At 59.9% G+C, this 57204-nt stretch carries 55 protein-coding genes (2 of these 55 only partly in view); 20 read left to right on the top strand and 35 right to left on the bottom strand.

Going from position 1 to position 57204, the window contains the following annotated elements:
• The 5 genes from napA to E7738_RS00870 form a co-directional block, all read right to left on the bottom strand.
• Positions 1-1433 carry the 5' portion of a nitrate reductase catalytic subunit NapA gene (gene napA, locus E7738_RS00890; protein ID WP_394515999.1) on the bottom strand. Its footprint begins 1054 nt before the window's first position, so 1433 of the gene's 2487 nt are visible here — the first part of the coding sequence; its start codon is at positions 1431-1433; its stop codon lies off the left edge, out of view.
• Positions 1430-1708, bottom strand: coding sequence for a chaperone NapD (locus E7738_RS00885; protein WP_021508051.1), 279 nt, complete (start codon positions 1706-1708; stop codon positions 1430-1432). Before E7738_RS00885 ends, napA begins: the two co-directional genes overlap by 4 nt.
• Complete coding sequence (napF, locus tag E7738_RS00880) at positions 1698-2168, bottom strand: ferredoxin-type protein NapF (protein WP_241798342.1); 471 nt, start codon at positions 2166-2168, stop codon at positions 1698-1700. Before napF ends, E7738_RS00885 begins: the two co-directional genes overlap by 11 nt.
• 163 nt (positions 2169-2331) lie before the next feature.
• Positions 2332-3834 (bottom strand): L-asparagine permease, encoded by a 1503-nt coding sequence (ansP, locus tag E7738_RS00875; RefSeq protein WP_031279802.1) that lies wholly within the window; start codon positions 3832-3834, stop codon positions 2332-2334.
• A 290-nt stretch (positions 3835-4124) separates the two neighbouring features.
• Positions 4125-4397 (bottom strand): YdgH/BhsA/McbA family protein, encoded by a 273-nt coding sequence (locus tag E7738_RS00870; RefSeq protein WP_058770823.1) that lies wholly within the window; start codon positions 4395-4397, stop codon positions 4125-4127.
• A gap of 239 nt (positions 4398-4636) precedes the next feature.
• Between E7738_RS00870 and narQ the strand changes: the two genes are divergently transcribed.
• The 3 genes from narQ (at position 4637) to acrD (ending at position 10311) form a co-directional block, all read left to right on the top strand.
• A complete protein-coding gene (gene narQ / locus E7738_RS00865; protein ID WP_031279801.1) occupies positions 4637-6325 on the top strand; it encodes a nitrate/nitrite two-component system sensor histidine kinase NarQ in 1689 nt (562 codons plus the stop codon).
• A 41-nt stretch (positions 6326-6366) separates the two neighbouring features.
• A complete protein-coding gene (locus E7738_RS00860; protein ID WP_058758331.1) occupies positions 6367-6999 on the top strand; it encodes a response regulator in 633 nt (210 codons plus the stop codon).
• A 195-nt stretch (positions 7000-7194) separates the two neighbouring features.
• Positions 7195-10311 carry a multidrug efflux RND transporter permease AcrD gene (gene acrD / locus E7738_RS00855; protein WP_021508044.1) on the top strand — a complete coding sequence of 1039 codons (3117 nt, stop codon included), beginning with the start codon at positions 7195-7197 and terminating at the stop codon, positions 10309-10311.
• 108 nt (positions 10312-10419) lie between these two features.
• On the opposite strand, the gene ypfM is transcribed toward acrD, so the two are convergent.
• Positions 10420-10479, bottom strand: a complete 60-nt coding sequence (gene ypfM, locus E7738_RS00850; protein ID WP_104085366.1) for a protein YpfM — start codon at positions 10477-10479, stop codon at positions 10420-10422.
• 394 nt (positions 10480-10873) lie between these two features.
• Between ypfM and E7738_RS00845 the strand changes: the two genes are divergently transcribed.
• From E7738_RS00845 to E7738_RS00835, 3 genes are read left to right on the top strand one after another with little or no spacing between them, the layout of a single operon-like run.
• A complete protein-coding gene (locus E7738_RS00845; RefSeq protein WP_021508043.1) occupies positions 10874-11242 on the top strand; it encodes an ArsC family reductase in 369 nt (122 codons plus the stop codon).
• Position 11243: 1 nt separating this feature from the next.
• Entirely contained in the window at positions 11244-12371 is a 1128-nt protein-coding gene (gene dapE / locus E7738_RS00840) for a succinyl-diaminopimelate desuccinylase (protein ID WP_010617581.1), read from the top strand.
• A gap of 23 nt (positions 12372-12394) precedes the next feature.
• Complete coding sequence (locus E7738_RS00835) at positions 12395-12583, top strand: YpfN family protein (RefSeq protein WP_021508042.1); 189 nt, start codon at positions 12395-12397, stop codon at positions 12581-12583.
• Positions 12584-12649: 66 nt separating this feature from the next.
• Here the strand turns inward: E7738_RS00835 and ypfH are convergent, their stop codons facing one another.
• The 6 genes from ypfH to dapA all read right to left on the bottom strand — a co-directional run bounded on the left by ypfH (position 12650) and on the right by dapA (position 19247).
• Positions 12650-13345, bottom strand: coding sequence for an esterase (ypfH, locus tag E7738_RS00830; protein ID WP_021508041.1), 696 nt, complete (start codon positions 13343-13345; stop codon positions 12650-12652).
• 73 nt (positions 13346-13418) lie between these two features.
• Positions 13419-15395 carry a tRNA(Met) cytidine acetyltransferase TmcA gene (locus E7738_RS00825; protein ID WP_394515998.1) on the bottom strand — a complete coding sequence of 659 codons (1977 nt, stop codon included), beginning with the start codon at positions 15393-15395 and terminating at the stop codon, positions 13419-13421.
• Positions 15395-16258: a KPN_02809 family neutral zinc metallopeptidase gene (locus tag E7738_RS00820; protein ID WP_021506607.1), complete on the bottom strand. Its 864-nt coding sequence runs from the start codon at positions 16256-16258 to the stop codon at positions 15395-15397. The genes E7738_RS00825 and E7738_RS00820 overlap by 1 nt, the downstream gene beginning before the upstream one ends.
• Before the next feature lie 206 nt (positions 16259-16464).
• A complete protein-coding gene (gene purC / locus E7738_RS00815) occupies positions 16465-17178 on the bottom strand; it encodes a phosphoribosylaminoimidazolesuccinocarboxamide synthase (RefSeq protein WP_031279423.1) in 714 nt (237 codons plus the stop codon).
• Positions 17179-17322: 144 nt separating this feature from the next.
• On the bottom strand, positions 17323-18354 hold the full coding sequence (bamC, locus tag E7738_RS00810; RefSeq protein ID WP_021506605.1) for an outer membrane protein assembly factor BamC: 1032 nt from the start codon (positions 18352-18354) through the stop codon (positions 17323-17325).
• A gap of 14 nt (positions 18355-18368) precedes the next feature.
• Complete coding sequence (gene dapA, locus E7738_RS00805) at positions 18369-19247, bottom strand: 4-hydroxy-tetrahydrodipicolinate synthase (RefSeq protein WP_021506604.1); 879 nt, start codon at positions 19245-19247, stop codon at positions 18369-18371.
• Positions 19248-19390: 143 nt separating this feature from the next.
• Between dapA and E7738_RS00800 the strand changes: the two genes are divergently transcribed.
• Positions 19391-19957, top strand: a complete 567-nt coding sequence (locus tag E7738_RS00800; protein ID WP_081049393.1) for a glycine cleavage system transcriptional repressor — start codon at positions 19391-19393, stop codon at positions 19955-19957.
• 142 nt (positions 19958-20099) lie between these two features.
• Positions 20100-20567: a thioredoxin-dependent thiol peroxidase gene (gene bcp, locus E7738_RS00795; protein ID WP_021506602.1), complete on the top strand. Its 468-nt coding sequence runs from the start codon at positions 20100-20102 to the stop codon at positions 20565-20567.
• A 57-nt stretch (positions 20568-20624) separates the two neighbouring features.
• Here bcp and E7738_RS00790 read toward each other — a convergent pair whose 3' ends face one another.
• The 9 genes from E7738_RS00790 to E7738_RS00750 form a co-directional block, all read right to left on the bottom strand.
• Positions 20625-22220, bottom strand: coding sequence for a sensor domain-containing diguanylate cyclase (locus E7738_RS00790; protein ID WP_021506601.1), 1596 nt, complete (start codon positions 22218-22220; stop codon positions 20625-20627).
• 166 nt (positions 22221-22386) lie between these two features.
• Positions 22387-23205, bottom strand: a complete 819-nt coding sequence (locus E7738_RS00785; RefSeq protein WP_021506600.1) for a phosphodiesterase — start codon at positions 23203-23205, stop codon at positions 22387-22389.
• Between the two features lie 24 nt (positions 23206-23229).
• On the bottom strand, positions 23230-24216 hold the full coding sequence (locus E7738_RS00780; protein ID WP_211727074.1) for an ABC transporter ATP-binding protein: 987 nt from the start codon (positions 24214-24216) through the stop codon (positions 23230-23232).
• Positions 24213-25025, bottom strand: a complete 813-nt coding sequence (locus E7738_RS00775; RefSeq protein WP_394515997.1) for an ABC transporter permease — start codon at positions 25023-25025, stop codon at positions 24213-24215. The genes E7738_RS00780 and E7738_RS00775 overlap by 4 nt, the downstream gene beginning before the upstream one ends.
• A complete protein-coding gene (locus tag E7738_RS00770; RefSeq protein WP_394515996.1) occupies positions 25022-25879 on the bottom strand; it encodes an ABC transporter permease in 858 nt (285 codons plus the stop codon). Before E7738_RS00770 ends, E7738_RS00775 begins: the two co-directional genes overlap by 4 nt.
• Positions 25879-26901 (bottom strand): ABC transporter substrate-binding protein, encoded by a 1023-nt coding sequence (locus tag E7738_RS00765; RefSeq protein WP_058758325.1) that lies wholly within the window; start codon positions 26899-26901, stop codon positions 25879-25881. The genes E7738_RS00770 and E7738_RS00765 overlap by 1 nt, the downstream gene beginning before the upstream one ends.
• On the bottom strand, positions 26888-27910 hold the full coding sequence (locus E7738_RS00760) for a substrate-binding domain-containing protein (RefSeq protein ID WP_127834427.1): 1023 nt from the start codon (positions 27908-27910) through the stop codon (positions 26888-26890). Before E7738_RS00760 ends, E7738_RS00765 begins: the two co-directional genes overlap by 14 nt.
• 124 nt (positions 27911-28034) lie before the next feature.
• Entirely contained in the window at positions 28035-28643 is a 609-nt protein-coding gene (locus E7738_RS00755) for a DsrE family protein (RefSeq protein ID WP_021506594.1), read from the bottom strand.
• 27 nt (positions 28644-28670) lie between these two features.
• Complete coding sequence (locus E7738_RS00750; protein WP_088517122.1) at positions 28671-29276, bottom strand: DsrE family protein; 606 nt, start codon at positions 29274-29276, stop codon at positions 28671-28673.
• 697 nt (positions 29277-29973) lie between these two features.
• Between E7738_RS00750 and E7738_RS00745 the strand changes: the two genes are divergently transcribed.
• Complete coding sequence (locus E7738_RS00745) at positions 29974-31437, top strand: beta-barrel assembly-enhancing protease (protein ID WP_021506592.1); 1464 nt, start codon at positions 29974-29976, stop codon at positions 31435-31437.
• A gap of 285 nt (positions 31438-31722) precedes the next feature.
• On the top strand, positions 31723-32070 hold the full coding sequence (gene arsC, locus E7738_RS00740) for an arsenate reductase (glutaredoxin) (protein ID WP_278708716.1): 348 nt from the start codon (positions 31723-31725) through the stop codon (positions 32068-32070).
• On the opposite strand, the gene hda is transcribed toward arsC, so the two are convergent.
• The 3 genes from hda to upp all read right to left on the bottom strand — a co-directional run bounded on the left by hda (position 32067) and on the right by upp (position 34989).
• Positions 32067-32768, bottom strand: a complete 702-nt coding sequence (hda, locus tag E7738_RS00735; RefSeq protein ID WP_031279417.1) for a DnaA inactivator Hda — start codon at positions 32766-32768, stop codon at positions 32067-32069. The two genes, arsC and hda, sit on opposite strands and share 4 nt — an antisense overlap.
• 92 nt (positions 32769-32860) lie before the next feature.
• On the bottom strand, positions 32861-34144 hold the full coding sequence (gene uraA / locus E7738_RS00730; RefSeq protein ID WP_031279414.1) for a uracil permease: 1284 nt from the start codon (positions 34142-34144) through the stop codon (positions 32861-32863).
• Between the two features lie 218 nt (positions 34145-34362).
• Entirely contained in the window at positions 34363-34989 is a 627-nt protein-coding gene (gene upp, locus E7738_RS00725) for a uracil phosphoribosyltransferase (protein ID WP_010617600.1), read from the bottom strand.
• 240 nt (positions 34990-35229) lie between these two features.
• Between upp and purM the strand changes: the two genes are divergently transcribed.
• Together purM and purN are read left to right on the top strand one after the other, a co-directional pair.
• Entirely contained in the window at positions 35230-36270 is a 1041-nt protein-coding gene (gene purM / locus E7738_RS00720) for a phosphoribosylformylglycinamidine cyclo-ligase (RefSeq protein ID WP_104094092.1), read from the top strand.
• Positions 36267-36905 (top strand): phosphoribosylglycinamide formyltransferase, encoded by a 639-nt coding sequence (gene purN / locus E7738_RS00715; RefSeq protein WP_264240141.1) that lies wholly within the window; start codon positions 36267-36269, stop codon positions 36903-36905. Before purM ends, purN begins: the two co-directional genes overlap by 4 nt.
• A 135-nt stretch (positions 36906-37040) precedes the next feature.
• On the opposite strand, the gene pstB is transcribed toward purN, so the two are convergent.
• Genes pstB through E7738_RS00700 form a run of 3 tightly spaced genes read right to left on the bottom strand, consistent with a single transcriptional unit; the run spans position 37041 to position 41509 of the window.
• Entirely contained in the window at positions 37041-37808 is a 768-nt protein-coding gene (gene pstB, locus E7738_RS00710; protein WP_021506586.1) for a phosphate ABC transporter ATP-binding protein PstB, read from the bottom strand.
• Between the two features lie 12 nt (positions 37809-37820).
• The gene (gene pstA / locus E7738_RS00705; RefSeq protein WP_021506585.1) at positions 37821-39419 is read right to left on the bottom strand and encodes a phosphate ABC transporter permease PstA; all 1599 of its coding nucleotides are present in this window, start codon (positions 39417-39419) and stop codon (positions 37821-37823) included.
• Complete coding sequence (locus E7738_RS00700) at positions 39416-41509, bottom strand: ABC transporter permease subunit (protein WP_394515995.1); 2094 nt, start codon at positions 41507-41509, stop codon at positions 39416-39418. The genes pstA and E7738_RS00700 overlap by 4 nt, the downstream gene beginning before the upstream one ends.
• A gap of 183 nt (positions 41510-41692) precedes the next feature.
• Between E7738_RS00700 and ppk1 the strand changes: the two genes are divergently transcribed.
• From ppk1 to E7738_RS00670, 6 genes are all read left to right on the top strand, one after another.
• Positions 41693-43753, top strand: coding sequence for a polyphosphate kinase 1 (gene ppk1, locus E7738_RS00695; protein ID WP_021506583.1), 2061 nt, complete (start codon positions 41693-41695; stop codon positions 43751-43753).
• A 5-nt stretch (positions 43754-43758) separates the two neighbouring features.
• Complete coding sequence (gene ppx / locus E7738_RS00690; protein WP_394515994.1) at positions 43759-45282, top strand: exopolyphosphatase; 1524 nt, start codon at positions 43759-43761, stop codon at positions 45280-45282.
• Positions 45283-45309: 27 nt separating this feature from the next.
• Positions 45310-45909, top strand: coding sequence for a tellurite resistance methyltransferase TehB (gene tehB, locus E7738_RS00685; protein WP_021506581.1), 600 nt, complete (start codon positions 45310-45312; stop codon positions 45907-45909).
• A 421-nt stretch (positions 45910-46330) separates the two neighbouring features.
• Positions 46331-46516 carry a YfgG family protein gene (locus tag E7738_RS00680; protein ID WP_022548292.1) on the top strand — a complete coding sequence of 62 codons (186 nt, stop codon included), beginning with the start codon at positions 46331-46333 and terminating at the stop codon, positions 46514-46516.
• A 124-nt stretch (positions 46517-46640) separates the two neighbouring features.
• Positions 46641-48077 carry a magnesium transporter gene (gene mgtE, locus E7738_RS00675; protein WP_349844280.1) on the top strand — a complete coding sequence of 479 codons (1437 nt, stop codon included), beginning with the start codon at positions 46641-46643 and terminating at the stop codon, positions 48075-48077.
• A gap of 47 nt (positions 48078-48124) precedes the next feature.
• Positions 48125-48304 (top strand): hypothetical protein, encoded by a 180-nt coding sequence (locus E7738_RS00670; protein ID WP_010617609.1) that lies wholly within the window; start codon positions 48125-48127, stop codon positions 48302-48304.
• Between the two features lie 54 nt (positions 48305-48358).
• On the opposite strand, the gene E7738_RS00665 is transcribed toward E7738_RS00670, so the two are convergent.
• The 4 genes from E7738_RS00665 to E7738_RS00650 all read right to left on the bottom strand — a co-directional run bounded on the left by E7738_RS00665 (position 48359) and on the right by E7738_RS00650 (position 52591).
• Entirely contained in the window at positions 48359-49135 is a 777-nt protein-coding gene (locus E7738_RS00665) for a DUF3750 domain-containing protein (RefSeq protein ID WP_394515993.1), read from the bottom strand.
• A 123-nt stretch (positions 49136-49258) separates the two neighbouring features.
• Positions 49259-50023, bottom strand: coding sequence for an SDR family oxidoreductase (locus tag E7738_RS00660; protein WP_021506577.1), 765 nt, complete (start codon positions 50021-50023; stop codon positions 49259-49261).
• A gap of 10 nt (positions 50024-50033) precedes the next feature.
• The gene (locus tag E7738_RS00655) at positions 50034-51221 is read right to left on the bottom strand and encodes an arabinose transporter (RefSeq protein ID WP_394515992.1); all 1188 of its coding nucleotides are present in this window, start codon (positions 51219-51221) and stop codon (positions 50034-50036) included.
• Between the two features lie 53 nt (positions 51222-51274).
• The gene (locus tag E7738_RS00650; RefSeq protein ID WP_338670878.1) at positions 51275-52591 is read right to left on the bottom strand and encodes an amidohydrolase family protein; all 1317 of its coding nucleotides are present in this window, start codon (positions 52589-52591) and stop codon (positions 51275-51277) included.
• A gap of 140 nt (positions 52592-52731) precedes the next feature.
• On the opposite strand from E7738_RS00650, the gene E7738_RS00645 reads away from it, so the two are divergent.
• Positions 52732-53640, top strand: coding sequence for a LysR family transcriptional regulator (locus tag E7738_RS00645; protein ID WP_136546898.1), 909 nt, complete (start codon positions 52732-52734; stop codon positions 53638-53640).
• Between the two features lie 6 nt (positions 53641-53646).
• On the opposite strand, the gene E7738_RS00640 is transcribed toward E7738_RS00645, so the two are convergent.
• The 3 genes from E7738_RS00640 to E7738_RS00630 form a co-directional block, all read right to left on the bottom strand.
• The gene (locus tag E7738_RS00640; protein WP_338670877.1) at positions 53647-54015 is read right to left on the bottom strand and encodes a hypothetical protein; all 369 of its coding nucleotides are present in this window, start codon (positions 54013-54015) and stop codon (positions 53647-53649) included.
• 125 nt (positions 54016-54140) lie between these two features.
• Positions 54141-55061, bottom strand: coding sequence for an NADP-dependent oxidoreductase (locus E7738_RS00635; protein WP_211725368.1), 921 nt, complete (start codon positions 55059-55061; stop codon positions 54141-54143).
• A gap of 20 nt (positions 55062-55081) precedes the next feature.
• A complete protein-coding gene (locus E7738_RS00630; RefSeq protein WP_394515991.1) occupies positions 55082-55525 on the bottom strand; it encodes an ester cyclase in 444 nt (147 codons plus the stop codon).
• Between the two features lie 95 nt (positions 55526-55620).
• On the opposite strand from E7738_RS00630, the gene E7738_RS00625 reads away from it, so the two are divergent.
• On the top strand, positions 55621-56532 hold the full coding sequence (locus E7738_RS00625; RefSeq protein WP_394515990.1) for a LysR family transcriptional regulator: 912 nt from the start codon (positions 55621-55623) through the stop codon (positions 56530-56532).
• 113 nt (positions 56533-56645) lie between these two features.
• Here E7738_RS00625 and guaA read toward each other — a convergent pair whose 3' ends face one another.
• A protein-coding gene (gene guaA / locus E7738_RS00620; protein WP_021506569.1) for a glutamine-hydrolyzing GMP synthase crosses the window boundary here: on the bottom strand, positions 56646-57204 show its 3' end. The gene runs 1022 nt beyond the window's last position; 559 of the gene's 1581 nt are visible here — the last part of the coding sequence; the start codon falls outside the window, past its right edge; the stop codon is at positions 56646-56648.

Here is a 57204-nt window from a genome sequence, read left to right as displayed (position 1 = left end):
ACCCAATAGGCATTCAGCTTGCCATCTTTCAGCGCGCGATCCTGCGCCACGGCGTGCAGACCGACTTTGGCTGGCACCGTGCCCTGCGGCAGCTTCCATAGTTTTTCAGCTAAAGCGCGGTGTTTGTCATTGTTCACCACCATGTCGGCTGGCAGACGATGCGCAAACGTGCCCACTTCACGCGCGGTGCCACAGGCCGATGGCTGGCCGGTGAGCGAGAACGGTCCGGTGCCCGGATGGGAAATTTTGCCGGTCAGCAGGTGGATGTTGTAGCACAGGTTGTTCGCCCACACGCCGCGCGTATGCTGGTTGAAGCCCATGGTCCAGTAAGAGACCACCTTCACGTTCGGATCGGCGTACAGCTCCGCCAGCGCGATCAGCTGATCCTGCTCTACGCCGCTCATGGCGCTGGCTTTTTCCACCGTGTATTCCGCGACAAATTTCGCATACTCATCGAAGCTGATTGGCGTCGACTCGCCGTTGTCCGGATTTTTCGCCGCCGCCTGCAGCGGATTGGTCGGGCGCAAACCGTAGCCGATATCCGTCACGCCTTTACGCAGCGTGACGTGATTCTGCAGGAAGGTTTTATCGACTTTGTTGTTCTGAATGATGTAGTTAGCGATGAAGTTGAGGATCGCCAGATCGCTCTGCGGCGTGAAGACGATGGCGTTATCGGCCAGCTCGAAGCTGCGGTGGCGATAGGTCGACAGCACCGCCACTTTGACGTTGTCATTGCTGAGACGACGCGCGGTCAGGCGTGACCAGAGAATCGGGTGCATCTCGGCCATGTTCGATCCCCATAGCACAAACGCATCGGCCTGCTCGATGTCATCGTAGCAGCCCATCGGTTCGTCCATGCCGAAGGTGCGCATAAAGCCCACCACCGCAGACGCCATGCAGTGGCGCGCGTTAGGATCGAGGTTGTTGGTGCGGAAGCCGGCTTTCATCAGCTTTGATGCGGCGTAACCTTCCCATACGGTCCACTGGCCGGAGCCAAACATGCCGACCGATTCCGGACCGTTGGCTTTCAGCGCCGCCTTAAACTTCGCTTCCATGATGTCGAACGCCTGATCCCAGCTTACCGGGGTGAACTCGCCGTTCTTATCAAATTTGCCGTCGGTCATGCGCAGCAGCGGCTGGGTCAGACGATCTTTGCCGTACATGATCTTCGGCAGGAAGTAGCCTTTGATGCAGTTCAGACCGCGATTAACCTCCGCCTGCGGATCGCCCTGCGAGGCGACCACGCGGCCATTCTGCGTGCCGACCAGCACGCCACAGCCAGTGCCGCAAAACCGGCACGGCGCTTTTTCCCAGCGAATCGGCTCAGCCAGGCTGGTGGCCGCTTTGGTCACGGTCGGAATGGTGAGACCAGCAGCCGTTGCAGCAGCAGCCGCCGCATTGGCCTTCATAAAATCACGACGACTCAGGTTCATGATGCTTCCTTACAGGGTTCTTCAATTTCGTCTTGCTGGTGATAAACCAGCGATACCGCCAGCACATCCGGGATGTTGCGGGTGGCTTCAATGTTGCTCAGCAGCGTGGCGCTGTCGGCCGCGCCCAGCGTTAGCGCCAGCGTGCCGCGTGCGGCATCTTCCGCCGCAATGTCGCTATCGGCAAAGTTCAGTAGCGCCTGCCGCACCGCCGCGATCGCGGTCGGACGTGCCTGAATCACCAGGCCACATACGTGCCAGCTGTCGTTATTCGTCATGATGCAGTCCTGTGGCTGAGACCGGACACGGCGCGATACAGGCGCCACAGCCGGTGCAGTGTTGCGGAAGGATTTCCGGCTGGCCGATGCCGTTGGGCATCAGGCGAAATCGGATCGCCTGCTGCTCACAACTCTCCTGGCAGCTGCGACAGTTAACGCCAAGAAAAGCGATACAGCGGCTGTCGATGCGGATGCGCCGGCTAAAAGGTTCAGTGTCGCGCGACTGAAACAGCGGCTGCGGGCAGACGTCGGCACAGGCGGCGCAAAAGGTGCATTCCCCCTGCATAAAGTCGAGCTGCGGCGCTTCGCCAGCGGCGATGCGGATAATGCCGCTCTCGCAGGTTTGTACGCAGCGGGCGCAGCCGTCACAGCCGCTCTCTCCCCGCCACCACGGCAACGCGATACCGCCGGCAGGCATGACGCGCTGCCCGGTAAAGAGTTCACGTCGCGACAGCGCCATCGGCTCATCTCAATGCGGGGATGTAGAGATGGTGCGTAAAATAACCTGAGGTTGTGAAGGGCTATATCACCCGAAAGGTGTAATTCCCGATGCGGGATCAAGAGAAGGAGATTTGAAATAAAAGCGGGGGCCGACTGGCCCCCGCAGGTGAGAATTACTGCGATTAACGCGCGTTGTCTTCCGCCAGTTTAGGCGCCGCATCATCCTGATCGTCATGATGATGCTCGTGCTCTTTCATCGCTTCCGCCTGCACGCGCTTACGCACGCCAAACCAGCCGAGCACCAGCAGCACGGCAATCAGCGGAATTGAAGCAATGGTGTAAGTGCCGTTCGGGTAGTCAAACGCCATCAGCACCAGCACGCTCACCAGGAACAGCAGCGTCAGCCACGAGGTAACCGGCGCCCACGGCAGCTTAAAGCTGACATCTTCCGCTTTGCCCTCTTTGATGGCTTTGCGCAGACGCATCTGGCACACCACGATGAACGCCCACGAGGAGATAATCCCCAGCGACGCCACGTTCAGGACGATCTCAAACACCTGCGACGGAACGTAGTAGTTGAGCACCACGCCAATCACGTACACGCCGATGGTCACCAGGATACCGGCGTACGGCACCTGCTGCTTACTCATCTTCGACATGAACTGCGGCGCCGAGCCGCCCATCGACATTGAACGCAGAATACGTCCGGTGGAGTAAAGGCCCGAGTTCAGGCTCGACAGCGCCGCGCTCAGCACCACGATGTTCATCACGCTGCCAATGTAGGGCACGCCCAGTTTGGAGAAGAAGGTGACGAACGGACTTTGACCGGCCTGATAGGCGTTCCACGGCAGCAGCAGTACCAGCAGTACCACGGAGCCCACATAGAACAGACCGATACGCCAGATCACGCTGTTGATGGCTTTCGGCAGCATGGTTTTCGGGTCTTTACACTCGCCCGCCGCCGTGCCCACCAGCTCAATCGAGGCGAAGGCAAACACCACGCCCTGCACCAGCACCAGCGCCGGCAGCAGACCGTGCGGAAACAGCCCGCCGTTGTCGGTGATCAGGTGGAAGCCGGTGGTGTTGCCGTCCAGCGGTTTACCGCTGCCGAGGAACACCACGCCGACAATCAGGAACACCACGATGGCCAGCACTTTCACCAGCGCGAACCAGAACTCCATCTCGGCGAACCACTTCACGCCGATCATGTTCATGGTGCCGACAATCGCCAGCGCGCCCAGCGCAAATACCCACTGCGGCACATCACCAAACGCGCCCCAGTAATGCATGTAAAGCGCTACCGCGGTGATATCGACGATACCGGTCATCGCCCAGTTAACGAAATACATCCAGCCCGCGACGTAGGACGCTTTTTCCCCGAGGAATTCACGCGCGTACGAAACAAAGCTGCCGCTGGAAGGGCGATGCAACACCAGCTCGCCCAACGCACGGAGAATAAAGAAGGAGAAGATACCGCACACCAGATACACCAGTGCCAGTGCCGGACCGGCCATCTGCAGACGCGCGCCGGCACCGAGGAACAGACCGGTACCGATAGCGCCGCCAATGGCGATCATTTGTACCTGACGGTTACCCATCGCTTTGTGGTAACCCGTGTCGTGAGAGTTAAGCCAGCGCCTTCTCGCAGCACGCTGTTCGGCTGGCGTTTTTTTAGTAGATTTCATAGCTTTCCTGTTAGTCCTGTCCATCAATCACCGCGTAACCAATCGATTGCGCCGGGCAGTGCGAAATGGGGTAAAACCGGCCCCTGAGCGGCGGAACGATGCCGCGCGGCAAGCCGGGAAATTACGGCGATGAATCCTACCCGTTCTGCATGAACGAAGCAAAATTTACTGGCTGACTGCACGGGTTGATTTGTAATAATCCGTCGCGACGCACAAAAAAACCGGCCAGTGGGGTGGCCGGTAATCGGTGGCTACAGGAAAAAACTACCAGAGGGGAATAATGAAGGGCATTAACGGTAAATCTCGGCGCTGCCGCTCCACATGCTGGAATCGCCTGGATTCTGCATGCCAATGACGCGATAGTGGCTGGCGCCCATCTCTTCCGCTTTCTGCGACAGCTGACGGGTGGCGTCATCCAGCGAACCGCGCACGCCGCTCACCGAAACGGTGCCGCTGCTTTGCAGGTCCTGGGTTTGTGCCTCGCTCAACGGCGAGGCGGCAAAGGTAGTAAACGATGCGCTGGCAAGCAGTGCAGCAGTCATTACGGCATAACGTGTCTTCATGAGGTGCTCCTGTTGTCGTGCGGGAAAAGGGTTACGCGTCAAAGTATCGGCGAGCCAGTGCAAACCAGGCTGCGCGAGCGGTAAAAGCGTTCAATATTTCGCCAGCCAAACGCGGTTAATCCAGGGAAACGTAAAACGTGGTGAGTTTCTCTGGTAAAAGTAACCAGATGTGTCAATTTCGCGCTCGCACCCGCGCTGCGGCTGACTTATAATCCCCCGCTCTTGTAAGGGTTATTATTGTGATAGTGAAACGTCCCGTTACCCGCACCATTGCCCGCGCGCTCAGCGCGATTGTGCTGCTGTCGCTGTTAACCACCGGCCTGGCGCTGATGACGCTCTCCAGCAGTTTGCGCGATGCCGAAGCGGTGAATGTCGCCGGCTCGCTGCGCATGCAAATCTACCGGCTGGCGTGGGACAGCACGCGCGATCCGCAGCAGCTGGCGCACCATATGCAGCAATATCAGCAGACGCTGGAGTCACCGGCGCTGCAGCATCTGGAGCGTCCGTGGGTGCCGATTGAGGTCAGCAGCCGCTACCGCTATCTGCGCGACAGCTGGCCGGTACTGCAGGAGACGCTGCAGCCGGCGCGGGCGCAGGTGTACCAGCAGCGCGTGGCGGGCTACGTCAGCGAGATTGACCGCTTCGTGCTGGCGGTGCAGCACTATGCCGAGCTGAAAATGCATCTGGTGGCCGCCAGCAGCCTGTTCGGCTTTCTGGCGATTGTCGCGCTGGCGCTGTGGAGCATTGGCTTTATTCGCCGCAACGTGGTGCGTCCGCTCGATTCGCTGGTCACCGCCAGTCAATACGTCGAGCAGGCCAACTTCAGTTTTCCGCCGCTTTCCGTGCATCAGCCCAACGAGCTGGGCGTGCTGGCGCAGGCGTTTACCACCATGGCGGAGCGGCTGCATTCGCACTATCGCCTGCTGGAGTGCGCGGTGCGCAATAAAACCGAAGATTTAACCCAGGCCAACCGCACGCTGTCGCTGCTGTATGAAAGCTCGCAGATTCTCACCGGCAGCCCGCTCAATCCCGAGCTGATTCAGGGCCTGCTGCGGCTGGTGCAGCGGCGGGAAGCGCTGGAGGTGCTGCAAATCGCCAGCGAGGATATCGCCTTTCAGGCTGGCGTGCCCGCCGACGATCTCAGCTGGCAGCGGCTGCCGCTGCAGCAGGAGGAACAGCGCCTCGGCGAACTGTGCTGGCAAACCCGCCGCGCGCCGCCGGCCGATGAGCTGATGCACAGTCTGGCCAATATGCTGGCGCGTGCACTGTGGATCTGGCAGACGCAGAAGCAGTATCAGCAGATGCTGCTGATTGAAGAGCGCGCCACCATTGCGCGCGAGCTGCACGATTCGCTGGCGCAGTCGCTCTCTTTTCTGCGTATCCAGCTGACGCTGCTGCGGCGTAATGTCGATAGCAGCCAGCCGCAGGCACAGGCGATCATCGCCGATTTTGATCGCGCGCTGGCCGAGGCGTATCAGCAGCTGCGCGAGCTGCTCACCACCTTCCGCCTGAGCATTGAACAGGCCGATTTAGTGCAGGCGATGCAGGCGATGATCGCCCCGCTGCAGGAGCAGTCGCAGGCGGCGATTACCTTTGACTACCAGCCTGGTCTGCAAACGCTGGATGCTCAGCAGCAGGTGCACGTGCTGCAGATTGCGCGCGAGGCGCTGCTCAATGCAATTCGTCACGCACAGGCGCAGCAGATTCAGATTCGCTATCAGCGTGTCGCTGATGATGAGCACCTGCTGACCATCGAAGATGACGGCTGCGGTATCAATAGCGTAGAAGAGCCGCCGGGCCACTACGGGCTGACCATCATGGCCGAGCGCGCGGCGCGTCTCGCCGGCAGCTTACTGATTACCCCGCAGGCGCAGGGCACCTGCGTCACGCTGCGTTTTCCCGCCCGCCCCGCGCACCGGCTGGCTTAACGCATTACACTTAGCAAATGGATTGAAACTCTGGAGAACCTATGGCTCACCCTTCCCTGTCTATTATGATCGTTGACGATCATCCGCTGATGCGTCGCGGTATCCGCCAGTTGCTGGCGCTGGAACCGCGTCTGGAAGTGGTGGCTGAGGCGAATAACGGTACCGAAGCACTGGCCGAAGCGCGCCGTCTGGCACCGGATGTGATTCTGCTCGATCTGAATATGAAGGGCATGTCCGGGCTGGATACGCTGAAGGCGCTGCGTCACGAGGGCGTCGCGGCACGCATTCTGGTGCTGACGGTGTCCGACGCGCGCAGCGATATTTACGCCATGGTGGATGCCGGTGCCGATGGCTATCTGCTTAAAGACAGCGAACCGGAACTGCTGCTGGCGCAGGTAATGCGCGGCGCACAGGGCGAGAACGTGTTCAGCGAGGTGGTGGCAGAATATCTGGCGACCCGCCAGCCCAGCGCCAATCCGTTCAGACAGCTGACCGAGCGCGAACTGGATGTGTTGCAGGAAGTGGCACGCGGCTTATCCAACAAAGAGATTGCCGCCACGCTGCATATTTCGGAAGAAACGGTAAAGGTGCACATCCGCAACCTGCTGCGTAAGCTCGACGTCCGTTCCCGCGTTGCGGCAACGGTGCTGTGGCTGGAGAGCCGCAATGTGTGATTGCGCACATAAAGCTGCTGCGACTTTTACACTTTCTCCATAATTTATCCACGATTCCCTAATTTGCCCCGCGTACAGTAAGCAGCAGCCGGAGTTTTCAGGATCGCCCTTGCACTCCGCCAGCGTGAAGCGCAGCGTGCGACACGCTTTTACTAATAACAAGTACAAAGTACGCAGCTGAGGAGTGTCGGTTTCATGTCGAACTTTTTTATCGACCGCCCCATTTTTGCCTGGGTGCTGGCTATTTTGCTGTGCCTGTGTGGCACGCTGGCCATTATCTCGCTGCCGGTGGAACAGTATCCGGATCTCGCGCCGCCTAACGTGCGCATCACCGCCAACTATCCCGGCGCATCCGCGCAGACGCTGGAAAACACCGTCACCCAGGTTATCGAGCAGAATATGACTGGGATCGATAACCTGATGTACATGTCCTCGAACAGCAGCAATACCGGCCAGGCGCAGATCACCCTCACCTTTACCGCCGGCACTAACCCGGATGAAGCGCGGCAACAGGTACAGAATCAGCTGCAGAGCGCGCTGCGCAAACTGCCAGCGGCGGTGCAGTCGCAGGGCGTCACGGTAAACAAAACCGGCGACAGCAACATTCTGATGATCGCCTTTGTCTCCACCGACGGCAGCATGGATAAACAGGATATTGCCGATTACGTTGCCAGTAATATTCAGGATCCGCTCAGCCGCATCGACGGCGTCGGCCAGGTCGATGCCTACGGATCGCAATACGCCATGCGCATCTGGCTCGATCCCAATAAGCTGATTAACTACGCGCTAACCACCGACGATGTGGTCAGCGCCATCGAATCGCAGAACACCCAGGTGGCGGTCGGCCAGGTCGGCGGGTTGCCGTCGGTGGACAAACAGGCGCTGAACGCCACGGTTAACGCCCAGTCAATGCTACAGACGCCCGCGCAGTTTCGCGCCATTACGCTAAAAACCAACACCGACGGTTCAGTGGTGACGCTCGGCGACGTGGCCACCATCGCCATGGGCGCCGAAAAGTATGACTTTCTGAGCCGCTATAACGGCCAGCCGGCATCCGGTCTCGGCATCAAACTGGCCTCCGGCGCTAACGAGATGAACACCGACAAGCTGGTGCGCGCCCGTGTTGCCGAACTGGCGCAATACTTCCCGCACGGACTGGAAGCCAAAGTGGCGTTTGAAACCACGCCGTTCGTCAAAGCCTCCATTAAGGACGTGGTGAAAACCCTGCTGGAAGCGATTCTGCTGGTGTTTCTGGTGATGTACCTGTTCCTGCAAAACTTCCGCGCCACGCTCATTCCCACCATTGCTGTGCCGGTGGTGCTGCTCGGTACCTTTGCGGTGCTGTACGCCTGCGGCTTCAGTATTAACACCCTGACCATGTTCGCCATGGTGCTGGCCATCGGGCTGCTGGTGGATGATGCCATCGTGGTGGTGGAAAACGTTGAGCGCATCATGAGCGAAGAGGGATTATCGCCGCGGGCCGCCACGCGTAAATCGATGGGGCAGATTCAGGGCGCGCTGGTGGGCATCGCGCTGGTACTGTCCGCGGTGTTTGTGCCGATGGCGTTCTTTGGCGGCACCGTGGGCGCTATCTATCGCCAGTTCTCCATCACCATTGTCTCGGCGATGGTGCTGTCGGTGCTGGTGGCGATGATTCTGACGCCCGCGTTGTGCTCCACGCTGCTCAAACCGCTGGCGCAGGGCCAGCACCATGGCCGGCGCGGCTTTTTCGGCTGGTTTAACCGTCACTTCAATGCCAGCGCGGAACGCTACGAGCGCGGCGTAGCGCGCATTCTGCTGAAGAGCGGCCGCTGGCTGCTGCTCTACCTGGCGATTATCGGCGTGATGGCGTTCCTGTTTATTCGTCTGCCTACCTCCTTCCTGCCGCTGGAAGATCGCGGCGTATTTCTTACTCAGGTACAGCTGCCACCGGGCTCGACGCTGCAGCAAACCTCGCAGGTGGTGGCCAAGGTTGAGGATTATTACCTGACTGCCGAAAAGGACAATGTGCTGTCGGTGTTCTCCACCATCGGTGCTGGTCCGGGCGGCAACGGGCAAAACGTGGCGCGCCTGTTTGTGCGCCTGAAGGACTGGGAGCAGCGGCCAGGTCGCGATCGCACCTCGTTTGCCATCATCGATCGCGCCACCGCAGCCTTTAAAAAGATCAAAGAGGCACGCGTCATCGCCAGCAGTCCACCAGCGATCACCGGCATGGGCAGCTCCTCCGGCTTTGATATGGAGTTGCAGGATCACGGCGGCATCGGGCACACCGAGCTGATGGCGATGCGCGATCGGCTGCTGGCGCTGGCCGACAACAATCCGGCGCTGTCGCGCGTGCGCCACAACGGGCTCGACGACAGCCCGCAGCTGCAGATTGATGTCGACCAGCGTAAAGCGCAGGCGCTCGGCGTGTCGCTGGACACCATCAACGACACCCTGACCACCGCCTGGGGCTCAACCTATGTGAATGATTTTCTCGACCGCGGCCGCGTGAAGAAAGTCTACGTCCAGGCGGCACCGGAGTTCCGCATGCTGCCGGGCGACATCAACAAATGGTATGTGCGCAACAACAGCGGCGGCATGGTGCCGTTCTCCGCCTTCGCCACCAGCCACTGGGAGACTGGTTCACCGCGTCTTGAACGCTACAACGGCTATTCGTCGCTGGAGATTGTCGGCGAGGCGGCTAACGGCGTCAGCAGCGGCACGGCGATGGATGAGATGGAGAAACTGGTGGCGCAGCTGCCGCTCGGCGTTGGCTTCCAGTGGACCGGTGCCTCCTATCAGGAACGTCTCTCCGGCTCGCAGGCGCCGGCGCTGTATGCGATTTCGCTGCTGGTGGTGTTCCTGTGCCTCGCGGCGCTGTACGAGAGCTGGTCGATTCCGTTCTCAGTGATGCTGGTGGTGCCGCTGGGCGTGGTGGGCGCGCTGGTCGCCACCTGGCTGCGCGGACTGGAGAATGACGTCTACTTTCAGGTCGGCCTGCTGACGGTGATTGGCCTGTCGGCGAAGAATGCGATCCTGATCGTCGAGTTCGCCAATGAGATCAACAGTAAGGGGCGTGAGCTGCTGGAATCGACGCTGGAGGCATCGCGGCAGCGCCTGCGGCCGATTCTGATGACGTCGCTGGCCTTTATTTTCGGCGTGCTGCCGATGGCGATCAGCAGCGGTGCCGGTTCCGGCAGCCAGCATGCGGTCGGTACTGGCGTGATGGGCGGCATGATCTCCGCCACGGTGCTGGCGATCTTCTTTGTGCCGCTGTTCTTTGTGCTGGTGCGCCGCCGCTTCCCGCTGCGGGCAAAGCCACACGACTGAGGCTAAATCCGGGCAAATAAAAAGCCGCCATGATGAATGGCGGCTTTATTGATGTGTGCGGTAAGAATAACAGCAAGTTGGGAAGTGCCCTGCTTTTCTCTTCACGAATTACTTACGTAACATCGCTTCGATAAATTCTTTCCAGTTCCCCAGTTCGTGTTCAACCATAATACCCTCTCTTCTTGTAGTGGCGATTTTACGCCGTTTTTTTCTACAGGTGAATACGTTTCCACCTCTCATCACTATCGGCAACTACCGCAGAAAGCTTGAATTTGCCGAAACTGCGGACTGACGCACATTTCAGCAACCTGTTAATGCGACTCATAAAAGCGCGGACTTAATCCGCCAGGCCCGTTTTTACCACCTAAGATAATTCTTAGATCGCTAATGATGCCGCAGGCGACAATTTCGCAGGTAAGTGAAAGCGTTTACTGGCCCTGATTAGCGTCGTTTATTGGCGTCGCGGCGAGATGAAAAACAGCGCTGCTGCGCGTCTGACCTCACAGCCCACAGCGCGCTATGGTAAACTCGCGCTTTATTTAACACAGGACGGGAATACGCGATGACAGCGCAGTGGGTGATGTACGGAATTAAGAATTGCGACACCATAAAAAAAGCACGCAACTATTTGAGCACTTCCGGCATCGACTTTCATTTTCATGATTATCGCGCTGACGGGCTGGATGCGGCACTGCTGCAATCCTTTATCGACCAGCTGGGGTATGACGTGCTGCTGAACACGCGCGGCACCACCTGGCGTCAGTTGCCGGAAGCGGAACGCGATGCCATCCGCGATGCGGCCAGCGCCAAAGCGCTGATGCTGGCGCACCCGGCGCTGATCAAACGTCCGGTGCTGGCGGCGCCAGACGGTACATTGCTGGTGGGTTTCAAAGAACCCGTTTATCACGCCTTTATCCAGGAGAAGTCATAACATGTTCTGTCCGGTCATTGAGCTGGCTCAGCAGCTTATTCGTCGCCCCTCGCTTAGTCCGGATGACGCCGGTTGCCAGGCCATGTTAATTGCGCGCCTGGAGGCGATTGGTTTCCACGTCGAGCCGATGCACATTGGCGATACGCTTAACTTCTGGGCCACGCGAGGCCAGGGCGAAACGCTGGCCTTTGCCGGGCACACCGATGTGGTGCCGCCGGGCGATGCCAACCGCTGGATCAGCCCGCCGTTTGAACCTTCGATTCGCGACGGCATGCTGTTTGGCCGTGGCGCCGCGGACATGAAAGGCTCGCTGGCGGCGATGGTGGTGGCGGCCGAGCGCTTCGTTGCTGCCCATCCCAATCATGCTGGCCGGCTGGCGTTTCTCATCACTTCCGATGAAGAAGCCAGCGCCGTCAACGGTACGGTAAAAGTGGTTGAGCGCCTGATGGCGCGCAATGAACGCATGGATTACTGCCTCGTCGGTGAACCGTCGAGCACCGAAGTGGTCGGCGACGTGGTGAAGAATGGTCGTCGCGGCTCGATGACCGCCAATCTGACCATTCACGGCGTGCAGGGCCACGTGGCTTATCCGCATCTGGCTGATAACCCGGTACATCGTGCAATGCCAGCGCTCAACGAGCTGGTGGCGACCGAATGGGATCAGGGCAATGAGTTCTTCCCGCCGACCAGCATGCAGATCGCCAACGTGCAGGCCGGCACCGGCAGTAACAATGTGATCCCCGGCGAGTTTTTCGTGCAGTTTAACTTCCGCTTCAGCACCGAACTGACCGATCAGATGATCAAAGATCGCGTGGCGGCGCTGCTTGATCGCCACCAGCTGCGCTATACGCTGGAGTGGAATGTGTCCGGTCAGCCATTCCTGACTTCACGCGGCAAGCTGGTGGATGCGGTCGTCAACGCCGTGGCGCACTATAATGAGATCAAGCCGCAGCTGTTAACCACCGGCGGCACCTCTGACGGGCGCTTTATTGCCCGCATGGGCGCACAGGTGGTGGAGCTCGGCCCGGTGAATGCCACTATTCATAAGATCAATGAGTGCGTGAAAGCCTCGGATTTGCAGCTGCTGAGCCGGATGTATCAGCGCATTATGGAACAGCTGATCGCCTGATGGCACCTTGAAGGAGAAACCTCATGGAATGGTTAAAAGAGTACTGGTGGGTGATTGTGATTCTGCTGATGGTGGGCGTGCTGATGAACGTCTATAAAGACCTGAAGCGCATCGATCATAAAAAATATATGGATAACAAACCGGATCTGCCACCGCATCGCGATTTCAACGATAAGTGGGACGATGACGACGACTGGCCGAAGAAGAAGTAGTCGCCGCCGATCGTTTAGCGTACAAGGTCGCCCTGCACGGCGACCTTTGTTTTATGGCGCGCGGTCTCACACCATCATCACCACATCGTCGTCGCCCGGCTTCGCCCCGCTCAGCGCCTCATCGAAATAGCGGCGCGGCACGGTATAGCGCAGGTGATTCAGCGCCAGCTGCATGCTGCGTTCATCAATTGCGTGCGGCAGGTCGTCAACGATATCCAGCGTCACATCGCCGCCCAGCGCAGTTAAGCGCTGCATCGCCGCTTCCGCATGCTGCATCGGCACCTGCTCGTCATAATCGCCGTGAATCAGGTGGATAGTGTTGCGCGTGCTGGCCTGCTCCGGCAGCGTGACGTAACGCCCGCTAAAGGCCACCACGCGTCCCGCCAGATCCGGCTGGGCTTTTACGCCTTCCAGCACCATGGTGCCGCCCTGCGAAAAACCGACCAGCGCGGTGGCTTCCGGCCGCACGCCGCTCTGTTGCTGCCAGTGACGCACCGACTCGACAAAGGACGGCATCACCGCATCCACGCCCTGCTGCTGCGAGCGGTCGTGTTCCGGTATCTCGGCATACCACTGGCGGCCCTGCGGCGCGCTGGCCGGATAAGGTGCGCCCACTGACACCACCTGCGCCTGCGGAAACGCCTGCGCGAACCAGCTGCCAATCTGCGCCATCGAATCGGGGTTGTCGTTCACGCCGTGATACAGCAGAAACAGCTGCGCGGCGTTATCCGGTTGCTGAACAATTACATATCGTAGTGCCATAACGTCCTCCTCAAATCACTATACGCCGCTGACGGCAAAGTGATATTGGGAAAATTTGAACGAGATAATGGATTTATTGCAATGTGCCGAGGCGCTGCTGCCAGTGCTGCGCGGCGGCGGCATCCAGCGTGATGAGTGCGTCAGCCGCCTCCGCGCGCAGCCTGAGCATCAGCGCTTTACGCCCGCTCACACCGGCCAGCCGTGCCGCTTCACTCAGCGTTTGTTTTTGTTGCAGTATGGCACACAGCAAGGGTGGCGATGCGACACCAGCCAGCCGCTGCAGCACCGGATAGCTGGCTTCAAACGGCCGCTGCGCCCAGGCAAACGCGGCCAGCAGCGGCCAGTCGTCGGCGCTGAGAGATTGATGGTCGGTGGACGACAGGGTCAGCGGCACCGCGATCAGCTTTTGCAGCCACGGCCAGTCGCGCGCCAGACGCTGCGCGGCGCGCTGCTGCAGGGCTTCACCGGCTGGCGTCAGCGCACAGATCGCCATCGCCGCATAGCAACCGCTACTGGCTTCGCGCTGTGAACCGATACGCACCAGGGTAAAGCCGCAGGCGCGCCAGAACTGCCACAACGCTGCGGTGTAGCCAAAGCTCACCGACAGATAATCCGCGCCCTGTGCCTGCTGCCGCGCCGTCGCCACCAGCGCGCGACCGATGCCGCGCTGGCGCTGCGCGGCCTGCACGGCGATGCGGCTGATGCGCAGCGAACGTAACGTCGCCGCTTCAGTAAAACCGGCATGTGCCGCTAATGACTGCGCCACCAGATTGCCGCGCGGACGACGTAAGCCGGCCCACACCGCCTGCGCCAGCGCAGCATCCAGTCCGCCCTCTTCCACCAGCCACAGCGCGCCGGTGACCTGCTGCGGCTGCCCGGCCAGCCAGAAATGCATGCCGGGCGCATCCAGCATACGTCGCAGATCGAGCGGCGAGGTGCGATAGTGGGCGCTCGCCAGCAGACGATAGCCGGCCTGTAAGGCGTCGGCGTGCTGCGTGGGCGTAGCGGCAAAAATCGCTGTCTGCGCGGGTGCGTCGCAGGCTTCGGCCTCAGCAAACAGCAGCGCCGCACTCAGCCACTGCTCCAGCGGATCCTGCGCCGACCAGCGCAGCGGCTCATCCAGCTGGAAATAGCGCACCTGCGGCAGCGTGGCGCAAAAGCGCAGCATGAAACCGCGCCCGGTACCTTCGTAGCCCTGCACCGTGGTGGTCAGCAGAACGCGTGGAAAACGCTGCACCAGCTGCTGTAACAGCGGCGCGGGGATCGCCGCGGCCTCATCCACAATCAGCCATTCTGCCAGCGGCTGAGCCTCCTGCGGCTGAGCGAGAATCGCATCCGGGGCCATAAATCTAAACTGCTCAGCGGCGAACTGCGCCAGCACCTCCGTCGCGGCTTTGGCTGGCGCCGTCACCAGCGCGCTTTGCGTCTGGCGCGCCAGCATCCCCGCCAGCGCCGATTTGCCGCGACCGCGCGGGGCGATGCTCACCGCGACACCGGGTGGCATGGCGCACAGCTGGCGGACAATCTGCGCCTGCTGCTCGGGGGCGCGACACTGCCACGGCGCGAAGGGCTGCGCCGCCGGCAGGCGTGGCGTCTGGTGTTGACGCAGCAGCATCACCTGCGCATCCTGCAGGATATGCTGTTGCAGATGGTGGATGAAATGCGGCGTGGCGATGGGCTGGTCGACATCGGCCCAGCGCAGGCTGTCGCGATCGGGCTGCGCCGGCCAGGCGTTCCAGTCAGGCGTCAGTAACAGCAGCCAGCTGCCGGCCCGCAGCGTCCCGGCCAGCGCAGCGAACGCTTCCGCGTGAAAGCCGTGGCGCGCATCAAAAATGGCATGCCGGAATTCCCGGCCCAGCAGGGTACGCAGCGCCGCAGGCGCGACGCGCTGCGGGAAGTCATCGCTGTCGCTGACCGTTAACCAGTCACCGGGCAGCGCGGCCTGCCATGTGGCCGCCTCCTGGCGCGCCCAGCCGGCCTCACCGGCAATCACGCACAGACGGCGGATACCGGCTTGCTGCATCGCCGCCGTCAGTTCAGCGTGCAACATCAGTTACTGGCGAAGGTGTTGCACTGGCCCGGATTGCCGCTGTCAAAACCGCGTTTGAACCAGGTGTAGCGCTGCTGAGAAGTGCCGTGAGTGAAGCTGTCCGGCACTACGCGCCCCTGACTTTGCTGCTGCAGACGATCGTCGCCAATCGCCTCGGCGGCGTTCAGCGCTTCCTGTAAATCGCCCACCTCAAGAATGTTCTCCTGCTGCATGTAATGGCCCCAGACGCCAGCAAAGCAGTCCGCCTGCAGCTCCATCTTCACCGACAGCTGGTTCACCTGCGCCTGCGTGGCGCCCTGCTGCATCTGGCGCACTTTCGGTTCGATACCCAGCAGTTTCTGCACGTGATGCCCCACTTCGTGGGCGATGACGTAACCCTGGGCAAAATCCCCCCCGGCCCCGAGTTTGGTTTTCATGTCGTCATAGAAGGAGAGATCGATATACACCGTTTGATCGGCCGGGCAGTAGAACGGCCCCATTGCCGACTGGCCGGTGCCGCAGTTAGTGCGCGTCGCACCGCGATACATCACCAGCTTTGGCGGCGCGTATTGTTTGCCCATCTGCTGGAACAGTTTGCCCCAGGTATCTTCGGTGGTGGCGAGGATCACCGAGGTGAATTTGGCCGCCTCGTTATCCTGCGCCGAATTGACCTGACGCTGCTGCTGTTGCGACACCGGAGCGCCGCCTTCCAGCAGCGCGGTGAGGTCGTAGCCGTAATAGCCAGCGACCGCGACCACAATCAGCAGAATAATGCCGCCCTTGCCGCGCGGCAGACGAATCTGGCGTCCGCCAGAACTAAAACCCGGCGAATCGCCGCGACGATCTTCCACATTGTCGCTTTCACGACGCCCTTGCCAGCGCATGGCCTGCTCCTGTTATCAATGACTTTTGCATGATTTTAGTTGGCGGCAGAGGTTAGTACCAGCAATGCGATGCCAGCGGAACGAGATTGCGTGCAGGGCGCAGCGTGAAGGCCGTAAACAGACAATAAAAAAGGCCGCCAGCCAGGGCGACCTTCATGCGCTGAAAGGTTTGCGTCTGTTATACCGTGACGCACACCGGCAGAAGCTTAGTCCAGTTTGACACCCAGACGGTGTGCCACTTCTTCGTACGCTTCGATCAGGCCGCCGAGGCTCTGGCGGAAACGGTCTTTGTCCATCTTGTCCATGGTCTCTTTGTCCCACAGACGCGCGCCGTCTGGCGAGAATTCGTCGCCCAGCGTCACTTCACCTTTGAACAGACCGAACTCCAGCTTGAAGTCCACCAGAATCAGACCGGCATCATCAAACAGTTTGCTCAGCACTTCGTTGGCTTTGAAGGTCAGTTCCTGCATGCGCGCCAGGTTAGCTTTGCTCACCCAGCCAAAGGTTTCGCAGTACGATTCGTTGACCATCGGGTCGTGTTTGGCGTCATCTTTCAGGAAGAGATCAAACAGCGGTGGATTGAGCAGCATGCCCTCTTCCACGCCCAGACGTTTCACCAGCGATCCGGCCGCCCGGTTGCGCACCACGCACTCTACCGGCACCATCTCCAGCTTTTTCACCAGCGCTTCGTTATCAGAAAGCAGCGCTTCCATCTGGGTCGGAATGCCCGCTTCCTGCAGTTTGGTCATGATGAAATGGTTGAACTTGTTGTTCACCATGCCTTTACGATCAAACTGCTCGATTCGTGCACCGTCTCCTGCTGACGTATCGTTGCGGAATTCAAGTACCAGCAGATCCGGATTGTCGGTGCTGTATACGGTTTTCGCTTTACCGCGATACAACTCAGCTCGCTTTTGCATCTTGTTAACTCCAAACATGAAAGAACCCGTGTTCAGCGGTGTTTCACCGCGCGATGACTGCCTGACGCAATCGTTTACCTCGCCGGGCGCTATTATGCCAAAACCAAAACAAAAAGGCCGGAGAATCTCCGGCCTTTATTGCATTTATTTGTTCAGTGCGCCCTGCAGGACCGCCACCAGCGCATCATTCTGCGCCTGGGTGAGTACGTGTCCTTTCGGATCGATGAACTGCAGGCTGCTGCGGTTATCGAGATCGCCCACCTGCAACTTGTAGTCGCCGTTTGGCAGTTCCGGATCTTTCGCGCCGATGGCGTCAAACGCGCTGCTGCCCGGCTGCTTGTAGGTCACTTTCAGACTGCCCTGCGAGCGGTTGTCATCGGTAACTTCCATGCCCATACGCTTCAGCGCCGCCGGCAGACGCTGCCAGGTGACGTTAAACGGTGAGCGCAGCACCAGCAGTGGCAGGCCGGTGTCGTCCGCGCCGCTCTGGACATCAATCTGTCCGCTGGCACGTCCGGCAGCCGCATCCTGGCTGGCGGTATCGATCTTATCCAGACCGGTGCTGATGTCATTCAGCATCTGACCGGTATAGCGCTGAACCTGGACCGGCGTGGTAACCGTCTGGCCCTGCTGCTGCAGTTCCAGCAGACGTACGGTCAGCACCTGCTGATAGCCCTGGTTCTGCACGCTGATCTGGTAACGGCCGCGATACTGGTTATCTTCGTCAGCACGGTTCCACTGCACCCAGTCGGTGGTGAGCTGCTGCGCCGCATCATCACGCTGGGCAACCGGGAATTTGTACGACTGCACCACGTTCACCACCTGCGACCAGATGGAGCCACGGCTGCTGTCAACCGCCAGCACGCCGGTGTTACCGGTGAACTGCGCGCGGGTGCCGTTCATCAGCGCCAGCGGCTGCGCCGGTGGACGGATGTCGAGCTCTTTACCCAGCGCGCCTTTCGCCACGCTGTGCGGCACATCGTAATCACCATTCTGCAGCGGCAGAATCATGCCCGCCGGGGCTTTTAAATCATGCAGTTCAGGCGCCTGCAGGTAAGATTCATCACCGCTGACCTGGCGCTTATAACGCTGATCGCTGGAACAAGCTGTTAGCAGCATCAGGGTGGAGAGGCCCACCACGGTTGCCAGCGTCGAGCGCTTAACTGAATAACTCATTGATTCTCCCTAAATTATCGCAGACCCGCCTGGATCAGCGCCTGCGCGGTTTTCGCCTGACCGGCTTCGGTCAGCGGCGTCATCGGCAAGCGCAGCGTGTCATCGGCGATTAATCCTAGCTGTTTCGCGGCCCATTTCACCGGGATAGGATTCGGTTCACAGAAAAGCGTCTGGTGCAGGTGCATCAGACGCTGATTCAGGCGACGCGCTTCGGCAAATTTGCCCTCTTGTGCCAGCGCACAGAGTTCAACCATTTCACGTGCTGCAATGTTAGCCGTGACCGAAATAACGCCTTTGCCGCCCAGTTGCATGGAGTCCAGCGCTGTCGCGTCATCACCGCTGACAATAATGAACTCATCTCCAACCAGCTGTTGGATCTGCGAAATACGCGATAAGTTCCCGGTGGCCTCTTTGATTCCGATAATATTTTTGATTTCAGCCAGGCGGGCAACGGTTTCCGGCAGCATGTCACAGCCGGTACGTGACGGGACGTTATACAGCATCTGTGGCAGATCGGTGCTTTCGGCGATCGCTTTGAAGTGCTGGTACAGACCTTCCTGCGTCGGACGGTTGTAGTAGGGGGTCACGGTGAGGCAGCCGACCACGCCGGTGCCGGTGAAGCGTTTTGTCAGAGAGATCCCTTCGGCGGTAGCATTCGCGCCGGTCCCGGCAATCACGGGAATGCGGCCATCGGCCAGCTCCAGGGTTTGCATCACCACATCGCCATGCTCTTCATGGCTGAGGGTCGCGGATTCGCCGGTGGTGCCAACAGAAACAATCGCCGCCGTACCGCTGGCGACATGATAATCAATCAGTTTTTTCAGACTTGCGCGGCAGACATCACCTTTTTCATTCAAAGGCGTAATGAGCGCAACAATACTTCCGGTGAACATGGGCTATCCCCTCGACAAACAAGTGCCTCATGTTACGTTTTCCGCCGAAAGAAAAGCAAGCGAGCCACGCCATTACCGCGCTTGTCAGCAGTTTTTTTTATGTTTACCTTATGGTTATTAGCGAACGTACAGGAAACGCCATTTTGCCGCAGTCACAGCCGCACCATCTGGTGATCACCGCTCTGGGCGTTGATCGTCCGGGTATCGTCAATACTATTACCCGCCACGTCAGCAGCTGCGGTTGCAATATTGAAGACAGCCGCCTGGCGATGCTGGGCGACGAGTTTACCTTTATTATGCTGCTCTCCGGCAGCTGGAACGCCATTACCCTGATTGAATCGACCCTGCCGATGAAGGGTGCCGAGCTGGAGCTGCTGATCGTGATGAAGCGCACCAACGCGCGCGTGACGCCGCCGATGCCCGCTACCGTCTGGGTACAGGTAGAAGTGCCGGACTCACCGCATATCATCGAACGCTTCACCGATCTGTTCGATAAACATCAGATGAACATCGCCGAGCTGGTGTCGCGCATTACGCCCGCCCAGGACGACGAGCCGCCGGTGCTCTATATTCAGATGACCGCGCACAGCCCGGCGAATCATGCCAGCGCACCGTTTGAGCAGGCTTTCCATCGGCTGTGCGAAGAACTGCATGCACAAGGTTCAATTCGCCTCTATAGTGTCACCGACGACGCGCACAGCGCCGTCTGAATCAGGCTCCGGGTTATTCCGCCACACACTCTGCCGCGCTGGCATACCGTGTAGTGAAATAACCCTGAGGTAAACTCCACCTGGCGCTTTTGCCGCTGATGGTGTATTACCCACAGCATGAAGAAAAAAATGGAGAGTTGTGATGAATCCACTGAAAGCCGGTGACACCGCACCGAAATTTAGCTTGCCCGATCAGGATGGCGAACAAGTAAATTTGGCCGACTTCCAGGGACAGCGCGTTCTGGTCTATTTCTACCCGAAAGCCATGACGCCGGGCTGCACCACGCAGGCATGTGGTCTGCGCGATAACATGGATGATTTAAAGAAGGCGGGCGTGGAAGTGCTGGGCATCAGCACCGACAAGCCGGAAAAACTGTCTCGCTTTGTCGAGAAAGAACTACTCAACTTCACCCTGCTGTCGGATGAAGATCATCAGGTTTGCGAGCAGTTTGGCGTCTGGGGTGAGAAAACCTTTATGGGGAAAACCTACGACGGCATTCACCGCATCAGCTTCCTGATTGGCGGCGATGGCAAAGTGGAGAAGGTGTTCGACGATTTTAAAACCTCGAACCACCACGATATCGTGCTCGATTACCTGAAATCAGCCTGATTACCAACGGGTGCCCGCCAGGCACCCGTTTTTTTATCCTGCTGTGACGCTGTGCGATTAATAACGCGAAACCGTGCTGGCCAGCGCCTCCTGCCCGGCGATCACCACGCAGTTACGTCCGGCGTTTTTCGCCTGATACAGCGCATCATCGGCCTGCTTCAGAATCTGTTCCTGACTGCCGTGCGTCGGCTGCCAGCTGGCGATACCAATCGAAATCGTGATCTGCCCGACCGGATCAATCCAGCCGCCGGCAATGCTGGTGCGCACGCGCTCCGCAATCACCCGCGCTTCATCAGGGGCGGTGGCGGGAAGCAGCATCAGAAACTCTTCGCCGCCGTTCCGGCACACCACGTCGGTCTGACGCGCGCTCTGGCGCAGCGTGCGCGCCACCTGTTTGATCACCTCGTCGCCAACATCATGCCCGAAGTTATCATTCACCCGCTTGAAATGGTCAATATCCAGCGCCAGCACGGCAAACGGCTGCTGCATGGTATCGAAATAGTCGAGCACCGCGCTCAGGCCGCGGCGATTGAGCAGGCTGGTCATGGGATCGCTCTGCACCTCTGACTTGAGCCGGCCGATTTTATCCTGCACCAGACCAATGCCGGTGAGCAGCGCGCGCTTCACCTGCGCCGCTTCAAAGTACCAGGCGCGGATCACGCCAATTTCACCGGAAACGCCCTGGGTATCCATCTGGCTGGCTTTGCGCGCCAGCTGCCACAGTGGCAAGGCAATCAGCCGGGCCAGAATCACCGCCACCAGCAGCGTCAGCAGCGCAAACGGCACCGAATTCTTCAGCACCTGTAGCAGCAGCCCGGAGAGCGGCGCCAGCGTGACATTTGTCGGCTTGAGCGCCACCACCATCCAGCCGGTGGTGGGCACCACAGCGTAGCCCGCCAGCTTCGCCGTGCCCTCTTCCGTCAGCTGAACTTCGCCATTGCTGTGCTCCTGGCGCTGACGATCGCTGACGATGCCCGGCACGTTTTTGCCAATCAGCTGATTATTCTGGTGATACAGCACGCGGTTTTCGCGATCCAGCACATAAACATGGGTGCCGTCACGATAGTACTGCTCGCCGAGCAGCACGTTAAGAATGCTCTTTTTCTTCAGATAAATAGTGCCGCCTACGTAGCCAAGATAGCGCCCATCGGTGCTCCATACCGGCCAGGAAACAAACACCAGCAGGTTATTGGTGGCAGAAATGGTGGGCCGGCTGACCATCGGCTGACGCTGCGCCAGCGCTTCGCGCGAAGACTGGCTGGTGAGCTGCATGCCTTTCAGCATCAGCGATTCCGGCGAAATGGCTTTAATCACGCCGTTGCTGTCGACAATCGCCACCGAGTTAAAACTGCTGGTCTGTTCGCGCAGTCGGTTCACTTCCTGCTGCAGCAGTTCGGGATTGTCGAAATCTTTACCCAGCTGATTGGCGCTGTAGTGCAGCTGCGACTGCGCCAGCTGGAAAAACACTTCGGTGGTGGCCGCCAGCTTGGTGGCGTAAGCGCGATTGGCTTCAAGAGTGCTTTCGATCAGCACCATACGCTGTACGCGCCAGGTGGCGTACAGCGTATTAGCCAGTGTGATGACGATACTGGTGATCGCCAGCAGCGCAATCAGCGTGCGCAGATCAGTTTTTGGCCGGATGCGCGTTAACATGGCGCAACCGCCCTGGTGAGTAGCTTCATAAGTTAGCGTGCCTGACTATCTTGTTATAATTGGAGGTGTTTACCCTGGTGAGGTAACAGACAATTGTACACCTCTGAGCCAAATTGACTACGACGCAGACCCTCAGGAACGCTTTTTTATTGTGCTATTACTGGTGCTAATCAATTAAACCCTGCGCATCGTAAAACGGCCACGGTCCTGGATAATCGCCGATCGCGCACAGATGCGTAGTCATCCCCTGCTGCGGCTGCCAGCGATGCAGCAGAAAACCGGGCGGTTCCAGCACAAAGTTCGCCGGACCGTGGTCACGCAAATCCAGTGCCACCTGATGCGACACACCGGGCGCCACGCAGGCCAGCGTGCCGGCAAAACGCGCCTGCACCGAGCGGTGCAGGTGACCGCTCAACACCCGTTCCACCTGGGGATGCTGACCAACGATGGCAGCCAGCGCCGCCGGATTGCGCAGCGGCTGCCGATCCATATGGCCAATGCCGCTCAGGAACGGCGGATGATGCAGCAGCACCAGCGTCGGCAAATCAGGCTCACGCGCCAGCTGCTCTGCCAGCCATTGCAGCTGTGCGTCATCGACGTAGCCCCACGGCTGATGCGGTACGCTGGAGTCGAGCGCCAGCAGTTGCAGATGATTCACACGCATCTGCCAGTTGAGCGTTTCGCCGTGCTGCAGGTAATGATGCTCAGGAAACGCGGCGCGCAGTTGCTGGCGATCGTCGTGATTGCCCGGCATCAGCAGGAACGGCAGCTGCAGATGGCGCAGCGCCTCGCGCAGCGTCTGGTACTCTTCCGCAGTGCCAAAATCCACCAGGTCGCCGGTAATCACCACCGTATCCGGTCGCGGCACCAGCTGATTCAGCGTGTCGATCACCCGCAGCAGCGCAGCGTGCGTATCCACTTTTTTATAGGAGAGACGGCCATGGGCCTTGATGTGTAAATCGCTGATTTGCGCAATCAGCGTCATTGCGTCAGTCACAACAGCTCCTTATCAGGCAGAAAAGTGCAGCGCGGCATCCTGCGCCAGCGTCCAGCTTACCGGCTGGCCGGCGTGCCAGGCTTCGCGCGCGTGGCGATCAACCTGGATCGGCGCCGCCAGCCCGATATCAATACTCAGCCGCTGCGCTGCGCCGAGAAAGGTGGTGCCGAGGATGAAACCGGGGCGTGCGTAGCGCTGGTCCGCCGCCAGCAGCACATCCTCCGGGCGGCAGAAATGCTGCGGATTGCCACGCGCATCGACCCCGACACAGTTAATCGCGCCGACAAAATCCGCGACAAACTGTGACGCCGGGCGCTGGTAAATATTTTGCGGCGTATCGATCTGCACCAGACGTCCCTGCTCCATCACCGCGATGCGATCGCCCAGCGCCATCGCTTCCTGCTGATCGTGCGTGACGTACACGGCGGTGATCGCCAGCTGTTTCAGCAGCGCACCAATCTCCAGCCGCAGGCGGTCGCGCAGGCGCGCATCCAGCGCCGCCAGCGGCTCATCAAACAGCAGCACCTTCGGACGCGCCGCCAGCGCACGAGCCAGCGCTACGCGCTGCTTTTGACCGCCCGACAGCTTGTCGATGCTGCGCTGCGCCAGCGCGCTGAGATCCACCAGGGCCAGCATCTCCTGCACGCGCGCTTCGCGTTCGGCGCGCGCCACGCCCTGCACTTTCAGGCCGTAAGCGACGTTCTGCGCCACGTTGAGATGGGGAAACAGCGCGTAGTTCTGGAACACCATGCCCACGTTGCGTTTCTCGATCGGCAGCGCTGTCACGTTACGATCGTCAAACCACACTTCGCCGCCGTCGTCACAGCGCTCCAGGCCACTGATGATGCGCAGCGTGGTGGTTTTGCCACAGCCGGACGGACCGAGCAGCACCAGGGTTTCGCCAGGCTGCACCGTCAGATCGAGCGGCTGCAGCGCCAGCTGGTGATTAAAGTGCCGCGCACAGTGGCGCAGCGTAACGGTTACGGCCGCAGGGTTCATGCCGCCTCCTTATTAGCACGCGTGAGCGTACGGTTGAGCCAGTGATTGACCGCGTTGAGCATCAGCAGCAGCGGCAGAATCAGCAGAATAAAGATCAGCGTGTAGGCCGATCCCACTTCCAGTCGCATTGAGGCATAGCTGTCTGCCAGCCCCACCGGCAGCGTTTTTGTCAGCGGCGTATGCAGCATCCAGGTGATGTTGAACTCACCCACCGACAGGGTGATCACCATAAACGCCCCGGCGAGAATGCCGTTGCGACAGTTGGGCACCACCACGGTAAAAAAGCGCTGCCACAGGCTGGCACCGAGACTGGCCGCCGCCTCTTCCAGCCGCGTCATCTCCACCGCCTGCATCACCGCCAGCACCGGCCGCAGCATAAACGGCAAGGTAAACAGCACGTGACCGATGAGAATGAACAGCCAGCTATCGCGCAGGCCGGAGAACTGGCCGTACAGCAGGATGATGCCCAGCGCGGTGGCGAGGCCCGGCAGCGCGACTGGCAGCATCAGGCACTCTTCGATGCGCGCCGCCCAGCGCCGCGGCGCTTTTAACAGCCCCCACGCTGCCGGCACGCCGATCAGCAGCGTGATCAGCAGGCAGGCCAGCGCAATCAGCAGCGACAGCCAGAAGGTGTCGGCGTAAAGCTGCCATACCTGCGTCACCCACTTCAGCGTCAGGCCGCTGCGCAGGCCGGTAAAATAGTTGTTAGTCACGCCGGCCAGCATCGACAGCACCACCGGCACGATCATGAACAGGGCGGTGAGTAGGGTGACCAGCAGTTGCAGGCTGAACAGGCCGCGACGTCTCATGTCACCTCCTGGTGAGCCAGTCGGCGCGCCAGCATCAGTGCCAGCCAGGCGACGCCGCCCATCACCACCGACAGTGCGGCGGCGGTGGCGAAATTGGCGTAGTTGGTGAATTCGCCGTAAATGGTCAGCGGCAGCACCGCCAGATCGGTGCCCAGGGTAAACGCGGTACCGAACGCACCCATGCTGGTGGCAAAACAGAGCGCGCCGGTGGAGAGTAGCGCCGGCTGCAGCCCCGGCACAATCACATCCCAGGTGATGCGCCACTGACTGGCGCCCAGCGAACGCGCCGCCTCTTCGAGAGAGCGGTCGAGTTTTTCACTCGCCGCCACCAGCGTGATGATGGCGCGCGGCAGTGAAAAATAGAGATAGCCAATAAACAGGCCGGTAAACGAATAGGCCAGCATCCAGCGCTCGTGGAACAGCGCCAGGCTGATTTGCGCCAGCAGTCCCTGACGGCCCGCCAGCATCACCACCAGAAATCCCACCACCACGCCCGGAAAGGCCAGCGGAAACGTCAGCAGCGCCAGCAGCGTGCTGCGTCCGCTGAAGCGCTGGCGTGCCAGAAAGCAGCCGACTGTCGCGGCGATGGTCAGCGTCACCAGCGTGACGGCGAGCGACAGCAGCACGGTGTTCAGCAGGCTGAGCAGGTAGTGCGGCTGGGTCAGTACCGTCCAGTAGCCGCTGTGCCGGGTGCTGCGATCGTCCTGCATCGCCATCTGCAGCAGCCGGACAAACGGCAGCAGCCAGAAGGCGCAGAAGAACAGCAGCGCCGGCAGCGTCAGCCATAGCCAGCGGCTGCCGGCCATGCGCGGTCTCCGGCGGCACGAAGCCGCCAGGCTGTCGGTCATCGCCATCAGCGAATCTCACTCAGATAGCGCGCCGAGAAGGCTTTCTGCGCTGCCGCCATCTGCTGATAGTCAACGGTGTGCGCACGCGCATAGTCGCTGTCCGGCAGGAAATATTTCTTCGCTTCTGCGCTCATGGCGCCGGTGCGCACCGGGCGCAGGAACGCGCTGGCCCAGATGGCCTGCCCTTTGTCCGACAGCACATAGTCGATCACTTTTTTGCCGTTTGCCGCGTGCGGTGCATTCTTCACCAGGCTGATGACGTACGGCACCGTTACCGTGCCCTCTTTGGGAATAACAAAGGCGACGTTAGCGTGATCTTTGTAGCGGGCGCGGTAAGCATTGAAGTCATAGTCGAGCAGAATCGGAATCTCGCCGGAAATCAGGCGCGCATACGCGGTCTGCTTAGGCACGATAGGCTGATTCGCCTGCAGCTTTTTGAACCAGTTCAGCGCCGGCGTGAAGTCCTGCATGTTGCCGCCCTTCGCCTGGTTGACTGCCACGGCCGCCACGTAACCGACAAAGGCGCTGGCCGGGTCGAGATAGCCAATCATGCCTTTGTATTCCGGCTTCAGCAGGTCGTCCCAGGATTGCGGTACCGGCGCGCCGCCCAGCGCATCGACATTGACCATAAAGCCCATGGTGCCCGAGTGCAGCGCCACCCATTTGCCGTTGCTGTCTTTCATGCCGGCAGGAATGTCATCCCAGTGCGCCGGTTTGTAACTGGCGACCACGCCGGCGCTGTCGGCCTGGATGCCGAAGCTGACGCCGTAATAGACCACGTCGGCCACCGGATTGCCCTGCTCCGCCACCAGCTGCGCCAGCGCCTGGCCGGAGTTTTTGTTGTCCTGCGGCACCTGAATGCCGGTGTCTCTGGCAATCGCTTTGAGCTGAGTGCCCCAGTCGGCCCACTCAGGCGGACAGTTGTAACAGATGGCGGTTTCCGCCGCCTGCGTCAGGCTGGTAAACAACGCGCTGGCGCTGAGCGCGATGGCGCCGGCGTAAATTTTTACTTTTTTATGCAGCATCATGAGGTTCCCTGGTGGTGGCAATAAACGCGGGGGCAGCAACACTCTCACCGCTCCGCAACTGATGTGGCAGCACGCGGGTGCCGCGGCTGACGTTATGCAACAACATATCGATGGCGCAGGCGCCGAGCCGTTCGGCGGGCTGCGCTACGCTGGCCAGCGACGGGGCCATTTGTGCCCCCATCGCAATCCCGTCAAAGCCCATCACCGCCAGCTGCTGTGGCACAGGCACGCACGCCCGCACCGCCGCGCCAATCAGGCTGATGGCCAGCAGGTCGTTGGTGCAGATCACGGCGCTGAGCGGGGTGGCACCGCCGAGCATCGGGGCCAGCAGCGTAAAGTCTGATTGGGTGTGGCTGGCCATCTCAATCACCGGCAGCGCCGTCAGGCCCGCGTGCTGCATGGCGTCGCAATAGCCCTGATAGCGCAGGCGTGCACGGTCTGACTGCAGCATCGGTCCGGCGACCATGGCAATGCGGCGATGACCAAGCGCCAGCAGCTGTGCGGTGGCTTCGCGCATCGCCTGGCGGTTATCCACGCACACCGCCGGCCAGTGGCTGTGCTGCGGCACGTTATGCGCCAGCACAAACGGCAGGCCAGCCGCCTGCAGCGTGCTGAGCACCGCGCTGTTATCCGCATCGGCCACCGTCAGGACCAGGCCCGCCACGCGCTGGCGCAGCATATGTTCAACGATGGCAGCTTCGCGCTCGGGCTGGTAATCGCTGGTGGCCACCAGCAGGCCATAGCCGGCGTCGCGCGCCTGGCGCTCCATCGCCTGTAACTGGCAGGAGAAGATCGGGTTAAGCAGCGAGGGCAGCAGCACGCCGAAGGTGGTAGAGTGCTGCGTGCGTAGCTGGCGCGCGATGTGGTTAGGACGAAAGCCGAGCTGCTCCGACGCCGCCAGCACTCTCTCCAGCGTGTCGCGCCGCAGCAGATGGGGATCGGAAAAGGCGCGCGCGGCCGTGGCGCGTGAAACGCCTGCCAGCTTTGCCACCGTGAGTAAATCGGACATGTTCGCCTCGTAAAGTGCCGATGAGATCGATCTCATTGGCGCCTAAACTAACGGCGAACTGTGACAGTGACATCGCGAAGGGATGACGAAAAGATGACAGCAGCCTGCACTGCTGTCGGCAGGATTACAGCATCAGGAAGGCGTACCCTTCATTTTGCAGCGACGCGACGGTGGTGCCGCTGGAGAGCGTATGCGTGACGCGGGTATCAATCCAGTCGCGCTCCAGCTGATGGAAGGCCACCGACTGGTCGCAAATGGTCACTTTCACCCCGGCTTTCTTCAGCTCATCAATCAGCTTCAGGTTAGGGTTATCGCTGCCGTACGCTTTACGGAACTGATCGTTATTGAGCGCGGCCGGCACCGCATCGCTGTTAATCGACACCACAAAGTTGAGCTGATTCAGCGGCACGCCAGCCGCGTAATAGAGGTTGGTGACGCGTGCCACGCGCTCAAGGCCGAGGTTTGGCTGATGGATATCCCCTTCGCTGCGGTTGATCTGAAACACAATCTTATTGCTCAGCCCGGGCGTGTTGGCCGGGTTGTAATCCGGCGTGTTAACAAAGTGAATTTTACCGTAACCGGCAATCGCCGGCGTGCTCCAGAAATCCGCCGGTTCGGTTTTCTGGTCAGCGAATTTGCCGCTGACTTTATCCACCAGTTCCGGCAGCTGCAGCACATTTCCGCCGACAAAGCCCGCCAGCGCGGCGATAACAATATAGGATGCTGGACGCATGACACTTCTCCTTAACCAAAGACGCGATTACATCTGTAAAAAGGCATAGCCCTGATTTTCCAGCGTCGACACCGTGGTCGGGCTGGATAATGCATGAATCACCGACCGGTCGATCCAGTTGCGCGGATAGTGATGGAACGCCACCGACTGATCGCACACCGAGACTTTGACGCCCAGCTTGTTCAGCGCGCCAATCAGCGCGAGGTTGGGGTTATCGACGCCGTAAAACTGCTTAAAATGCGCGTTATCCAGCGTGGCGGGCGTGGCATCGCCGGTCATCGACACCACAAACTGCAGCTGTTCGGCCGGTACGCCAGCGGCGATGTACAGATTGACCACGCGCGCCACGCGCTCCAGCCCGAGGTTAGGCCGTTTGATATCGCCTTCATTGCGGGTCAGCTGGAACACCACTTTGTTGCTCAGCCCCACCGCCGGTTTAAACGCGGCGTCGGCTTCATAATGAATTTTGCCGTAGCCCGCGACCGCCGGCGTGCTCCAGAACCCGTCCGGATCGGCAGGTTCAGCGGAAAAATGGCCCGCGATGCGCTGATACAGGTCATCGCTTTTGATTACGGCGGCACCGACCATCCCACCCACGATGGCAATCAGGGCATAGGAAACAACAGAACGCATAGAAACTCTCCGGCATGCACTGCGCGTTAATTCACAGTCCGTTTGAAAAAGTGCTTTATCTATACCACAGCGCGCGGCGGGCAAAACGCCTGTACTGGCGGGCTGTCCGGCGTTTGGCTGCCAGCAGAAATCATTGCGCCAGCTGATTGAATAAGGCTGTTAATTGAGCGGTGCGGGCGAGTTGAAAAATAGCTGGCCGGAAATACCGGCAGTCACCAGGCAGAGGGATGCACAGCAAATGACAGCGCCTCATCGTGCGGGTTAATACTGTCATCGCGCGTCGCCAGTTGACCAGTGAGCAAAAGCTGACCATTCATTTCTGGGCTGGTGATGCACGGCCAGAGCAGCACGATAAAAATCACTGATGGATAAAGCGGGCCAACCGGGGGATTTCAGGCGTGTTTTTCAGAGTAAACCTGGAAAAAACCATGCCAGATTCAATTATTTTGAGCAACTTTACGTAACTTTAAATTCATCAGTGCGTTGCGCCTTTTTCTTTTGCCTTTTCGCTATTCAATTTTTTGCTACAAATTTCGCGTCAGTCAGCCATTCTTTGCCATCACGTCAATGTGACGGCGGCATTTGCTTGTATCCTCACTGTGGTTAAGATAGAGCCGCGGCTGAAAAGGAAACGCCGTCACAGAACATTGGCATGACTTTCCTGTCCAATGGCAGGAGACTTTTACAGGATCAAGGCATGTTTAACCGGTTGAAAAAATCAGTGCTGGCGGCCCTTATTCCTGCGCTGCTGCTCACGCCTGCGGTCGGTGTCCGCGCCGATCTGAGCGACAATTTGCCCGACATGGGCACCACGGCAGGCTCCACGCTCTCCATTAATCAGGAGCTGCAGATTGGCGACTTCTACGTGCGCCAGCTGCGCGCCAGCGCGCCACTGATCAACGATCCGCTGCTTAATCAGTACATCAATGAACTCGGCCAGCGTCTGGTGGCACACGCCCATTCAGTGCGCACGCCGTTTCACTTTTTCCTGATTCAGAATGACGAGCTCAACGCTTTCGCCTTCTTTGGCGGCAATGTGGTGCTGCACTCGTCGCTGTTCCGCTATACCGATAACGAAAGCCAGCTGGCGTCGGTGATGGCGCACGAAATTTCGCACGTGACGCAGCGTCATCTGGCGCGCGCCATGGAAGAGCAGAAGCGCAGCGCCCCGCTCACCTGGGTCGGCGCGCTGGGTTCGATCCTGCTGGCGCTGGCCAGCCCGCAGGCCGGGATGGCGGCACTGACCGGTACGCTGGCCGGTACGCAGCAGGGCATCATCAGTTTCACCCAGGGCAACGAACAGGAAGCAGATCGCATCGGCATTCAGGTGCTGCAGCGCGCCGGTTTCGATCCGCAGGCGATGCCCGCGTTTCTGCAAAAGCTGGCCGATCAAAGCCGCTTCTCGTCAAAACCACCGGAAATTCTGCTGACGCACCCGCTGCCCGATAGCCGCCTTGCCGACGCGCGTAACCGCGCCAACCAGATGCGCCCGGTGGTGGTGCAGTCGTCGCAGGATTTCTATATGGCGAAGGTGCGCGCGCTGGGTATGTACGCCACCGGCCGCAATCAGCTGACTGACGATTTGCTGAATGAGTACGCCAAAGGCAACACGCGGGAACAGCAGGCGGCGCAGTACGGCAAAGCGGTGCAGTTCCTGCAGGCAAAAGATTTTGCCAACGCGAAAAAGATCATCGCGCCGCTGCTGGCGAAGCAGCCGGATAACCTGTGGTTCCTTGATATCATGACCGATATCGACATCGGTCTGAACCAGCCGCAGCAGGCCATCAGCATGCTGAACGCCGCCCGCGGCAGCCAGACCAGCCCGGTGCTGCAGCTTAACCTGGCGAACGCCTACGTCGAGGCGAAGCAGCCGGCCAACGCCAGCCGCATCCTGAACCGCTATACCTTTGCGCACCCTGACGATCTCAACGCATGGGATTTACTGGCGCAGGCCTCAGCCGCGCAGGGGCTGCGCGATGAGGAGCTTTCGGCACGGGCTGAAAGTCTGGCGCTGAACGGCCAGCTTGATCAGGCCATCACCACCCTGAGCAGCGCCAGCGCCCAGGTGCCGCTCGGCAGCCTGAAGCAGGCGCGTTACGATGCGCGTATCGACCAGTTCCGCGAGTTACAGCGGCGTTTTAAGCAGTATGCAAAAGGGTAAATAGCCGGTTACGCGAGTGGATGGCAGGCAGGATTTCGGTGCGCATCAATGCGCACCCTACGGTCGACAGATAAACCATTTCATCAATTCGCAGGGTACATATTGATGCGCATTAGCCGTTTTTTGTAGGGTGCGCATTCATGCGCACCAACTGTTATTCGTAGGGTGCGCATTGATGCGCACCAGCAGTTATTCGTAGGGTGCGCATTGATGCGCACCAGCAGTTATTCGTAGGGTGCGCATTCATGCGCACCTGGCAACAATGGATTACGCAGGATAAAAAACATGGTCCGTATTTATCACAATCCGCGCTGCAGCAAGAGCCGCGAAACCCTCGCGCTACTGCAGCAACAGGGCATTGAACCGCAGGTGGTGCTGTATCTCGACACGCCGCCGGACATCGATACGCTAAAAACGCTGCTGCAACAGCTGGGCATGCACAGCGCGCGCGAGCTGATGCGCCGCGGCGAGGAAATCTATAAAACGCTGGGGTTGGCCAGTAACGATCTCAGCGAAAAACAGCTGTTACAGGCGATGGCGGAGCATCCAAAACTAATCGAGCGGCCGATTGTGATTCAGGGCGACCGCGCCCGCATTGGTCGTCCGCCGGAAGCGGTGCTGGAGATTCTCTAAAGCCCCAGAGCCTCTTTCACGAAGGGAATGGTCAGCTTGCGCTGTGCGCTGATCGAGGCGCGATCGAGACGATCAAGCGTGTCAAACAGCGTGCGCATTTCGCGGTCGAGGCGTTTCAGCAGGAAACGCCCAACGTCTTCCGGCAACTCAAAGCCGCGCAGGCCGGCACGCAGCTGCATCGCCTGCAGTTTGTCCTCGTCGGACAGCGGCTGTAAGCGGTAAATTTGTCCCCAGTCGAGACGTGACGCCAGATCCGGCAGGCCCAGATTGAGCTGACGCGGGGGACGATCGCCGGTGATCAGCAGGCGGGTTTTGCCGGTTTCCAGAATGCGGTTGTAGAGATCAAAGATCGCCATCTCCCACTCGGCTTCGCCGGCAATGCACTCAATATTATCAATGCACACCAGCGCCAGATTTTCCATGCCTTCCAGCACTTCCGGCACGAACCAGGTGCGCTTATCGAGCGGCACATAACCCACCGCTTCGCCGCGCGCGGACATTTCGGCGCAGGCTGCATGCAGCAAATGGCTGCGGCCACCGCCTTCGCGCGACCAGAAGTAGAGATAGCTGCCGTGCTGTTGCGCCAGCGCGCCCTGCAGCGCCGCCAGCAGTGACGGATTTTCCCCCGGCCAGAAACTGGCGAAGGTTTCATCATCGGGTAGATAGAGTGGCAGTGAAAGCTGTGCCGGCGTGTTCAGAAGTACCTCAACGGATGAGCGGGCAGAAAACCGGGCAAGTTTATCACGATCCTCCGCAGAGATGAACCGGGCTTCCCTGCCCGCAGGATCCTTTAAAGCTCGCGTTTTTCTTCCGCGTCCAGCACCACCTCTTCCGGACGTAACAGACTGATTACGCGGAAAATCAGCGCCAGGCCAACGCCGACGATGGTGGCCAGCGCCATGCCCTTCAGCTCGGCGGCGCCCACGTGCACCTTCGCGCCACTGACGCCAATGATCAGGATCACCGAGGTGAGGATCAGATTCTGCGCTTTGTTGTAGTCAACTTTGGATTCAATCAGCACGCGAATACCGGAAGCGCCAATCACGCCATACAGCAGCAGCGACACCCCGCCCATCACCGGTACCGGGATCGCCTGAATCGCGGCCGCCAGTTTACCGACGCAGGAGAGCAGAATGGCGAAGATCGCCGCGCCGCCGATCACCCAGGTGCTGTAAACGCGGGTGATCGCCATGACGCCAATGTTTTCACCGTAGGTGGTATTCGGCGTGGAACCAAAGAAGCCGGAGATCATGGTCGACAGGCCGTTGGCAAACATCGAGCGATGCAGGCCGGGATCGCGAATCAGATCCTTCTTCACGATGTTGGCGGTCACCACCAAATGGCCCACGTGCTCGGCAATTACCACCAGCGCTGCGGGCAGGATGGTCAGCATCGCGGCCCATTCAAAGCGCGGCGTATAGAAGGTCGGCAGCGCAAACCACGGCGCGTTTTCCACTGCGCTCCAGTCAACGATACCCATTGCCGACGACAGCGCGTAGCCGACCAGCACGCCAATCAGGATCGGGATAATGGCGAAGAAACCACGGAATAGCACCGAGCCAAACACCGTCACCGCCAGCGTCACCAGCGAAATAATGATGGTTTTACTGTCCGCGGTGGTGCCGTCAGCGGGCAGCAGCCCGGCCATATTCGCCGCCACGCCAGCCAGTTCGAGACCGATAACCGCCACGATGGCCCCCATCGCCGCCGGTGGGAACATGACATCGAGCCAGCCGGTGCCAGCCTTCTTCACAATCAGCGCCACAATGCAGAACAGCGCGCCGCACAGGATAAAGCCGCCGAGCGCCACTTCATAACCGAGCGGCAGCAGCAGCAACACCGGCGAGATAAAGGCAAAGCTGGAGCCAAGATAGGCCGGGATTTTGCCTTTACAGATAAACAGATACAGCAGCGTGCCGACGCCGTTGAACAGCAGCACGGTCGCCGGGTTGATGTGGAACAGAATCGGCACCAGCACGGTAGCGCCGAACATGGCGAACAGGTGCTGCAGGCTGAGCGGAATGGTTTGCAACAGTGGCGGGCGTTCGCTAACGCCAATGGCTCTGCGAGTCATCATTTATCCCCTATACGTTTATTTTTATGCTCGTTCGTCAACGCCGCACCTTATCGTAGTGGCGCAATTCATTGCGCCTTGTCCGGATGGGCACCATAGCTTGCCCGGCATCAGCGCGATAAATCGCGCCGCTACAAAATGTGCATCCTGTCGATACGGTGTCTGACTGAACGGTATTTTTGCCAAAAAAAAGCCGACTCTCTGGCCGGCTGGTTTATTTATTTGGTTCCGAAAATCTTGTCGCCGGCATCGCCGAGGCCCGGGATAATGTACCCCTTCTCGTTCAGGCCCTGATCGATTGACGCGGTGTACAGCTCAACGTCCGGATGCGCTTTCTCCAGCGCGGCAATGCCTTCCGGCGCGGCCACCAGCACCAGCACTTTAATGCTGTTGCAGCCGGCTTTCTTCAGCAGATCGATGGTGGCGATCATCGAGCCGCCGGTCGCCAGCATCGGGTCAACCACCAGCGCCATACGCTCTTCGATGTTTGACACCAGCTTCTGGAAGTAAGGCACCGGCTCCAGCGTCTCTTCGTCACGGTAAACGCCCACCACGCTGATGCGCGCGCTCGGTACGTGTTCCAGCACACCTTCCATCATGCCAAGGCCAGCACGCAGAATCGGGACGACGGTAATTTTTTTGCCTTTGATTTGATCGACGTCGACCGGACCGTTCCAGCCTTCAATGGTCACGCGCTCGGTTTCGAGATCGGCGGTGGCTTCATAGGTCAGTAAGCTGCCCACTTCCGAGGCCAGCTCGCGGAAGCGCTTGGTGCTGATATCATGCTCACGCATCAGGCCCAGTTTATGTTTGACCAGCGGGTGTCTGACTTCCACGATCTTCATGATTATTCTCCCGGAATTGAGTTGAGCTAAAAAAAAATCGCCGGATTATACCGCCTTTTTACCGCCGCGCCACCGGTGATTGGTCAGGTAACGTGCACAAATCGCCTGAGAATAAGGATTAGCGAAAAATCAGCACGCTGCAAAGGTGCCCTGAGATGGGACTCGCAAACGTTTGCCTGCGCTGGTAGAATTGCCGCGCTTAATTTTTGCCACCAACCGCAATCGCGTGGGGATTCCGCAGTGACCGACAAAACCTCTCTCAGCTACAAAGACGCCGGTGTTGATATTGATGCTGGTAACGATCTGGTTGACCGTATTAAAGGCGTAGTAAAGAAAACCCGCCGCCCGGAAGTGATGGGTGGACTGGGTGGCTTTGGCGCGCTGTGTGCGCTGCCGCAGAAATACCGCGAGCCGGTGCTGGTCTCCGGAACTGATGGCGTCGGCACCAAGCTGCGTCTGGCGATGGATCTCAAGCGCCACGACAGCATCGGCATCGATCTGGTCGCGATGTGCGTGAACGATCTGGTGGTACAGGGCGCTGAGCCGCTGTTCTTCCTCGACTATTACGCCACCGGCAAGCTGGATGTGGATACCGCTTCCGCGGTGATCACCGGTATCGCCGAAGGCTGTCTGCAGTCGGGCTGTGCGCTGGTCGGCGGTGAAACCGCTGAGATGCCGGGCATGTATCACGGCGAAGATTACGACGTGGCCGGTTTCTGCGTCGGCGTGGTGGAAAAATCCGAGATCATCGACGGCAGCAAAGTGCAGGATGGCGACGTGCTGATCGCGCTGGGCTCCAGCGGTCCGCACTCTAACGGCTACTCGCTGGTGCGTAAAATTCTTGAAGTCAGCCAGACCGATCCCACCACCAAACAGCTGGAAGGCAAACCGCTGGCCGATCACCTGCTGGCGCCGACCCGCATCTACGTGAAAAATATCCTCAGCCTGATTGAGCAGGTGGACGTGCATGCCATTGCTCACCTGACCGGCGGCGGCTTCTGGGAAAACATTCCGCGCGTACTGCCGGATAACACCCAGGCGGTGATTGACGAGAAAAGCTGGCAGTGGCCGGCTGTATTCAGCTGGCTGCAGCAGGCCGGTAACGTCAGCCGTCACGAGATGTACCGCACCTTTAACTGCGGCGTGGGCATGGTGATTGCGCTGAGCCCGGCCGATGCCGACAAAGCGGTACAGCTGATGACCGCGGCTGGCGAGCAGGCGTGGAAAATTGGCGTGATTAAGGCGTCTGATGCCGAAGAGCGTGTGGTTATCAACCCATGAAGAAACTGGTTGTACTGATCTCCGGCAACGGCAGCAATCTTCAGTCCATCCTCGACGCCTGCGAGAGCGGGCGTATCAACGGCAGCGTGGCTGCCGTTTTCAGTAATAAAGCCTCGGCCTATGGTCTGACGCGTGCGCAGCAGGCCAGCGTGCCTGCTCACGCGCTGTCCGCGCAGGATTTTCCCGATCGCAACGCCTTTGACCGCCAGCTGATGCAGCAGATCGACGCTTATGCGCCGGATCTGGTGGTGCTGGCCGGTTATATGCGCATTCTGAGCCCGGCGTTTGTCGCGCACTATCATGATCGTCTGCTGAATATTCATCCGTCGCTGCTGCCGAAATATCCCGGTTTGCATACGCATCGCCAGGCGCTGGCGAACGGTGACGCGGAACACGGTACGTCGGTGCATTTTGTGACTGACGAGCTGGACGGTGGACCGATCATTCTGCAGGCGCGCGTGCCGGTATTTGCTGACGATGACGAAGCTGAGATCAGCGCCCGCGTGCAGCATCAGGAGCACGCGATTTATCCGCTGGTGATCAGCTGGTTTGTCGAAGGACGCTTGCAGATGCGCGCGGGCAAAGCGTGGTTAGATGGCGAACCGCTGCCGCCGGAAGGTTATGCGCACGATTGATTGACCTTGACGCCGTGCGCTTGCAGGAATTGCGCAATAAATTGCGCCGCTACAGGGCTGTGCCGGGTTTTATTACTGCCTGATTTATTTGCACATTTCGTAGCGGCGCGATTCTTCGCGCTAACCTAACAATACTTACCCAAACCGGCCGGTAATATAATCCTCGGTGCGCCGCGCCTGCGGTGCGGTGAAAATCCGGTCGGTTTCATCAAACTCCACCAGCTGCCCGTTATGCATAAACGCGGTGTAATCGGATACGCGCGCTGCCTGCTGCATGTTGTGCGTCACCAGCACCAGCGTGAAATGCTGCTTCAGCGTGGTCATCAACTCTTCTATCACCAGCGTCGAGATCGGATCCAGCGCCGAGGTGGGTTCATCCAGCAGCAGCACTTCCGGCTCGATGGCGATGGCGCGGGCAATCACCAGACGCTGCTGCTGACCGCTCGACAGCGTCAGCGCATTCTGCCCCAGCTGATCTTTCACCTCGCCCCACAGCGCCGCCGCCCGCAGGGCGCGCTCGCAGGCCTCATTCAGCACGCGACGATCGCGCACGCCCTGCAAGCGCAGACCGTAAACCACATTCTCATAGATCGACTTGGGGAACGGATTCGGGCGCTGGAACACCATGCCGATGCGCCGCCGCAGCGCCGGCAGGTCCTGGTTCGCCTGCATCACCGCGTGGCTATCGAGCAGAATCTCGCCTTCGATGCGGCAGCCATCAATGACGTCGTTCATGCGATTGAAGCAGCGCAGCAGCGTCGATTTACCGCAGCCGGAGGGCCCAATCAGCGCCGTGATGCGATGCTTCGGGATCTGCAAATCAATGTTATTCAGCGCCTGGCGTTCGCCGTACCACAGCGACAGCTGGTTAACGGTGAGCGCAATAGCGTAATCGGGCGTCATGTGTAAACCTTTTTAGTGCGTCATTAACCGGTAGCGCTCGCGCAGCCGATGGCGCAGCACCATCGCCAGCAGATTGAGCGACAGAATGATCGCCACCAGCAGCAGTGCCGTGGCATACACCAGCGGTCGGTCGGCGTCGATGTTCGGGCTCTGGAAGGCCAGATCGTAAATCTGAAAACCGAGATGCATAAATTTACGGTCAAGATGCAGGTAAGGAAACACCGCATCGACCGGCAGCTCAGGCACCATTTTGACCACGCCCACCAGCATCAGCGGTGCGGTTTCGCCGGCGGCGCGCGCCACCGCCAGAATCAGGCCGGTGAGCATTGCCGGTACCGCCAGCGGCAGCACCACGCGCCACAGGGTTTCCGCCTGGGTTGCGCCCAGCGCCAGCGAGCCCTGACGCAGATTGTCCGGAATACGCGACAGCCCCTCTTCGGTGGCGACAATCACTACCGGCAGCGTCAGCAGCGCCAGCGTCAGCGCCGCCCACAGCAGGCCGGGCGTGCCGAAGGTAGGATTGGGCAGCGAGCGGGAGAAGAACAGCTGATCGAGGGTGCCGCCAATCAGCCAGACAAAAAAGCCGAGGCCAAACACGCCATACACAATCGACGGCACGCCAGCCAGATTCACCACCGCAATGCGCACCAGCCGGGTGAGCGCGTTGCGCCCGGCGTATTCGTGAAGCCAGACGGCGGCCACCACGCCCAGCGGCATGACAATCACTGACATCAGCAGCACCATCAAAACAGTGCCGAAAATCGCCGGCAGCGCGCCATTTTCACTGCCGCCCGAGGTGGGCGAGTCACTGACAAACTGCCAGATCTGACTGAGGAAATGCCCGATTTTCTGCCCGATGCTCAGGCTGTTTGGATACCAGGCGGCCACCACCTGCGCCAGCGGAATCAGATGATCGTCGCCCTGCACGTCGCGCAGTACCAGCGTATCGCGCTGGCTTTCATGCTGCAGATGCGCCAGCTGCTGCGCCAGCGCGCCGAAGCGTTTATGCAGCGCCGCGCTGTTGGCATCCAGTTCTGACTGATCCTGCAGGCTGAAGTGACCACCGCGCCGCTGCTCGTCGGCCTGCTGTTGCAGACTCTCCAGCTGCGCGTTAAGGCGCGCCATTTCAATACGCCGGATGTTGCTCGCCTGGCGCAGCTGCTCATGCACCTGCTTCAGCCGCTGCTGCAGCAGTGCATCGCGGTCGCGCGCGGTCAGCACCTCGTTGTCTTCACGCAGCTCCACCAGCCAGCCGTAGGCATTGCCGCCACTGCGTCGCTGTAGCACCAGCACTTCTGCCGGGCGTCGGGTTTGCGCTTCGCCCTGACTGACGATGACGCGGAAATCCGGCGCGGCAAAATCGCGGTTGCCGGTTTTCACTACGTAGCGCCAGCGATCGCCCTGCTGCTGGCGATCCAGCGTTTCACCCAGCACCATCAGCGGTGCCCCCTGCGGCGGCTGGAACTGATACTGATCGACCGGCTGCGGCCAGAACGCCCTGACGCCCTGCCAGCCCAGCAGGCCGATTAATAAGGTAAATGCCAGCAGGCAGACGGCGACCGCACCGGCAGTCAGCCAGCGCCAGCGATCGTTTTGACGCAGCGCGCTCATGCCTGCCCCTCATGCTGACTGTAGCGCTGGCGCAGCCGCTGACGAATCAGTTCCGCCACGGTGTTGATCGCCAGCGTGAATATCAGCAGCAGCAACGCACTGAGAAACAGGATGCGGTAATGGGCGCTACCCGCCGCGGCTTCCGGCATTTCAATGGCGATATTGGCCGACAGCGCGCGCAGCCCGGCAAACAGTCCGCCTTCGCTCACCGGCGTGTTGCCGGTGGCCATCAGCACAATCATGGTTTCCCCCACCGCACGGCCAAAGCCGATCATCAGCGCAGCAAAAATGCCTGCCGACGCGCCCGGCAGGACCACACGCGTCAGGGTTTGCCACGGTGTCGCACCCAGCGCCAGCGAGCCCTGCCCCAGCGCCACCGGCACGCTGAACAGCGCATCTTCCGCCAGGGTAAAGATCAGCGGCACCAGCGCAAAGCCCATCGCCAGCGCCGCCACCAGCAGGTTACGCTGCTCATAGTGCGCCAGCTGTTCACCCATCTGCGGCCACCACAGTGTCGGCAGCCACAGCGTCAGTAACGTCACCAGTAACAGCAGCGGCATCAGCAGCAGCACTTCAAAACCGGGCCGCCGCCAGCGCGCCGGCAAACGCGGACTGAGCATGCCGCATACCAGCAGCGTGGCGGCCAGCACCAGCGGCAGCAGCATCACGCCGGGCAGCGCGCGACTGATGTGCGGCGCCAGCCACACGCCAGCGATCAGGCCAATCACCACGCTCGGCAGCGCGCCCATCATTTCAATGCCCGGCTTGACCCAGCGGCGCAGGCCCGGCGACATAAACCATGCGGTATACATTGCCGCCGCCAGCGCCAGCGGCGTGGCAAACAGCAGCGCCAGCGACGCCGCTTTCAGCGTGCCGATCACCAGCGGCATCAGGCTGAATTTGGCCTGATAGCTGTCGCCAGCGGCGGTGGACTGCCATACCCAGTCCGGCTGCGGATAGTTTTCATACCAGATTTTCTGCCACAGATTTCGCCAGCTGAAATCGGGCCACGGATTATCCAGCGCGAACTGCTGCCACTGTCCGGCACGTTCGACGATCAGGCTATCGCCGCGCGGAGACAGCGCCAGCGCGCTGATGCCCGCGGCCAGCTGGCGCGTGACAATCGGGCCCGCCTGCTTGCTGGCGAACAGGCGCACCACGCCCTGCGCGTCAAAGCTGGCAAAAACGCGCCGCTGCGCCTCAGGCACGATGCCGAGCGCACCCGCGCTGTGCGTGAAGGTGTGAATCTGCTGCAGCCGTGGCCCGTGGTCACCGGTGATGGCAAACCATTGCTGAATGCCACGCGCATCCTGAATCAGTAAGCTGCGCCCGCCCGCCAGCAGTTGCAGGCTGCGCGGTTGCTGAGTCAGCGTCTGGGTTTCCCGCAGCTGCGCGCCCTGCGGCGTAATCTGCCACACCCGCAACAGCCGTCCGGCACTGGTGTACAGCAGCGTGCCGTCCGGCGACAACCGCATCAGGTCGGCCTGCTCACCGGGCAATACAATCTGGTCGACGCGTTTCTGGCCGGCAAAGGTCAGCAGGCTGATACCGGCCGGCGTTTGCGCGGCGATGCGCCACTGGTGATCGCCCGGCACTGCCAGCGCCATCTGGCTGACCGCGCCCTGCGGCAGATGCAGCGGCCGATCGCCCAGCGGGAAATACCATTCACCGTGCTGGCCGTGGATGAGCGGTTGCATCAGCAACAGATCGCCCTGCATATTGAGCAATACGCTGCTGCCGTCACTGCTGGTCACCGCCGCCTGCGGCTGGCCGTTCAGCGCCAGCGCGTCGCCCGCTGGCTGGCCGTCGAGCGGAATAAAGCGCGCTTCGTTGCGGCTGATGCGCCAGCCGAGATGGCCTTCGCTGCCCAGCGCCAGCGCCGGGGCTTTGTCCCACAGCTGCTGGCTGAGCGTCGGCTGCATGCCCGGCGCGCTGAACAGCGGCATCACCACCCAGATCAGCCAGAAGAACAGCAGCAGCATCAGCAGTAAAATTCCCACACCGCAGGCCGTGACGATGCGGCGCACGAACTGATCGATGGCGCGTCGACGACGGTCACTAAAGTGGACAGGAATACGATTTATGCTCATGCAGGCCAGAGTTACCCTTGAAGTTATGCCGCTATGTTGCCCGTAGCTGATTGATAAGACAACTGTTGAGGTTGGACAAGGCTGCCATACTCTCGCCATAATGGTGGAGGACACTGAGCGGAACCGCAATTTTGCGTTTATTCCGCCGGACATTCCGTCCAGCAACAGCATCACGGAGTCAGAATGGGTCAGGAAAAGCTGTATATAGAAAAAGAACTAAGCTGGTTAACCTTTAACGAACGCGTGCTGCAGGAAGCCGCTGATAAAAGCAATCCGCTCATTGAGCGCATGCGTTTTCTCGGCATCTATTCCAACAACCTGGAAGAGTTTTACAAAGTGCGCTTTGCCGATCTCAAGCGCCGCATTCTGATTGGCGAAGAACAGGGGACGCCCACCACCCTGCGCCATTTGCTAAAAAAGATTCAGCTGCGGGTACAGAAATCGGATCAGGAGTTCGATGCGCTGTATAACGACCTGCTGCTGGAGATGGCGCGCAACCAGATTTTCCTGATCAACGAGCGCCAGCTGTCACCCAATCAGCAGGAGTGGCTGCGCTACTACTTTAAGCATCAGCTGCGCCAGCACGTCACGCCAATTCTGATCAACCACGACACCGACCTGATTGAGTTCCTGAAAGACGATTACACCTATCTGGCGGTAGAGATTATCCGCGGCGAAGAAATCCGTTACGCCCTGCTGGAGATCCCGTCCGATAAAGTGCCGCGCTTTGTGAATCTGCCGGCAGAATCGCCGCGCCGTCGCAAACCCATGATTCTGCTGGATAACATTCTGCGCTACTGCCTTGATGAGATTTTCAAAGGCTTCTTTGATTACGACGCGCTGAACGCCTATTCAATGAAAATGACGCGCGACGCCGAGTACGACCTGGTCACGGAGATGGAATCCAGCCTGCTGGAACTGATGTCCTCCAGCCTGAAACAGCGCCTGACCGCCGAACCGGTGCGCTTTGTCTATCAGCGCGATATGCCCGATGCGATGGTGGAAATGCTGCGCCATAAGCTATCGATCTCCAGCTACGACTCGATTGTGCCGGGCGGCCGTTATCATAACTTCAAAGATTTCATCGGCTTCCCGAACGTGGGCAAAGCCAATCTGGAAAATCGTCCGCTGCCGCAGATTCGTCATATCGGTTTTGATGGCTTCCGCAACGGCTTTGATGCCATCCGCAACCGCGATGTGCTGCTTTACTATCCGTACCACACCTTTGAGCACGTGCTGGAGCTGCTGCGTCAGGCGTCGTTTGACCCGAACGTGCTGGCCATCAAGATCAACATTTACCGCGTGGCCAAGAATTCGCGCATTATGGATGCGATGATCCACGCCGCCTACAACGGTAAAAAGGTCACGGTGGTGGTCGAGCTGCAGGCGCGCTTTGATGAAGAAGCCAACATTCGCTGGGCGAAGCGGCTGACCGAAGCGGGCGTGCATGTGATCTTCTCAGCGCCCGGCCTGAAGATTCACGCCAAGCTGTTCCTGATCTCCCGCCGCGAGGGTGAGGAAGTGGTGCGTTACGCCCACATCGGCACCGGCAACTTCAACGAAAAAACCGCGCGTATTTACACTGACTATTCGCTGCTGACCGCCGATGCGCGCATCACCAACGAAGTCCGGCGCGTATTTAACTTTATCGAAAACCCGTATCGCCCGGTAACGTTCGAACACCTGATGGTGTCGCCGCAAAACTCGCGCGCCATGCTGTATCAGCTGATTGATAACGAGATTGCCAACGCGCAGCAGGGCAATCCTTCCGGCATTACGCTGAAAATCAATAACCTGGTGGACAATGGTCTGGTGGATCGGCTGTATGCCGCCTCATCGGCCGGCGTGAAGATCAACCTGCTGGTGCGCGGCATGTGCTCGCTGATCCCCGATTTGCCGGGCATCAGTGAAAATATTCGCATCACCAGTATCGTTGACCGCTACCTTGAGCACGACCGCGTCTATATTTTTGAAAGCGGCGGCGATAAAAAAGTATTCCTGTCGTCGGCGGACTGGATGACGCGCAACATCGATTATCGTATCGAAGTGGCGGTGTCGGTGCTCGATCCGCGCCTGAAACAGCGCATACTGGATATCATTGCCATTCTGTTAAGTGATACGGTAAAAGCCCGCATCGTAGACAAAGAATTGAGTAACCGTTATGTTCCGCGCGGCAATCGCAAGAAGGTGCGCTCGCAGCTGGCGATTTACGATTACATCAAGAAACTGGAACAACCCGAATAACGCCTATGCCAATCTCCCATAAAAGTACGCCGAAACCGCAGGAATTTGCCGCCATCGATCTCGGCTCGAACAGCTTCCACATGGTGATTGCCCGTGTGGTGGATGGCGCCATGCAGGTGCTGGGACGCCTGAAACAGCGCGTGCACCTCGCCGACGGGCTGGATGCGCAAAATCGCCTGAGCGAAGAGGCGATGGAGCGCGGGCTGAGCTGCCTGGCGCTATTTGCCGAGCGCCTGCAGGGGTTCAGTGCCGCCAACGTCACCATCGTCGGTACGCACACGCTGCGCATCGCGTCCAACGCGGAAGAGTTTCTGCAGCGCGCCGCGGAAGTCATCCCGTATCCGATCGAGGTGATCTCCGGCAATGAAGAGGCGCGCCTGATCTTTATGGGCGTTGAGCACACGCAGCCGGAGAAAGGCCGCAAGCTGGTGATTGATATCGGCGGCGGTTCAACCGAGCTGGTGATCGGCGAAGATTTTGAGCCGCAGCTGGTGGAAAGTCGCCGCATGGGCTGCGTCAGCTTCGCCAACCTCTACTTCCCGAAAGGCGAGATCAGCCAGGAGAATTTCCGCCGCGCCCGGCTGGCCGCCGCGCAAAAGCTGGAAACGCTGGCGTGGCAGTACCGTCTGCAGGGCTGGCAGTATGCGCTGGGCGCGTCCGGCAGTATCAAAGCGGCCTGCGAAGTGCTGCTGGCGATGGGCGAGAAAGAGAAGCGCGTGACGCCGGAAAACCTCGACATGCTGGTGAGCGAAGTGCTGAAGCACAAATCCTTTGCTGCCCTGAGCCTGCCGGGCCTGTCGGATGAGCGCAAGGCGGTGTTTGTGCCGGGGCTGGCGATTCTGTGTGGCGTGTTTGACGCGCTGGCCATTCGCGAGCTGCGCCTGTCAGATGGCGCGCTGCGTGAAGGCGTGCTGTATGAGATGGAGGGCCGCTTCCGCCATCAGGATATCCGCAGCCGTACCGCGCAGAGCCTGGCAAATCATTACGCCATCGACAGCGACCAGGCACGCCGCGTGCTGGAAACCACCGAACAGCTGTACAGCCAGTGGCTGGAGCAGAACCCGAAGCTGGCCAATCCCCAGCTGACGGCGCTGATGAAGTGGGCAGCGCTGCTGCACGAAGTCGGGCTGACCATCAACCACAGCGGTATGCAGCGTCATTCGGCCTACATCCTGCAGAACTCCAATATGCCGGGCTTTAATCAGGATCAACAGATGCTGCTGGCCACGCTGGTACGCTTCCACCGTAAAGCGGTGAAGCAGGATGAGATGCCGCGTTTCACCTTGTTTAAAAAGAAACAGTTCCTGCCGATGATCTTCCTGCTGCGGCTCGGCACCCTGCTGAACAATCAGCGTCAGGCCACCACGCGCCCCGACACGCTGAAGCTGAGCACCGACGATGGTCACTGGACGCTGACCTTCCCGGCCGGTTTCCTCAGCCAGAACACGCTGGTTCAGCTGGATCTGGAGCGGGAGCAGGCTTACTGGAATGACGTCACCGGCTGGAAACTGCTGCTGGAAGAGGAGTAACGCGGGCTTCAGGCCCGCAATAGCACTATGACAACACGCCCCGATAACTATTTTGCGGAGAAATACGGCCTGACGCCGCCCCACTCCGAAGTGCTGGCCGCGCTGCCAAAACTGGCAGTGGGTAACGCGCTGGACCTCGGCTGCGGCCAGGGCCGCAACAGCCTGCTGCTTAATCAGCACGGTTTTACGGTGACCGCCTGGGACAACAATCCGCAGAGCCTGGAGCGCCTTAACAGCATCATCGCGGAAGAGCAGCTACAGCAGATACATACCGAACAGTGCGACCTGAATCAGGTGCGTTTCAACGGTGATTATCAGTTTGTGTTTTCCACCGTGGTGATGATGTTCCTGCAGCCGGCGACCATTCCGCAGCTGATCGCCGATATGCAGGCCAGCACGCGCAAGTACGGTTACAACCTGATTGTGGCGGCGATGAGCACCGACGATTATCCCAACACGCAAAACTTCCCGTTTACCTTTAAATCGGGCGAGCTGAGCCATTATTACCGTAACTGGCACATCGTGAAGTACAACGAAGAGGTCGGTGAACTGCATCGCCGCGATGAACACGGCCAGCGCATTAAGTATCGCTTCGCTACCCTGCTGGCGCAGAAAGCCAGCTACTGATGGCTGGTATCATGATGGTCCGGTCGCCATGAATGGCGACCCTACAACGGATTAGTGCGGTTGGTGAAAGTATGCGGGTTTTGGTCGTCATAAATGGCGTAATGCCGTTCGGTGACGAAAACGCAAGCCGCACCCTATAGTAGCGGCGAGATTCATCGCGCAATAAATTGCGCCGCTACGCAAAGTGTCTCTTTTTTTAATAAAGTCAAAGGCTAACTGGCATGAGTCACATCATGCGGATTTCGGTCGCCATCAATGGCGCTCCTGCAGAGTCGATGACGCACGCTTCGCCCGGCGGCTGACATCGATCAAAGCAACCTTAACCTTTTCTGCTCATTTTTCACGCAGCGGTTGACCTCCCGGTCGGGTTGTGACTAAATATTGCCACCGCCCAGCCGGGCTTTGACAGGAACCACCCCGCGTGAATAGCGCCATCTCTGCACGAAGACGTCCCAAAACCGGTACCATGACCCGCATCGTTTTGCTGATCAGTTTCTTTATTTTGGTTGGCCGTCTGATTTTCATTATTCCCGGTGCCATCGAGCATCATCAGCAAAAGAAAGCCGCACCTGAACCGGTCACACTGAGCACCAGCGAGACGCGCTAAGGAATTTGCGGGTCATCGTCGCTCTGCCATCACATTGTCCGCCGCGGCAATGCTGCTTGTTACGCCCACTTTACCCGCAACGCGCTACACTTTGACCTGACTTTACAGACACAAAGGACGCGTTATGTCTGCTTCGCACGCACAACAACTATCAGAAACCCGCCAGCGAATTCTGCACCTTCTGCTCAGCGAGCATGATTTAGTCGATGTGCTGCTGGATAAATCCGTCGACCTCAACGCCGCCGAACTGCGCAAAATCACCGGCTGGCGTCAGCAGCTGGAGCATGAACTGCCGCAGCTGCACGCGGCCGACCTGGCGGACATTCTCGAAGCGCTGCCGGAAGAGGAGCGTCTGGCGCTGTGGCGGCTGGTGCCCTACGAGCAACGCGGTCGCGTGCTGGTGGAGGCCTCCGAAACCGTGTGGGCCAGCCTGACGGAAGAGATGACCGACCGCGAAATCCTGCGCGCCATCGAGCCGCTGGATATTGACGATCAGGTCTATCTGGCGCGTTATCTGCCGCGCGATCTCACCGGCCGCCTGCTCACCACGCTCGACCCCAGCCTGCGCGCCCGACTGCTGGATGTGATTGAGCTGGATCGCGATCGCGTCGGCCAGGTGATGGACTTCAATATCCTCACCGTGCGCTCAGACGTGACGCTGGCGACGGTGCAACGCTATCTGCGCAAGCGCAAAAGCATGCCGGACGGCACCGATAAAATCTTCATCACCGACGAACACAACCAGCTACTGGGTGAACTGGCGCTGACCGATATCCTGCTCAACAAACCTAAAACGCTGGTGGCCGAGGTGATGAACGCGCGCCCCACCACTTTCCAGCTGGATGACAAAGCGGAAGAGGCCGCCAGCGCCTTCGAACGCTATAACCTGATCTCTGCTGCGGTGACCGATGCCAAAGGCAAGCTGATTGGCCGTATCACCGTGGAAGATGTTATTGACCTGGTGAACGAAGAGAACGAAAGCAACATCCGTAAGATGGGCGGCATCAGCCAGGGTGAAGACGTGTTTGCACCGGTGCGCAAAGCGGTAAGAAAGCGCTGGACCTGGCTGGCCGTCAACCTGTGTACGGCATTTATCGCCTCGCGCGTCATTGGTCTGTTTGAGGACACCATTTCGCAGCTGGTGGCGCTGGCCACGCTGATGCCGATTGTCGCCGGCATTGGCGGTAACACCGGCAATCAGACCATCACCATGATCGTGCGCGCGCTGGCGCTGCATCAGGTTGAACCCGGCAACTTTTCGTTTCTGATTGCGCGTGAACTCGGCGTGGCGCTGCTTAACGGCCTGTTCTGGGGCGGCATCATGGGCGGCGTGACCTGGCTGATGTACGACAACCTGCAACTGGGCGGCGTGATGATGCTGGCGATGGTGCTGAATCTGCTGCTGGCGGCGCTGATGGGCGTGCTGATTCCGCTGATTATGACCAAACTCAAACGCGACCCGGCGGTCGGCTCCAGCGTGCTGATCACCGCCATCACTGATACCGGCGGCTTCTTTATCTTCCTCGGTCTGGCCACGCTGTTTCTGCTGCACGGCCACTGAAGCGCAGCTACAATCAGCGTTGATTCCTAATCAACTGGAGAGCAGTGATGTTTAACGTGGATGATTTTGTGCAGGCGAAAACCGGTGGTCCAAAAATGCAGGTGTTGCGCGTTGCGGGCGATACGCTGTGGTGCGCCCGCGTTGATGATCCGATCAAAAAAGAGATCGAGGTGAAGGCCGACAGCGTCAATCTCTATCATGAAGACGGGGATTTCGGCGTCTGTTAACGGCTGCGAGCCCGCGCCGCCCGCGAACCGATACTGTCGCGGCGCGGCGCTGTCTCAGGGCTTATCCTTCTGTAAATTATCCTGTCCTACCCCGCCGATAAACGGCAGCCGCAGACGCAGCGGGGTGAAATCCAGCCCCAGATTCAGTCCCAGCAGATTCACCTCCACGCCCTCTTCCGCACCCAACGTGACGCCCAGCACGCCGAGCAGCGACAGCTGCACGCCGTGCCCGGATGGCGGCAGGCCAAGCGGATGCAGCAGCGAACGGAAATCCTTACCGATAGCATTGGCGGGCAAATCAAGCTTCAGCGCCGGCACTTCACGGCCAATGTGAGCGAGGAAGGTGTTGCTGTTGGGGCCCGGCCACGCATGATAGGTGTTGGGCCACGGATAGGATTTAATCGCCGCTTCAATCTGCGGGATCATCGCCTGCGCAGCCGCACCGCGATGTGACACCAGCAAACGCGGACGCGCACCGTACCAGTAGCCGTCCGGCAGATTACTGTTGCGCCGCACTTTATCGCCGCTGCCCCAGCTGATCACCTCATAACGGTTGTAGCGGGTTTCTCCGGCGCGCTTAAAGATAATCCACGGATGCACGGCCACCGCGCCTTTCCAGCCGTAGGTCGGCGCGGCATACACCTGCACAATCGCCTCACTGGCGAAGCGCTGCGGATCCGGTGCCAGCCCGGCCGAATCACGCCGCGCCGTCGCCCAGCCGCCGCGTTCGGTGGTGAACTCACCGCTGCGCGTCGCCTGCGCCAGGCTGGCCGCCAGCGACAGTAACACCACACAGAGAAAAGAGAGTAAAACAGCTTTAACAGGCAACATGCATGGACATCCCGGTGGTGAATAAACGCTCCCGCCATGATGCGCCGAAACGGCAGCGTCAGTATTCACCAACTATGCGGTGGACAAAAAATGCGTTGCGGTGCCCGGTCAGCTGATTTTTCCTTAGTCAGGCAGGGCGATACCGCTGATATCGGCGCATATCGCCAGCAACTGCTGCTGCAGCCGTGGATTGCGCGCCTGCGGATTAGCCGCCAGCGCCTGACGGTGATAAAAGTACTCTCCGCTGACCCGCGCCTCATCGGCGGTGGCTAACCACACCTGGGTACGATGCGCCTGATCAAGATCGTCGGGTGCCCCGGCACCGCCCATTTTGGTCGGCACCCAGCCTGGCTCCAGCGCGTTGCTGTATACCTGCGGCCAGCGCCGGGCGATGGCAAACGCCAGTATGGCATCATGCAGTTTACTCTCAGCATAAGCCTGCGAAGCGTGCCAGCGCCGCCGCTGCCACAAAATATCATCCAGGTTAGCTTCGGCATGATGATGCATGCCGGAGCTGAGGTAAATCAGCCGCTGCGGCCGTTCAATCAGCGCCGTAAGAATATAGGGTGCCAGCGTGTTGATAGCGAACAGATGCGGCAGGCCATCTGCGGTTAACTGATAAGGCTCGCGATAGCCAACCGCCACGTTGTGGATCACCGCATCAAATCTGCCGAGCGCATTAACCTGCTGCGCCACACTGCGGGCGCCGGCGATGGTTATCACGTCGCCGCTGACCACGGCTTCAGCCTGCGGTAGCGCCTCCTGCGCGGCGCGGGCACGCGCGGCGTTGCGTCCGTGCAGCACCACCTGATGGCCCTGCTCAACCAGCAGTTCAGCCGCCATCAGCCCGAGGCCGGTGGATGAACCGGAAATAAAAATACGTGACATGGAAAACTCCTTAAGCGTGAAGTGAAGCGGCGCGCGATGTCAGCGCCAGCAGCGCACCGAGCAGCGCACAGGCCGCACCAAACAGATAGACGGCGGCATAGCTGAAGTGGCTGGCGATGGCACCGGCAATCGGTCCGGAAATACCATAAGCGATGTCGAGAAAAGCAACGAAGGCGCCCATGGCGCTGCCGCGACTGGCCGGCGGCACGCGCTTCAGCGCTTCCACGCCGAGGGCGGGAAAGATCAGCGCACAGCCAAGACCGGTAATCAGCGCGCCGGTGAGCGCCAGCGTTTCGTCAGGCGCAAACCACAGCAGCATCTGCCCCAGCGCTTCCACCAGCAGTGAATAAGCCGCCACGCGGTAGCCACCAATGCGATCCGGCAGATGTCCCAGCACCAGGCGCACGGCGATAAAACCAACGCCAAACGCGGTCATCACCCAGCCGGCCAGCTCCCAGTGGCGCGCGGCAAAATAGAGCGAGGCGAAGGCCGTCAGGCCGGCCAGTCCGACGCCCTGGAGCATCAGGCCACAGCCTTCCCGCCAGATGCGGCCAATCACCCGATAGAACGGCAAACGTGTCCCTCCGACCACGCGATAACCGCTGGCAGCCGTGGCGATGAGCGCTGCCAGCAGCGGAGCCGCGATGCAGGCCAGCATCGCCGCCGCTAAGCCGACGTGCTGATACAGCATCATACCGGCAGGGGCACCGAGCGACAGCGCGGCAAACATGGCGATGCCGGTCCAGGACATCGACAGACCGGCACGCTGTGGCCCGACCGAGGCGATTGACCAGGCCACGCAGCCGGTGACGAACTGGCTTTCGCCCATGCCCGCCGCCAGCCGTCCGGCAATCACCAGCGCCAGACTGACCGCCGGTGAAAAGCCCGGCAGTGCGGCCAGCCAGTAGAGCACGCCAGCCAGCGCGCACACCGCCGCGCCCTGCAGCGCTGAGCGCTTACCGCCAACGCGATCGGTAAGTTGACCGGCGTAACCGCGCGTCAGCACGGTGGCAACAAACTGTATCCCGATCACCAGCCCGACCCACAGGTTGCTGAAACCGAGATGCTGATGGATAAACAGCGGGATTACCGGCAGCGGCAAGCCGACCGCCAGATAACCGCAAAACAGCGCGGCAATCACGCCGGTCGCCGGTCGCGACAAATGCGCAGCTTCAGCCTGCGCGCTTAATGCAGACATAACAGCCTCCATAAATGAACAGACAGCGCGGCAGGCCGCCGCGCTGCGGAAAATCAGGCAAACAAAGGATGGTGATAGCCGCTGGCATTCAGCAGATAGTCGCGCGAAGCGGTGATTTCCGCGTTTAGCTGTGCCACATCGACGTTGAGCAAATGACCATGACGTTTACGCAGTTCACCCGCCACCATCACGGTATCAACATCGGCGCGTTGCACCGCCTGCACCACCGTTGCCGTCACGCTGGTCAGCGGGAAAACGCCGATACCATCGGTGCGCAGCATAATAACGTCGGCCTGTTTACCTGGCGTCAGCGTGCCCGTTTGCTGCTCCAGCCCGGCCGCACGCGCGCCGTTAATCGTGGCCGACTGCAGTACGGCTTCCACGCTAATCGGTGCCGGTACGTCGCTTTCGCCCCGGAAGCGGCGATAGCGCATCGCTGAGCGCTGCTGGTTAAACAGCGCCTGCATTTCACCGAACAGATCGCTGCCGAAGGCGGTATCAAGATCGATACCGAGCGCCGGCGTCATTCCGCGATCGACCGCCTGCTGCCAGGCAAAGCTGTCGTCGTCGAAACCAAACAGCGCATCCGAACGCGGATTCACGGTAATGTTGACGCCCGCGTCCGCCAGCTGCTGCCAGGTGTGCGCCGGTACGCGCGTACAGTGGTTGAAAATGTTGTGCGGACCCAGCAAGCCGGGTTCGGCAAACTCCGCCGGCAGCTGCGCCAGGTCACCAATAAACTCGGTGAGAATGCGCATATCCAGCTCGCGCGCCACGCGCCACCACGCCAGGTTGAGCTGGCCAAACAGGCCAACCTGCACGCGACTGCCGGCGTGGTTCCAGCGGCTGGCGAGACGGGCCAGATCGCCCGGCAGATGATCGCTGGAAGCCTGCTTATCCATTGCTGCGCCAACCATGTGCAGTGCACGAATCCCGCTCTCCTGCAGCGCGTCAAGCGCCGCATCGGTATGCGCCGGACTGCGTGAACTGTGGCAGGCATCAATCACCGTGGTGATGCCGGCATCCAGGCATGCCAGCGCCGTCAGCCGGGTGCTGAGGTACATATCCAGCGGACGGTAATGCGCGCCGAGCGTTTCTGCCACCACATCGATATAGGCAAACAGGTCGTCAACGTTGGGCATCAGGCGGCGCATCGCGCCGAGCCACATATGGTGATGCGCATCCACCAGGCCCGGCATCACGATATGGCCGCAGGCATCAATCACCTGCGCATCGTCGGCGGAAAGGTTTTCCCCCACGGCGGCAATACGATCGTCCTCAATCAGCACATCGCCACAGACGAGGTCGGGCACGCTGGCGTCCAGCGTCAGGATAGTGCCGCCTTTAAAAAGGGTGCGCCGTACAGTCATAACATTCTCCTCAAAAGGGATCAGGAATCCGGCGGTCAGTGCCGGTCGCGTTTCGGGGCACACAATAAGTTGCAGCGCATTTTTGATAAAGGTAGGCTCAGGCAAATGATCTTTGCTAAAAATCAAAGATGGAGAACAGGATGAGTTTTGATGGCCGACTATTATCCGGCATGAGCGTGCTGGCAGCCGTGGTTGAAGCCGGCAGCTTCAGCCGCGCCGGTGAGGTGCTGGGATTGTCCGCCTCGGGCGTCAGCCGGGCGATTTCACGACTGGAACAGCGTCTCGGCGTGCGCCTGCTGGATCGCACCACCCGCACCCTGCATCTCACCAGCGAAGGTGCCAGCCTGTATGAGCGGGCGGCGCCGCATCTGGAAGGGATTGAAGAAGCAGCAAACTACGTCTCCGGCGCCGCCGTGACGGTGCGCGGTACGCTGCGCGTGAGCCTGAATCCGCTGTTTTCCCGCTATGTGCTGGCGGCAAAGCTGCCGCTGCTGCGTGCCCGTTATCCGCATCTGGAACTGACGATTTTGCAGCAGCCCGATGTGGGCGATCTGGTGGCAGAAGGTATTGATGTGGCGGTGCGTTTCGGGCCACAGCCGCCGTCCACCATGACCTCACGCCTGCTGTTACAAACGCGCGTCCTGACGGTGGCCGCCCCGGACTATCTGGCACGCTGTGGTCGCCCGACGCAGCCGCAGCAGCTGACTGAGCACAATTGTCTGCAATACATCGATCCGCGCAGCAATAAGCCCTTTAGCTGGGAGTTTCATCGTGGCACGCAGCGGCTGACGGTCGCCACCCACGGCCATCTGACCACCACCGATCCGGATTTAATGGTACAGGCGTGCGTCGGCGGTGCCGGCGTAGCCCAGGTGCTGGCGCTGAGCGTGCAACATCTGATCGCCAGCGGTGAACTGGTCGAACTTTTCCCCGACTGGCCTGACGAAACCTATCCGCTGTTTATCACCCGGCCTTCGCGCCGTCTGGCCCCGGCGGCGGTGGAGGCATTTCTCGGTTTTTGCCTGGAGATTTGTGCGGAACAGAGCTGACGCAAATTACCGATTATCCTCAGCGCGTGTTTGCCGATAATAGCCCACCAGCTGAACGATGAAGGTGAGCGTCGCGAGTAACAACAGTATCCCACCCAGGGGAATGGTGCCGAGCAGGAACCAGCCCATGACGCCTAATTCATACAGCAATTGGCCGCGATCTTCTCCCAGGATGTAACAGGGATGCACGTTGCCTTCGTCCAGCTGGCAGCCTGCCAGACTGGCGACATATCCGGCGCCCATCGCGCAGATCAGCGGCAGAAACGCGAGAAAAGCCGTACCGCACAGCATCGCAAGATAGAGAATGATGATGGATGTCAGCGAGCGTTTGCCAGGTGGTGCGCGCTTGCCCGCGGCTCTGAAATTAAACAGCACGTTTCCTCCTGAAGCCTCTGCCGTTAACGCCAGATTATTAACACATCCTTATCCCCTGCGACAGACCGGTAAACAAACGCCCGCGGGGTAGCGGGCGCGTTTTTACTGCGACATGACGCCAGGCGTTAAGGGTTGGCGCGGATAATCACTTTGCCGCGCGCATGGCCGGTCGCCACCTTCTCCAGTGCGGAACGTGCATCATCCAGCGAAAAGATAGCGTCGGTGATGACCTGTAACTGCCCGGCCTGGAACAGGCTGCTCGCCCGGGCAAGATACGGCGTCGCGCTGGCGAAGAAGACAAACTCGCCGTGCTGGCCGCCGACGGGTGTGATGCCAAACTCTACCAGCGTGGCAATGCGCCCGCCGGCGCGCAGCACGGACCAGGAGCGGCTCAGCGTTTCGCCGCCGACGCTGTCTATCACCAGGTCGATATCGCGCGTTGCTGCAAAGTCCTGCGTGCGGTAGTCAATCACCTCATCGGCGCCCAGACTGGTCACCAGCGCATGGTTTTTCGCCGACGCCGTGGCGATGACATAAGCGCCCGCCTGATGCGCCAGCTGGACGGCCATGCTGCCGACGCCACCCGCTGCGGCGTGAATCAGCACGCGCTCGCCGCGCTGCAGCTGGCCCACATCGAACAATGCCTGCTGCGCGGAGCCAAACGCGGTAGGCAGCGCCGCGGCCTGTTCGGCGCTCATCGCTGCCGGGACAAGGCATACGTCATCGGCGGCGATCACCAGGCTTTGGGCAAAAGCCCCGCCTGCGCCAGGTGGCGTGCGCCCGAATACGCGATCGCCCGCGTTTAAATGGCTCACGCGCTCGCCAACCGCTGTAATCACGCCGCAGAAATCCATGCCCGGCACGTAAGGCAGGTCCACCGGGAAAACCTGCTGCATGTGCCCTGAGATGATTTTCACATCCAGCGGGTTAACACTCGCCGCTTCAACCTGCACCGTCACCTCATCCGGACTGGCGGCGCGTAATTGACGTTCGCCAATCGTCAGCACATCGGCGGTGCCAAACGTATCAATCAATGCTGCTTTCATTATCAACTCTCCGGTCTGATTCAGGCTTGTGGCGGAAACTGGCCAAGCTGGAGGAACAGGCCAAACCAATCCTCCATGTGCCAGGTGGTGATCAGACGGCCGTCCTCCAGCGCATGGAACTCATGCAGACGGAAGCTCACTTTCTTACCAGTCGGCGCGATACCGAAAATTTCGCCGAGATGGGTGCCGCTGATTTCCGCCCGCGCCGCGATGCGGCCAGGTTCCTGAATCATGTCATGCACCACGATCTGCACGTCCGGAAAAGCCTGCGCCAGCATGCGAATGATCGGCTTGATGCCTTCCGGTCCGGCAACTTGTCCTGGCGCCAGCGGAATGTCTTCCCATGACGGTGCCAGCACGCTATCGACCAGATCGGGGTTGTTGTCGCTGAAGGCCTGATAGAGCGTCTCTACCGCCTGTCGTTCAATTTTGAGCCGTTGTACGTATTCTGCTGCTGGATCCATCGTTATTCACTTTCAGGTGAGGGTTGGTTGTGGAATTTTGCGCAGCGCCCTACAATTCGTCCAACAAATATTCAATATGAGTGATTATTTGCCGTATGGATTTTCATGGCATCGATCTCAATCTGTTAGTGGCTTTTGACGCGCTGATGAACGAGCGCAACGTCACGCGGGCGGCAACCCAGGTGGGCGTCAGCCAGCCGGCGATGAGTGCCGCTTTGTCGCGATTACGCACCCTGTTCGGTGACCCGCTGTTCATGCGCAGCGCGGAGGGTTTACTGCCGACCGCGCGTGCACGCGATCTGTCCGGCCCCATCGCCGGGGCGTTGCGCCAGCTCGAAGCGACGCTGGTGGCAAAGCCCGCGTTTGCAGCGGAAAAAGCGCAAATAAACTTCAAACTGGGCGTGTCGGAGTATCCGGCTTTCGTGTTGCTGCCTTCGTTAATGCAGACGCTACAGGACGTCGCCCCCGGCGTGTCATTGAATGTGCAGGCGTTTACCAACCGCGATCACGCGGTCGATTTGTTAGATGCCGGCGCGATTGATGTCGCCATCGGCGTCCTGCCCACCCACAGCGATAGCCGCATCATCTCCCGGCCAGTATTGCGCGATGAATTCGTCACCATCGTCGCCAGCAACCATCCGGCGGCCAGACGCGGCATGGACATGGAGAGCTACCTGGCGCTGCCGCATATTCTGGTCTCGCCGGAAGGTGAACTGTACGGCCTGGTTGATCAGGTGCTGGCGCAGCAGGGTAAAAAGCGCCGGCTGGGGCTGACGGTCCAGCAGATGTTTACGGTGCCGTCTATCGTGGCGCAAACCCACATGACGGCGACCGTGATGAAGCGCGTGGCGCTGCATGCGCAGGCCAGTCGCCAGCTGGTGCTGTTCCCTCCCCCGCTGTCGTTGCCCGAAATGGTGTTCAACCTGATCTGGCACCGGCGCAGCGACGCGCATCCCGCCCAGCAGTGGTTCAGGGAATTTATTGAACAACAGGCGGCGCGGCTGTAGGCGCTGTATCTGAATTCTGCGCGGATCGGGCGATGCGAAAGATGGCAGGATAAAAAAGCCCGCAGTTACGCGGGCTTTGAGGCTTCAGGTGCTGGCGGTTGCCAGTGCGGGCGTTACTCCCACTCAATCGTCGCAGGCGGTTTACCTGAAATGTCATAAACCACGCGTGAGATGCCGTTCACTTCGTTGATGATGCGGTTGGAGACGCGGCCGAGGAAGTCGTACGGCAGGTGCGCCCAGTGGGCCGTCATGAAGTCGATGGTTTCGACAGCACGCAGGGAAACCACCCAATCGTATTTACGGCCATCGCCCATCACGCCAACGGAGCGCACCGGCAGGAACACGGTAAAGGCCTGGCTGACTTTGTTGTACAGATCGGCTTTACGCAGCTCTTCGATAAAGATGGCATCGGCACGGCGCAGCAGGTCGCAGTACTCTTTCTTCACTTCACCCAGTACGCGCACGCCCAGACCCGGGCCCGGGAAGGGATGGCGGTACAGCATGTCGTAAGGCAGGCCGAGTTCCAGACCGATTTTACGCACTTCATCTTTGAACAGCTCTTTCAGCGGCTCAACCAGGCCCATCTTCATCTCTTTCGGCAGACCGCCCACGTTGTGGTGCGATTTGATCACGTGCGCTTTACCGGTAGCTGAAGCCGCCGACTCAATCACG

It is taken from the genome of Pantoea sp. SGAir0430 (genome assembly GCF_043549295.1).
This window is presented reverse-complemented; position numbering and strand designations above follow the sequence as displayed.

Coding starts and splice junctions, on each gene's coding strand:
- E7738_RS00670 (WP_010617609.1), top strand. CDS start 48,125: ATGTTTAACGTGGATGATTTTGTGCAGGCGAAAACCGGTGGTCCAAAA.
- E7738_RS00820 (WP_021506607.1), bottom strand. CDS start 16,258: ATGCGCTGGCAAGGGCGTCGTGAAAGCGACAATGTGGAAGATCGTCGC.
- ansP (WP_031279802.1), bottom strand. CDS start 3,834: ATGAAATCTACTAAAAAAACGCCAGCCGAACAGCGTGCTGCGAGAAGG.
- uraA (WP_031279414.1), bottom strand. CDS start 34,144: ATGACTCGCAGAGCCATTGGCGTTAGCGAACGCCCGCCACTGTTGCAA.
- mgtE (WP_349844280.1), top strand. CDS start 46,641: ATGTCTGCTTCGCACGCACAACAACTATCAGAAACCCGCCAGCGAATT.
- upp (WP_010617600.1), bottom strand. CDS start 34,989: ATGAAGATCGTGGAAGTCAGACACCCGCTGGTCAAACATAAACTGGGC.
- E7738_RS00625 (WP_394515990.1), top strand. CDS start 55,621: ATGGATTTTCATGGCATCGATCTCAATCTGTTAGTGGCTTTTGACGCG.
- E7738_RS00700 (WP_394515995.1), bottom strand. CDS start 41,509: ATGAGCATAAATCGTATTCCTGTCCACTTTAGTGACCGTCGTCGACGC.
- napF (WP_241798342.1), bottom strand. CDS start 2,168: ATGGCGCTGTCGCGACGTGAACTCTTTACCGGGCAGCGCGTCATGCCT.
- bamC (WP_021506605.1), bottom strand. CDS start 18,354: ATGAGTTATTCAGTTAAGCGCTCGACGCTGGCAACCGTGGTGGGCCTC.
- E7738_RS00635 (WP_211725368.1), bottom strand. CDS start 55,061: ATGAAAGCAGCATTGATTGATACGTTTGGCACCGCCGATGTGCTGACG.
- pstA (WP_021506585.1), bottom strand. CDS start 39,419: ATGAGCGCGCTGCGTCAAAACGATCGCTGGCGCTGGCTGACTGCCGGT.
- E7738_RS00825 (WP_394515998.1), bottom strand. CDS start 15,395: ATGTTGCACGCTGAACTGACGGCGGCGATGCAGCAAGCCGGTATCCGC.
- purN (WP_264240141.1), top strand. CDS start 36,267: ATGAAGAAACTGGTTGTACTGATCTCCGGCAACGGCAGCAATCTTCAG.
- ypfH (WP_021508041.1), bottom strand. CDS start 13,345: ATGGCACTACGATATGTAATTGTTCAGCAACCGGATAACGCCGCGCAG.
- E7738_RS00785 (WP_021506600.1), bottom strand. CDS start 23,205: ATGACGCTGATTGCGCAAATCAGCGATTTACACATCAAGGCCCATGGC.
- E7738_RS00775 (WP_394515997.1), bottom strand. CDS start 25,025: ATGAGACGTCGCGGCCTGTTCAGCCTGCAACTGCTGGTCACCCTACTC.
- E7738_RS00755 (WP_021506594.1), bottom strand. CDS start 28,643: ATGCGTCCAGCATCCTATATTGTTATCGCCGCGCTGGCGGGCTTTGTC.
- E7738_RS00650 (WP_338670878.1), bottom strand. CDS start 52,591: ATGACTGTACGGCGCACCCTTTTTAAAGGCGGCACTATCCTGACGCTG.
- E7738_RS00750 (WP_088517122.1), bottom strand. CDS start 29,276: ATGCGTTCTGTTGTTTCCTATGCCCTGATTGCCATCGTGGGTGGGATG.
- E7738_RS00745 (WP_021506592.1), top strand. CDS start 29,974: ATGTTTAACCGGTTGAAAAAATCAGTGCTGGCGGCCCTTATTCCTGCG.
- pstB (WP_021506586.1), bottom strand. CDS start 37,808: ATGACGCCCGATTACGCTATTGCGCTCACCGTTAACCAGCTGTCGCTG.
- E7738_RS00665 (WP_394515993.1), bottom strand. CDS start 49,135: ATGTTGCCTGTTAAAGCTGTTTTACTCTCTTTTCTCTGTGTGGTGTTA.
- E7738_RS00765 (WP_058758325.1), bottom strand. CDS start 26,901: ATGATGCTGCATAAAAAAGTAAAAATTTACGCCGGCGCCATCGCGCTC.
- bcp (WP_021506602.1), top strand. CDS start 20,100: ATGAATCCACTGAAAGCCGGTGACACCGCACCGAAATTTAGCTTGCCC.
- purC (WP_031279423.1), bottom strand. CDS start 17,178: ATGCAAAAGCGAGCTGAGTTGTATCGCGGTAAAGCGAAAACCGTATAC.
- E7738_RS00770 (WP_394515996.1), bottom strand. CDS start 25,879: ATGGCGATGACCGACAGCCTGGCGGCTTCGTGCCGCCGGAGACCGCGC.
- tehB (WP_021506581.1), top strand. CDS start 45,310: ATGACAACACGCCCCGATAACTATTTTGCGGAGAAATACGGCCTGACG.
- E7738_RS00760 (WP_127834427.1), bottom strand. CDS start 27,910: ATGTCCGATTTACTCACGGTGGCAAAGCTGGCAGGCGTTTCACGCGCC.
- E7738_RS00630 (WP_394515991.1), bottom strand. CDS start 55,525: ATGGATCCAGCAGCAGAATACGTACAACGGCTCAAAATTGAACGACAG.
- ppx (WP_394515994.1), top strand. CDS start 43,759: ATGCCAATCTCCCATAAAAGTACGCCGAAACCGCAGGAATTTGCCGCC.
- E7738_RS00660 (WP_021506577.1), bottom strand. CDS start 50,023: ATGTCACGTATTTTTATTTCCGGTTCATCCACCGGCCTCGGGCTGATG.
- dapA (WP_021506604.1), bottom strand. CDS start 19,247: ATGTTCACCGGAAGTATTGTTGCGCTCATTACGCCTTTGAATGAAAAA.
- dapE (WP_010617581.1), top strand. CDS start 11,244: ATGTTCTGTCCGGTCATTGAGCTGGCTCAGCAGCTTATTCGTCGCCCC.
- E7738_RS00780 (WP_211727074.1), bottom strand. CDS start 24,216: ATGAACCCTGCGGCCGTAACCGTTACGCTGCGCCACTGTGCGCGGCAC.
- E7738_RS00835 (WP_021508042.1), top strand. CDS start 12,395: ATGGAATGGTTAAAAGAGTACTGGTGGGTGATTGTGATTCTGCTGATG.
- E7738_RS00860 (WP_058758331.1), top strand. CDS start 6,367: ATGGCTCACCCTTCCCTGTCTATTATGATCGTTGACGATCATCCGCTG.
- E7738_RS00870 (WP_058770823.1), bottom strand. CDS start 4,397: ATGAAGACACGTTATGCCGTAATGACTGCTGCACTGCTTGCCAGCGCA.
- ppk1 (WP_021506583.1), top strand. CDS start 41,693: ATGGGTCAGGAAAAGCTGTATATAGAAAAAGAACTAAGCTGGTTAACC.
- E7738_RS00645 (WP_136546898.1), top strand. CDS start 52,732: ATGAGTTTTGATGGCCGACTATTATCCGGCATGAGCGTGCTGGCAGCC.
- arsC (WP_278708716.1), top strand. CDS start 31,723: ATGGTCCGTATTTATCACAATCCGCGCTGCAGCAAGAGCCGCGAAACC.
- E7738_RS00845 (WP_021508043.1), top strand. CDS start 10,874: ATGACAGCGCAGTGGGTGATGTACGGAATTAAGAATTGCGACACCATA.
- E7738_RS00790 (WP_021506601.1), bottom strand. CDS start 22,220: ATGTTAACGCGCATCCGGCCAAAAACTGATCTGCGCACGCTGATTGCG.
- E7738_RS00655 (WP_394515992.1), bottom strand. CDS start 51,221: ATGTCTGCATTAAGCGCGCAGGCTGAAGCTGCGCATTTGTCGCGACCG.
- acrD (WP_021508044.1), top strand. CDS start 7,195: ATGTCGAACTTTTTTATCGACCGCCCCATTTTTGCCTGGGTGCTGGCT.
- E7738_RS00885 (WP_021508051.1), bottom strand. CDS start 1,708: ATGACGAATAACGACAGCTGGCACGTATGTGGCCTGGTGATTCAGGCA.